The 57671-nt window shown below is 36.1% G+C and carries 51 protein-coding genes (2 of these 51 cut by a window edge); 32 read left to right on the top strand and 19 right to left on the bottom strand.

What is annotated here, in order from left to right; translation table 11 throughout:
- From dnaA to AC27VX_RS10025, 4 genes are all read left to right on the top strand, one after another.
- Positions 1-574: the final stretch of a chromosomal replication initiator protein DnaA gene (dnaA, locus tag AC27VX_RS10040; RefSeq protein WP_236858474.1), read on the top strand. 881 nt of this gene lie to the left of the window's left edge; the window shows 574 of its 1455 coding nt (coding positions 882-1455); its start codon lies off the left edge, out of view; it ends in the stop codon at positions 572-574.
- Positions 575-692: 118 nt separating this feature from the next.
- Entirely contained in the window at positions 693-1178 is a 486-nt protein-coding gene (locus AC27VX_RS10035; protein WP_488695383.1) for a low molecular weight protein-tyrosine-phosphatase, read from the top strand.
- A gap of 6 nt (positions 1179-1184) precedes the next feature.
- Positions 1185-1883 (top strand): SAM-dependent methyltransferase, encoded by a 699-nt coding sequence (locus AC27VX_RS10030; RefSeq protein WP_236858476.1) that lies wholly within the window; start codon positions 1185-1187, stop codon positions 1881-1883.
- A 478-nt stretch (positions 1884-2361) separates the two neighbouring features.
- The gene (locus AC27VX_RS10025) at positions 2362-4161 is read left to right on the top strand and encodes a lytic polysaccharide monooxygenase (RefSeq protein WP_488695381.1); all 1800 of its coding nucleotides are present in this window, start codon (positions 2362-2364) and stop codon (positions 4159-4161) included.
- Between the two features lie 225 nt (positions 4162-4386).
- On the opposite strand, the gene AC27VX_RS10020 is transcribed toward AC27VX_RS10025, so the two are convergent.
- Positions 4387-5280, bottom strand: a complete 894-nt coding sequence (locus tag AC27VX_RS10020) for a DUF4349 domain-containing protein (RefSeq protein ID WP_488695379.1) — start codon at positions 5278-5280, stop codon at positions 4387-4389.
- A 264-nt stretch (positions 5281-5544) separates the two neighbouring features.
- Positions 5545-6018 carry an Mpo1 family 2-hydroxy fatty acid dioxygenase gene (locus AC27VX_RS10015; protein ID WP_300687007.1) on the bottom strand — a complete coding sequence of 158 codons (474 nt, stop codon included), beginning with the start codon at positions 6016-6018 and terminating at the stop codon, positions 5545-5547.
- 72 nt (positions 6019-6090) lie between these two features.
- On the opposite strand from AC27VX_RS10015, the gene AC27VX_RS10010 reads away from it, so the two are divergent.
- The 7 genes from AC27VX_RS10010 to AC27VX_RS09980 all read left to right on the top strand — a co-directional run bounded on the left by AC27VX_RS10010 (position 6091) and on the right by AC27VX_RS09980 (position 15349).
- The gene (locus AC27VX_RS10010) at positions 6091-6936 is read left to right on the top strand and encodes a helix-turn-helix domain-containing protein (protein WP_236858480.1); all 846 of its coding nucleotides are present in this window, start codon (positions 6091-6093) and stop codon (positions 6934-6936) included.
- 89 nt (positions 6937-7025) lie between these two features.
- Positions 7026-8336 carry a TolC family protein gene (locus tag AC27VX_RS10005; RefSeq protein WP_300687012.1) on the top strand — a complete coding sequence of 437 codons (1311 nt, stop codon included), beginning with the start codon at positions 7026-7028 and terminating at the stop codon, positions 8334-8336.
- Positions 8337-8358: 22 nt separating this feature from the next.
- A complete protein-coding gene (locus tag AC27VX_RS10000) occupies positions 8359-9471 on the top strand; it encodes an HlyD family secretion protein (protein WP_488695376.1) in 1113 nt (370 codons plus the stop codon).
- Positions 9472-9579: 108 nt separating this feature from the next.
- A complete protein-coding gene (locus AC27VX_RS09995) occupies positions 9580-11172 on the top strand; it encodes an MFS transporter (protein ID WP_236858483.1) in 1593 nt (530 codons plus the stop codon).
- A 190-nt stretch (positions 11173-11362) separates the two neighbouring features.
- Positions 11363-13573: a TonB-dependent receptor gene (locus tag AC27VX_RS09990; RefSeq protein ID WP_488695374.1), complete on the top strand. Its 2211-nt coding sequence runs from the start codon at positions 11363-11365 to the stop codon at positions 13571-13573.
- A gap of 106 nt (positions 13574-13679) precedes the next feature.
- Complete coding sequence (locus AC27VX_RS09985; RefSeq protein ID WP_300687017.1) at positions 13680-14492, top strand: siderophore-interacting protein; 813 nt, start codon at positions 13680-13682, stop codon at positions 14490-14492.
- Positions 14493-14644: 152 nt separating this feature from the next.
- Positions 14645-15349: a class I SAM-dependent methyltransferase gene (locus AC27VX_RS09980; RefSeq protein WP_488695371.1), complete on the top strand. Its 705-nt coding sequence runs from the start codon at positions 14645-14647 to the stop codon at positions 15347-15349.
- Here the strand turns inward: AC27VX_RS09980 and AC27VX_RS09975 are convergent.
- Entirely contained in the window at positions 15322-15987 is a 666-nt protein-coding gene (locus tag AC27VX_RS09975; protein WP_236858487.1) for a hypothetical protein, read from the bottom strand. The two genes, AC27VX_RS09980 and AC27VX_RS09975, sit on opposite strands and share 28 nt — an antisense overlap.
- A gap of 61 nt (positions 15988-16048) precedes the next feature.
- Complete coding sequence (metG, locus tag AC27VX_RS09970; RefSeq protein ID WP_488695369.1) at positions 16049-18085, bottom strand: methionine--tRNA ligase; 2037 nt, start codon at positions 18083-18085, stop codon at positions 16049-16051.
- Between the two features lie 332 nt (positions 18086-18417).
- Between metG and AC27VX_RS09965 the strand changes: the two genes are divergently transcribed.
- The 4 genes from AC27VX_RS09965 (at position 18418) to AC27VX_RS09950 (ending at position 26080) form a co-directional block, all read left to right on the top strand.
- Positions 18418-21141: a SusC/RagA family TonB-linked outer membrane protein gene (locus AC27VX_RS09965; protein ID WP_488695367.1), complete on the top strand. Its 2724-nt coding sequence runs from the start codon at positions 18418-18420 to the stop codon at positions 21139-21141.
- Positions 21142-21156: 15 nt separating this feature from the next.
- A complete protein-coding gene (locus AC27VX_RS09960) occupies positions 21157-22749 on the top strand; it encodes a RagB/SusD family nutrient uptake outer membrane protein (RefSeq protein WP_488695365.1) in 1593 nt (530 codons plus the stop codon).
- 19 nt (positions 22750-22768) lie between these two features.
- The gene (locus tag AC27VX_RS09955) at positions 22769-23842 is read left to right on the top strand and encodes a SusE domain-containing protein (RefSeq protein ID WP_488695363.1); all 1074 of its coding nucleotides are present in this window, start codon (positions 22769-22771) and stop codon (positions 23840-23842) included.
- Between the two features lie 81 nt (positions 23843-23923).
- Positions 23924-26080, top strand: coding sequence for a glycoside hydrolase family 97 protein (locus AC27VX_RS09950; RefSeq protein WP_488695361.1), 2157 nt, complete (start codon positions 23924-23926; stop codon positions 26078-26080).
- A gap of 292 nt (positions 26081-26372) precedes the next feature.
- On the opposite strand, the gene AC27VX_RS09945 is transcribed toward AC27VX_RS09950, so the two are convergent.
- Positions 26373-27368: a sterol desaturase family protein gene (locus AC27VX_RS09945; protein WP_488695359.1), complete on the bottom strand. Its 996-nt coding sequence runs from the start codon at positions 27366-27368 to the stop codon at positions 26373-26375.
- A gap of 201 nt (positions 27369-27569) precedes the next feature.
- Between AC27VX_RS09945 and AC27VX_RS09940 the strand changes: the two genes are divergently transcribed.
- From AC27VX_RS09940 to guaA, 10 genes are all read left to right on the top strand, one after another.
- Positions 27570-29429, top strand: coding sequence for a glycoside hydrolase family 13 protein (locus AC27VX_RS09940; protein ID WP_488695357.1), 1860 nt, complete (start codon positions 27570-27572; stop codon positions 29427-29429).
- Positions 29430-29438: 9 nt separating this feature from the next.
- Complete coding sequence (locus tag AC27VX_RS09935) at positions 29439-29957, top strand: nuclear transport factor 2 family protein (protein ID WP_488695355.1); 519 nt, start codon at positions 29439-29441, stop codon at positions 29955-29957.
- A 2-nt stretch (positions 29958-29959) separates the two neighbouring features.
- Positions 29960-31360, top strand: a complete 1401-nt coding sequence (locus AC27VX_RS09930) for an MFS transporter (protein ID WP_488695353.1) — start codon at positions 29960-29962, stop codon at positions 31358-31360.
- A gap of 549 nt (positions 31361-31909) precedes the next feature.
- Positions 31910-32638, top strand: a complete 729-nt coding sequence (locus tag AC27VX_RS09925) for a pirin family protein (RefSeq protein ID WP_236858497.1) — start codon at positions 31910-31912, stop codon at positions 32636-32638.
- Between the two features lie 42 nt (positions 32639-32680).
- Entirely contained in the window at positions 32681-33232 is a 552-nt protein-coding gene (locus tag AC27VX_RS09920) for an NADPH-dependent FMN reductase (RefSeq protein ID WP_236858498.1), read from the top strand.
- A gap of 270 nt (positions 33233-33502) precedes the next feature.
- Positions 33503-34495, top strand: coding sequence for a phosphoribosylformylglycinamidine cyclo-ligase (gene purM, locus AC27VX_RS09915; protein WP_236858499.1), 993 nt, complete (start codon positions 33503-33505; stop codon positions 34493-34495).
- 75 nt (positions 34496-34570) lie between these two features.
- A complete protein-coding gene (gene purN, locus AC27VX_RS09910; protein WP_236858500.1) occupies positions 34571-35134 on the top strand; it encodes a phosphoribosylglycinamide formyltransferase in 564 nt (187 codons plus the stop codon).
- Between the two features lie 169 nt (positions 35135-35303).
- Positions 35304-36821: a bifunctional phosphoribosylaminoimidazolecarboxamide formyltransferase/IMP cyclohydrolase gene (gene purH, locus AC27VX_RS09905; RefSeq protein WP_236858501.1), complete on the top strand. Its 1518-nt coding sequence runs from the start codon at positions 35304-35306 to the stop codon at positions 36819-36821.
- Between the two features lie 89 nt (positions 36822-36910).
- Positions 36911-38149 carry a phosphoribosylamine--glycine ligase gene (gene purD, locus AC27VX_RS09900; RefSeq protein WP_236858502.1) on the top strand — a complete coding sequence of 413 codons (1239 nt, stop codon included), beginning with the start codon at positions 36911-36913 and terminating at the stop codon, positions 38147-38149.
- Between the two features lie 164 nt (positions 38150-38313).
- Positions 38314-39843: a glutamine-hydrolyzing GMP synthase gene (guaA, locus tag AC27VX_RS09895; protein WP_488695349.1), complete on the top strand. Its 1530-nt coding sequence runs from the start codon at positions 38314-38316 to the stop codon at positions 39841-39843.
- A 75-nt stretch (positions 39844-39918) separates the two neighbouring features.
- On the opposite strand, the gene AC27VX_RS09890 is transcribed toward guaA, so the two are convergent.
- Both AC27VX_RS09890 and AC27VX_RS09885 read right to left on the bottom strand, forming a co-directional pair.
- A complete protein-coding gene (locus AC27VX_RS09890; protein WP_236858504.1) occupies positions 39919-40284 on the bottom strand; it encodes a hypothetical protein in 366 nt (121 codons plus the stop codon).
- Between the two features lie 405 nt (positions 40285-40689).
- Positions 40690-41343 carry a hypothetical protein gene (locus AC27VX_RS09885; protein ID WP_488695347.1) on the bottom strand — a complete coding sequence of 218 codons (654 nt, stop codon included), beginning with the start codon at positions 41341-41343 and terminating at the stop codon, positions 40690-40692.
- A 54-nt stretch (positions 41344-41397) separates the two neighbouring features.
- Between AC27VX_RS09885 and AC27VX_RS09880 the strand changes: the two genes are divergently transcribed.
- The gene (locus AC27VX_RS09880; RefSeq protein WP_236858506.1) at positions 41398-42906 is read left to right on the top strand and encodes a carbon-nitrogen hydrolase family protein; all 1509 of its coding nucleotides are present in this window, start codon (positions 41398-41400) and stop codon (positions 42904-42906) included.
- A 59-nt stretch (positions 42907-42965) separates the two neighbouring features.
- On the opposite strand, the gene AC27VX_RS09875 is transcribed toward AC27VX_RS09880, so the two are convergent.
- A complete protein-coding gene (locus AC27VX_RS09875) occupies positions 42966-43136 on the bottom strand; it encodes a hypothetical protein (protein WP_236858513.1) in 171 nt (56 codons plus the stop codon).
- A gap of 184 nt (positions 43137-43320) precedes the next feature.
- Here AC27VX_RS09875 and AC27VX_RS09870 point away from each other — a divergent pair, with 184 nt between their 5' ends.
- The 5 genes from AC27VX_RS09870 to AC27VX_RS09850 all read left to right on the top strand — a co-directional run bounded on the left by AC27VX_RS09870 (position 43321) and on the right by AC27VX_RS09850 (position 47643).
- A complete protein-coding gene (locus tag AC27VX_RS09870) occupies positions 43321-43530 on the top strand; it encodes a cold-shock protein (RefSeq protein WP_488695344.1) in 210 nt (69 codons plus the stop codon).
- 38 nt (positions 43531-43568) lie between these two features.
- Entirely contained in the window at positions 43569-43775 is a 207-nt protein-coding gene (locus AC27VX_RS09865) for a cold shock domain-containing protein (RefSeq protein ID WP_300690599.1), read from the top strand.
- 120 nt (positions 43776-43895) lie between these two features.
- Complete coding sequence (locus AC27VX_RS09860) at positions 43896-45545, top strand: ABC1 kinase family protein (protein ID WP_236858524.1); 1650 nt, start codon at positions 43896-43898, stop codon at positions 45543-45545.
- 87 nt (positions 45546-45632) lie between these two features.
- Positions 45633-46142, top strand: coding sequence for a hypothetical protein (locus tag AC27VX_RS09855; RefSeq protein ID WP_236858531.1), 510 nt, complete (start codon positions 45633-45635; stop codon positions 46140-46142).
- 148 nt (positions 46143-46290) lie between these two features.
- The gene (locus AC27VX_RS09850) at positions 46291-47643 is read left to right on the top strand and encodes a DEAD/DEAH box helicase (protein WP_488695341.1); all 1353 of its coding nucleotides are present in this window, start codon (positions 46291-46293) and stop codon (positions 47641-47643) included.
- A 41-nt stretch (positions 47644-47684) separates the two neighbouring features.
- Here the strand turns inward: AC27VX_RS09850 and AC27VX_RS09845 are convergent, their stop codons facing one another.
- From AC27VX_RS09845 to AC27VX_RS09825, 5 genes are all read right to left on the bottom strand, one after another.
- A complete protein-coding gene (locus AC27VX_RS09845) occupies positions 47685-48650 on the bottom strand; it encodes a tetratricopeptide repeat protein (protein WP_236858540.1) in 966 nt (321 codons plus the stop codon).
- Between the two features lie 9 nt (positions 48651-48659).
- On the bottom strand, positions 48660-49316 hold the full coding sequence (locus AC27VX_RS09840; RefSeq protein WP_236858556.1) for a GDSL-type esterase/lipase family protein: 657 nt from the start codon (positions 49314-49316) through the stop codon (positions 48660-48662).
- Positions 49317-49381: 65 nt separating this feature from the next.
- Positions 49382-49843: a lipocalin-like domain-containing protein gene (locus tag AC27VX_RS09835; RefSeq protein WP_236858557.1), complete on the bottom strand. Its 462-nt coding sequence runs from the start codon at positions 49841-49843 to the stop codon at positions 49382-49384.
- Between the two features lie 312 nt (positions 49844-50155).
- The gene (locus tag AC27VX_RS09830; protein ID WP_236858559.1) at positions 50156-51319 is read right to left on the bottom strand and encodes an iron-containing alcohol dehydrogenase; all 1164 of its coding nucleotides are present in this window, start codon (positions 51317-51319) and stop codon (positions 50156-50158) included.
- A 121-nt stretch (positions 51320-51440) separates the two neighbouring features.
- Complete coding sequence (locus AC27VX_RS09825) at positions 51441-51848, bottom strand: winged helix-turn-helix transcriptional regulator (RefSeq protein ID WP_488695338.1); 408 nt, start codon at positions 51846-51848, stop codon at positions 51441-51443.
- Positions 51849-51947: 99 nt separating this feature from the next.
- On the opposite strand from AC27VX_RS09825, the gene lpdA reads away from it, so the two are divergent.
- Entirely contained in the window at positions 51948-53348 is a 1401-nt protein-coding gene (gene lpdA / locus AC27VX_RS09820; RefSeq protein WP_488695336.1) for a dihydrolipoyl dehydrogenase, read from the top strand.
- Between the two features lie 166 nt (positions 53349-53514).
- Here the strand turns inward: lpdA and AC27VX_RS09815 are convergent, their stop codons facing one another.
- The 6 genes from AC27VX_RS09815 to AC27VX_RS09790 all read right to left on the bottom strand — a co-directional run.
- Positions 53515-54120: a hypothetical protein gene (locus AC27VX_RS09815; RefSeq protein WP_488695334.1), complete on the bottom strand. Its 606-nt coding sequence runs from the start codon at positions 54118-54120 to the stop codon at positions 53515-53517.
- Positions 54121-54131: 11 nt separating this feature from the next.
- On the bottom strand, positions 54132-54533 hold the full coding sequence (locus tag AC27VX_RS09810; RefSeq protein ID WP_236858577.1) for a hypothetical protein: 402 nt from the start codon (positions 54531-54533) through the stop codon (positions 54132-54134).
- 45 nt (positions 54534-54578) lie between these two features.
- On the bottom strand, positions 54579-55259 hold the full coding sequence (locus AC27VX_RS09805; protein ID WP_488695332.1) for a hypothetical protein: 681 nt from the start codon (positions 55257-55259) through the stop codon (positions 54579-54581).
- A gap of 35 nt (positions 55260-55294) precedes the next feature.
- Positions 55295-55876: a peptide deformylase gene (gene def, locus AC27VX_RS09800; protein WP_488695330.1), complete on the bottom strand. Its 582-nt coding sequence runs from the start codon at positions 55874-55876 to the stop codon at positions 55295-55297.
- A gap of 56 nt (positions 55877-55932) precedes the next feature.
- Positions 55933-56499: a Crp/Fnr family transcriptional regulator gene (locus tag AC27VX_RS09795; protein ID WP_488695328.1), complete on the bottom strand. Its 567-nt coding sequence runs from the start codon at positions 56497-56499 to the stop codon at positions 55933-55935.
- A gap of 100 nt (positions 56500-56599) precedes the next feature.
- Positions 56600-57671, bottom strand: the 3' portion of a protein-coding gene (locus AC27VX_RS09790) for a serine hydrolase domain-containing protein (protein WP_236858581.1). 413 nt of this gene lie beyond the right edge of the window; only the last 1072 of its 1485 coding nucleotides appear in the window; its start codon lies beyond the right edge, outside the window; its stop codon occupies positions 56600-56602.

Here is a 57671-nt window from a genome sequence, read left to right as displayed (position 1 = left end):
TATTCAGGACAGGATTGTTTCCCGATTCAAATGGGGACTTTCTGCAGAAATAAAATCTCCTGATTTATCCACAAGAAGACAGATTATTGAAGATAAACTAAGCAGAGACGGAATTGTTCTTCCGGGCGATATGCTTGATTTCCTTGCCGCAGAAGCAAAAACCAATGTAAGAGAACTGATCGGGGTTATCAACTCCGTGATTGCATATTCAACAGTATATAAGAGAGATTTAAGTCTTGAATTACTGAAGGAAACAATTAATAGAATTGCTGCCAACCAGAAGAAAGTGATCAATATTCCTTATATCCAGGATGTGGTATGCGACTATTTCGGAATCAAAAAAGAACAGCTTTTATCAAAGACAAGAAAAAGAGAGATCGCATTACCAAGACAACTTGCGATGTACTTCTCCAAAGCATTTACCAATTCAACATTTACTAAGATTGGTGAAGAAATGGGAGGAAAAGATCACTCAACAGTAATGTATGCTTGTGATACGATCAAAGATGTATCAAAAATTGATAAAGAAATTAAGAAATACGTTAAAGACCTTACAGAAAGAATTAAACAATAGATCACACTGTAAAGCAAAGATAAATTGAAATGAAGAATAGTTGTATTCTTCATTTTTTATTTAGTTTTGTGAAAGTAAATAAACCTTTTAATCCTTTTTATCTTTTAAATGAGAGCTTATGAAAATATTAATGGTCTGTTTAGGTAATATATGCAGAAGCCCTTTAGCAGAAGGAATTATGAAAGCAAAACTGCCGGATAATTTTGTTGTTGATTCTGCCGGAACCATTTCTATGCATGAAGGAGAGCATCCTGACAGGAGAGCTGTTAAAGTAGCAGCCAACCATGATGTCAATATATCCGAACAAAGATCAAGACCTATCACAAAAGCTGATTTCAGGACGTTTGATAAGATCTACTGTATGGATACTTCGGTATACAAAGAAGTTTTATCCAGAACAGAAAACGAGGAAGACCGTCAAAAAGTTTCATTATTTTTAGAAGCTGCCGGAAAAGATAAAAATACCGATGTTCCGGATCCATATTGGGGCGGAATGGAAGATTTTGAAAAGGTTTTTCAGCTATTGAATGCCGGTTGTGACGAAATAGCAGTTCATTTGACCAGTCCGACCCATCCATCATATATAATTCATAATTTTAATTAATTTCCCATGCTTTTTTTACTCCCTGCTTACTTATCAGAAAATACTTCTATCAATCATTTTTCTCCTGTCTTAAAGGATTATATCATGCAGACAGATTATTTTTTCGTGGAAAATGAAAAGACAGCCAGAAAAGTTGTTAAATTTTTTGCTCCCGAAAAAAAACAGTCTGATTTGAAATTATTTCTGCTGGATAAGTATACTGAAAATGCAGATATCAAAGAAGCCCAGGAGCTAATGCTGAAAGGGCAGGACTTTGGGTTGCTTTCAGAAGCAGGTCTCCCTTGTATTGCTGACCCCGGAAATCTTATCGTAAAATGGTGCCATGAGAAAAATATCAGAGTGATCCCAATTTCAGGGCCTTCATCTATTATTCTTGCGCTGATCTCCAGTGGATTCAATGGGCAGGAATTTACCTTCAATGGTTATCTTCCGATTGAGAAAGGAGAGAAAAAGAAACAGATCCTGAATCTCGAAAGTCTTGTCCAGAAAACGGGCTATTCGCAGATCTTCATGGAAACACCATATAGAAACAACCCGCTTTTTGAGGATTTGTGCAAGTTTTTATCACCAAATACAAAGCTTTGTATCGCTGCTAATATCAACGATCCTGAGCATGAATTCATTAAGACAAAAACAATTAAAGACTGGCAGAAACAAAAGCCCGAACTTCATAAAATTCCTGCCGTTTTTGTTCTGGGAAAATAAACGAAACTTCCTTCTGGTTAATAAATTAACAGGAATATTTTATACTTACAAGCTGGGTATTGGTCATCAGGATCAGTATCCCGGCTTTTTTTATGTATTAGAGTTTTGATTAATTCCCTGGAAATCATGGAGCTTACTTTGTTTTCAGTTTCATCTTCTCTCTTCCGGTTTTTTTATCACCACTTAAATTAAATTTATTTCAACAATATGTGATTAATTTACTTGATTTTTCCTATTTTTATATTTTAAAATATTATGATTATATGTTAATAATAATATGTTATAAATTGCTATTTTGTGTTTTAACGTCATGTATTAACTGATTTATTTTATTTATTTCAGTTTTTATTAAATAATTTATAATTTAAAAAGCTTTAAGCCAGTATGCTTCATATTTCTTTAGTTATTTAGAGTATAATAATTAAAAATTCATTTTTTATAAAATAGATCCAATAAAATCAACACCAAATATTTAAATATGATTACACGTAAAATTTTTTTTCCGGTATTGCTCATGCTGGCGATGCTGGTACCTTCTTTTATTCATCTGTCTGCACACGGATATGTACTAAGTCCTGCCTCAAGAGGATATCAGGGAAGTCTGGATAAGGCTGCACTTGGCTATTCTGTAGCATTCGGAAAATATGGTTCTGTTATTAATGAGCCAGGTTCTCTGGAAGCACCAAAAGGCTTTCCTGCAATGGGTCCGGCAGATGGAAAGATTGCTTCTGCTAATGGAAGTATAGGGGGAGATACTACACTGGATCTCCAAACTGCTGACCGTTGGAAGAAAACCAATATCACCACGGGTGTCAATGCCTTTATCTGGAAATATCTGGCTTATCATGCAACTGCAAAATGGCATTATTACATGACAAAGCAAGGATGGGATCCTAATAAACCTCTTTCCCGTCAGGATCTTGAGCTCATTGGTACGGTCTCCCATAACGGTACACCACCGCAGGATAATGTTTCTCATCAGATTACAGTTCCTGCTAACCGTACGGGTTACCATATAATTTTAGCGGTTTGGGATGTAGCTGATACTACAAATGCATTTTATAATGTTATTGATGTTAACGTAACTTCTGGAACAGGAGTTTCAGCACCTGCCACTCCTACAGGATTAACACAGGTAGGAGTAACAAGTTCTTCTGCTAAAATAAGTTGGATGCCACAGCCAGATGCAGTATCTTATGCTGTTTTCCGCAACGGACAAAGCATTCAGCAGGTAAGCATGGCTGCATTTGAAGATACCGGCTTAACTGCGAATACGGTTTATACGTATGAAATACAGGCGAAAGGTTCTTCAGGGCTCACTTCAGGGAAAAGCACACCACTCAATATAAAAACGAACAGTGAGAATATTCCGGAAAAACCCATAGCACCGTCAAATCTTCACTCGATGGGGACTACTGAAAACTCCGTTTCATTAATGTGGATGGCTTCGACCCATACACAAGGTATTAAAAACTATCAGGTATTTGAAAATGGGATCAAAGTAGGAGAAACCGTACAAACAAACTTTTCACGAGTAGGATTAGCACAAGACACGGAATATCTTTATACTGTAAGATCTGTTGCGATGAACGATCAGATTTCTGATATGAGTAATGATTTAAAAGTCAAAACTAAGATGATTACACCTGGGAATGGTCAGACGTATTGTGGAGCAGAACAGTATAATGCTGCTAATGCATATCCTACAGCTGGGGCAAAAGTTTTTTATGCCTGTAAAATCTGGAAAAATAAATGGTATGCTAATCCGGGAGAACTTCCGGGTACAAATATGGTATGGGAGGAAATAAATGTATGTACAGAAGGTCCCGGCTGTCAGTCAAGCGGTCCGGTTACCTATTGTGGTGCACAAGAATATAATCCGGCAAAAACGTATCCAACAGCAGGAACAAAGGTTTTCTATGCCTGCAAAATATGGGAAAATAAATGGTATGCTAATCCAGGAGAAAATCCGGGAAGTAATCCTGTCTGGAAAGTAATCGATGCCTGCACTGAAGGTCCGGGTTGTACATCCGGTCTTACAAGTAAAGAAGGCAGTTTTTCAGTAATTGTATCTGATCATCTGATCAGTTTTTCACCGGAAGACTATTATGGAAAAATGAGTAGAGTGGATGTGATTAATCCTGCTGGACTTCAGATGCTTTCTTCTGTTAACCCAACGAAGAGTAGTATTAATATAAGTCATCTGCAAGCCGGAATTTATTTTGTGAGAATTCATTATAAAGATGGAAAAAGCATTACGAAAACGATCCGAAAGTAATAACGAAAATTTAGAATAAGAATAAAAACCACTTTGTCATCAAGGTGGTTTTATTCTACGAAAAGGTCATCCTTTTTTGGCTCTTCCGGTAAAAATATTTAACAGCCCTTAACACGGTTATTGCATTATTTTTGTTCTTTAACATCATACTGGAAACAGTACAATTAAATTGTTGATAATGCAATAGAAATCCGGGCATCGAAGATGCCCGGATTTTTTAATAAATTAATTTTTATCTTTTTTTCCAGATTTCCATTTCCTCCATAATAGCACAATAAATGGAATGATTAAAAAGAACGGCCATAATGAAACCATTCCCAGCAGAAAACCTACAAAACTGTTCCAGCCTTCAGTAAGGGAATCAATAAAGCGGCTTCCAAAACCGATTTTTGAGGTAGCCGAACTTCTCACTTTCTCTTTATATAAGTTCAAATTCAAGGTACTGTAATTCACGCGGTCATCAATAAAACGAAGCCTGCCCTCAGCCACGTCAATCTCATCTTCAAGTTCTCGGATATTTTCCTGAATTTCAAGCATATCTTTTGTGGTAGCAGCACTTTTAAGCATGTCCCTGTATTTTTCAAGATATATTTTTTTGTTAGCCAGCTTAATGGCTACATCAGTATATTCCTCTGTCACATCACTGGATGAAATATTCTTAGACAAAACAGATCCTACTCCGTTTGAAAATGAACTGATCAATGCATCGAAATTTTTATGAGGTACACGGATAATCAGAGTAAGATTATCATCCATATCCGTATTTTGAAACTCTTCTTTTTGGATATAAGCATTGTTTTTCCTAATGATCTCATTGACTTGGTTCTGTGTTTTTTTAATATCACCCACCTGAATTTTCATATCTCCGTTTTTGATGATTTTTTTAGAGATCGTATCTGTTTTCTTTGGGGTATAAACTTCTTTGCTGGTTCCATTTTCACCTGAGGCTACCTTCTCAGAAACAGAAAATGGAGGAGGTGCAGGAGCAGGTGAAGAAGAAGGTGTTTTATCTTCGGTCAGAACTTCCATTAGGTCGGCTTTCACTTCCTGCTTTTCACCACCTGATTTACTGCAATTGATTAGAATAAGACCTGATAACAGGAGAATAATTTTTTGCATGGGTATGTTAGTTTTTCATGGATATGATCAAAAAGCGTGCTCAAAAATGGTCATTTGTAAAAATTATTAAAATTTAAATCGAAAGAATATTGAATCTTAATTCAATAAATAGCTTTAAAACCGACCTGAAAATACGTATCCCAAAGCTGAAATCCCTAAAGCAGGAAAGGGAATTCTATAGAAAGTCATTACCCGGAAATACCCATACAATATGCCCATTAAAATATAAGTAAATACATGATCAGAAGTAAAAGTCCTTACTCGTTAATATTTGATTCCTGTTTTCTTCAGAATAAATCCAAGGAGCCATATAGGGCCTACCAGTAAAAATTGAATATCTTGTATGAAAGAAGGCTTTTTTCCTTCTATCTTATGGCCTATAAACTGGAAAATCCATGTTATTACAAAGACAATTAAGTAGACCATCCATGACTGTTTTTCAAAATGAATATTGGTAAGATAGATGAAATGCTCCGCCAAAAACATCATGAAGATCATAATAATACTGATGCGTAAAGAAAGTCTGAGATAAAATAAACTGATAAATATTACTGTAATCATACTCATTATACTGACGCATCCAAAATAAGAAATGCAGAAATGAGGTGCCGGAATAAGAGATACAAATCCCAGAATAGTCCAGAAAATAAGGGGTACGCAGATCCAGTGAATAAATTTGTTGGTAGCATTTCTATGGCTTTTGCTATATTCTGCAAATAATAAATCAACCTTTCTCATAGTAGCGGGATTTGAGATACGCTAAAATAATAAAATTTTGTAATCACTGATAAGTTTGCTTACATTTGTGTTATGTCTGCCTTAGAAAAGTTCGGAGTTGAAATTTTTACGCAACGTAATATTTTCGAAAGAATTGCTGTCGATAAACCTTTCCGTCCTGATAATCCTGCGTTTATTTTTATTAAATCCGGAACTATAAAACTCCGCCAGCACTTCAGTGATCTGGAAGTTTCTGCCAATATGTTTATGGTAACAGACCCGCAGACGATCTACGAAGTAGTTTCTGTAACTGATGATTTTCAATCCCGCATGGTTTCTTACAAAAGAGAATTCATCTCTGCCCTGTCATTAAAGTTTAACCGATTGATTACTTACCGCTATTTCAGGCAGCAGATGAACAAAGGAGTGCCTTTTCCTGAAAATGAGATGGAAGTAGTCTGGAAAAGTGTTAATTTCCTGAAATATATTCTGGATTCTGATACAGAAATGCTTTATAAGAAAGAAATGGTAGAACATCTTTTCTCCGTTTTTTGTTATCAGATGGCAGGAATTATTTCTAAAGAAGATAACAATTCCCTGAACCAAATGTCCAGACAGGAAGAAATCGTATTTGTATTTCTTACCGATCTTGCAGAACATCACCTTACAGAGCGTAGTGTTGAGTTTTATGCCGAACGGCAGTCGATTACAACCAGACATCTTTCGTCGGTAGTGAAGTCTATTACGGGTAAGTCGGCCAGTCATATCATTGCGTTGATTGTTATCAATGAAGCCAAAGTACTTTTAAACTCTTCCAATAAACCGGTTTCAGAGATTTCTTCTATCCTTGGTTTTAGTGATCAATACTCATTTTCTCACTTCTTTAAAAAACATCTGGAGGTAAGTCCTACCCAGTACAGACATCAGTTCGAAAGTTAAAATCTTACATTTGAACATCTTTTTCCAAAAATCAAGCATTTGATTGATTTTGTTGTTCTCCTAACTTTGCATCTGTAAAACAAGGTAAAATGACAAAGAAAATAAAAACAGCACTATCTCTTTTGATAGCAGCTTTTCCTGCGCTGTTTTTTTCCCAACAGATTAAACAGATGACCGCAGGCGAGGTGGCCGAACTGGCTGTTCAGAATCATCAGCAGTTAAAAGTTTCCGCACAGAATATTGATATTGCCAAACAGAGCATCAATGTTACAAAACTTCAGCAGCTACCTACTATTACGGCTTCCACAAGTCAGTTTTATTTAGGGAATGCCGCTGCCATTGATAAAGACTTTTCAAATTCTACAAAAGTTCCGATGCCACATTATGGCAGCTCTTACGCTGTACAGGCAACCCAACTGATCTTTAAAGGAGGATTGGTAAATAAGTCTATAGAGATGGCAGGACTTCGTGAACAGATTTCTGAACTGGATCTGGAGAAAAATAAACAGGATGTGAAATTTTTAGTGATTTCAAATTATCTGGACGTTTATAAAATTGTGAATCAGGAAGAAGTATTTCAGAATAACAAAAAACTGGCTCAGGAGCGTCTTAAAAATATTCAGAAGTTCTATCAGCAGGGTATGGTGACCAGAAACGAGGTGATCCGTGGAGAACTGGCTATCAAAAACCTGGATCAGGGAATTCTGACTCTTTCAAACAATAAAAAGATCCTGAATTATAACTTAGATATTGCATTGGGCCTGCCTGCTGATACGGAAATAGTTCCTACTGAAAGTTTAGAGAGCAAAGAAGCGGGAATCGGAATGGAATATTACACAAATCTTGCCTACGAAAAGAATCCGCAGCTGAAATCGGCTAAGAAAAATATAGATATCGCAGATAAAAATATTGAAATCATAAAGACAGATAATGCACCCACCATTGCAGGGTTTGGAGGCTATACCCTGCAAAGGCCTGTTACCACAAGGAATCCGGTCCTGGATATGTATTCCGGAGGATGGCAGACAGGTGTTTCTCTCAGTTATAATATAGATACCCTCTATAAAACAAAGGAAAAAGTAAAATTAGGTGAACTGCAAAAAACACAGGCCAATGATGCTGTGACTCTGGTGCAACAGAATGTAGATATGGGAGTGAATGCAGCTTATACAAAATATCAGGAAGCTATTCAGCAGGCAGATATTCTGAACGATTCTAAAAAGCTTGCTGAAGAAAACTACAAGATCACTGAGGCCAAATACCTTAATCAATTGGCTGTACAGGCAGAAATGATTGATGCGCAGAACCAGAAACTACAATCAGAACTGGATTATGCAAACGCAGAAATCAATGTTTTGTATCAGTATTACAACCTTTTGAAATCTACCGGAACACTTTAATTTTTAAAACTGAAAATCAACAATGGAAAACAAGGAACAAACTACTCAAAATACTGCCCAGACTCCTGCAAGACCGGCTGGAGACGGCAAAAAAAAGAAAAATAAAACCAATAAAATCAGGGCCATTATTTCTAATATCATCGTTTTTATGGTGATTGGCTTTGGGTTATTCTGGCTTATCCGTGAATATTTCCATATTGGAAATAAGACTTATACAGAAGCTGCTCAGGTTGAGGAGTTTATTAATCCCATCAATACAAGAGTTTCTGCTTATATCAAAGAAATTAAATTTATTGAACATCAGCGTGTAAAAAAAGGTGATACACTGGTAATTTTGGATGAACGTGAAATTCTTACACAATTGGGGCAGGCTGAAGCAGCTTACCAGAACGCAACAGCTCAGAAAACAGCCACAAGTTCTTCGGTAAATACTGTCTCCAACAATATTAATGTAATGCAGTCTAATATTGCCGGTGCAAAGGCAAGACTTTGGAATGCCGAACAAAACCTGAACAGATACAAAAATCTTTTGGCGGCAGAAGCAGTTACAAGACAACAGTACGATCAGGTAAAAACCGAATATGATGCTCAAAAAGCAGCCTATGAAACACTGGTTAATCAAAAACAATCAGCTAATCTTTCTACTACAGAAGTGAAAAGCAGATTAGGAATCAATGATGCAGAAATTAAAAGAACAAAATCGGCCTTGGACATGGCTAGAATTAACCTTTCTTATACCGTTATCACAGCACCTTATGATGGAATAATGGGAAGAAGAACGATTACCGAAGGACAACTGATCCAGCCGGGGCAGCAGGTAGCTACTATCGTCTTAAACGGCCAGAAATGGGTAACAGCCAATTTCCTTGAAAGCCAGATGCCCAATATTAAAGTGGGAGAGAAGATGACCATGACAGCAGATGCTTTGGGAGGACAAAAGTTTGAAGGTGTAGTTACCGCAGTTTCTGCAGCTACAGGATCAAGATATTCAAGCGTGCCTACAGATAATTCTACCGGAAATTTCATTAAGGTACAGCAAAGAATTCCCGTAAGAATTGAATTTACAGCATCCAATACAAAAGAAAATCTGGATAAGCTGAGTGCGGGAATGAATATGAATGTAAATATCAATTAAGACTAAAAGAGTGAAGATGTCTGATTTCAGATCATATGCTGAATGAAAACTGAAAATGAATAGAAAAAATCTGTTATCTGATATTTCAAATCTATTATCTAAAAAATCATGTACAACAAAGGATTATATAGCGACTGGGTACCGAAACCCGTGCAGCTGCTGCTGATTGTATTACTGCTTGCCGTGGTAATGCCTATTGGCGGAGTCTATACGGGAAATATCAGCCATCTGGTGAGTGGTACCGGAGCATTGACGGAATATTTTATGTGGGCCAATTATGCCACCACAATCGGGATGGGAGCCTGTATGCCTGTGGTCCTCAGGATTAAAATGAGGTTTAAGGTACGGGACAAAATGGTATTGTTATTGGTTCTTTTAGGATTAATGAGCTATATTAATGCGACTACCTTACAGCCGATGATCTTTGTATTTACGGCTCTGGTGATCGGATTTATGAAGATGATGGTGACAATAGAGCTGTTTCTTCCGTTAATGGCCATGATAGGGAACCGTGGAATGTTTTATGGAGCATTCTATACATTTGTGTTGGTGATGAACCAGGTTGCAGCTTATTATGCAGCTGAATTTTCACTTCTTTACAATTGGCAGCAGTTCTATATTTTTACTTCGGTTTTGTGTTTCATTCTGGCATTGATTCATTGGATTTTTATGCATAATAAATACTTTGCATTAAAGGTTCCATTACATTATATTGACTGGTTAAGCATTTTACTTTTTATATCCACTTTTATGTTTTCCGCTTATGTATATGCATTTGGAAGACAGCAGGACTGGCTGAATTCGAAAAATATTATTAATGCAAGTATCGCTGCTTTTGTGAGTTTTGCATTGCTTGCGATTCGTCAGTTGACTTTAAAAAGGCCTTATCTATCATTCAAAATTTTCACCAGAAGCAATGTACAGAACGGTCTGTTTATGTTATTTTGGTTAGGAATGTTTTTAGGAACGGCCTCTATTCAGACTTCTTTTGCAGTGGGAGTATTAGGATATGATCAGGTGACAAATGCCGGACTTAACTTACTTATGATTCCTGGAATTATTCTGGCCGGAGTTATTGCTATATTTTGGTTTAAAAACGAAAAACCATTGAAAATGTATATATTTTCAGGGTTTGCGGGCATGATAGGATATGCAATTATCATGTATTTTTCCATGGTATTGGAATTCAGTTATGATAACTGGTATTTACCTATGTTCTTAAAAGGCTACGGAATGTGTTCATTATTTATTTCCGTATGGTTCTATACTCTTGATAAGCTTGAGATGGATGAAATGCTTGCTGCTATCGGACTTGTATTGGTTTGGAGAACTTTTCTGGCTGTGGGGATTTTTTCAACCCTGTATTCTTGGTTACAATACCGTTTTCAGGTTACTGCAATAGGAGATCTTGCTGTTTATATGGACGGAATGACAGTTACCCCTCAAAATGTGGCGGCCAATATGAAGGGCATTCAGCTTAATGCGGTGATCATAGCAACCAAAAAGATATTCGGATATATTATTCTGGCCGGTTTTGGAGTGTTATTTTATGTGATAACCCATCACTTCGGAGCGAAGCGATTCCAGTATTTCAGATTTGTAAGAGTTCTTGGCGGTAAGTCTGTTATTGCAAGAAGAAGGCTTCGTGAACGGAAAAAATTATTAGAAGAAATAAAAGATGCGGCAGGACCTGCATTATAAAAAATAACCTTGTTTTTTCACAGTAAAACCCTGGATCCTTATAGGCTGGGGTTTTACGTTTTAAAAGCGGTTGAAGTGCTATAAATCACTTTATGGTTCTTGAAATCATGAAAAATTTCATACTTTGTTATTTTTATTGCTTCTAAATAAGAATTACCTTTGTGAAATTATAAAACTTTGATTAGAAAGAATGAAAAAGCAGTATGCATTCATAGGTCTGCTGGCTTCGGGATTATTTTTTTCCCAGACAGTTAAAGACTCTGTAGACTCAAAAAACATTGATGATGTTGTGATTGTAGCTTCCAGAAAGCCTACAAAAATTTCTGAAATTCCAGGTACAGTATGGGTAGTACAGAAAGAAAAAATACAGGAACAGGCTAAAAGCGGAGTGCCCATTAAGGAAATGCTTTCCATTTTGATTCCAAGTATGGATATTGGCCCGCAGGGAAGAACCAACTATGGGCAGAATATGAGAGGGCGTTCTGCTTTGGTTATGATTGACGGGGTTTCATTGAACAGTATTCGTGCAATCAGCCGTCAGCTGGATGCTATTGACCCTTTTAACATCGAAAGAATTGAAGTTCTTTCCGGAGCAAGCTCTATTTATGGAGGAAATGCTACCGGCGGTATCATTAATATTATTACAAAAACCCCATCCAAAAAAGGAATCAGCGGAGAAACAGAACTGGGAGTACGTACTGGTTTTATGGGGAAAGATGACCATGATTTCCGTGCTGCCCAATCCATCGCAGGTAAGGGTGAAAAGGTCTTTGGAAGATTAGGAATTGCTTATCAGCAGAATGGTGGTGTTTATGGAGCAGATCAAAAACAGCTTTTTACAGATATTACACAAACCGATCTTCAGTACAACCAGTCTATCGACATCCTTGCAACAGGAGGATATCAGTTTAACAATAAACATAAAATAACAGCTTCCCTTCAGTATTACAATTCTAAATTTAACGGAGACAGAAGTTTATTCCTGGGTGAAAACCTAAGCGCATTCACTACCAAAAATGCTTCCTTACTGGATATGAGAGACGGATTCTCTTCCGATAAAAATGTAGGAACTGAGCGTTATATGGGAACCGTTGCTTACACCGCAAACGGAATTCTGGGAGGTCAGGATTTATATGTACAATTTGCTACCCGTGGTGAAAAATTAGGATTTTATCCTTTCCCGGGGAATGTTACCCTTCAGACAGGAAAGATTGCTTATATGTCATCTTCCCAACAAAATACTTATTACTCAGGGATAAAAGCTTTATTGTCAAAATCATGGAAAGGGCTGAATGTTACCTATGGTGCGGATATTGATTTTGAAAAATTTGAAGGAAATCAGTCAGTTTATGATATTGCCAAAACAATGTCAAGCGGCGGATTGATCAATGAAACAAAATACAGCCTTGGAAGATATCCTACCAATCACTCCCAGAGCTACGCAGGTTATGTACAGGCAAAATATAATATTCTTCCAAAATTACAGATCAATGCAGGAGTTCGTTACCAGCATATCAATGTAAGAATGGATGATTTTGTAGGGTCAGAACAGCAAACGCAGGTAGCAATGGGCTATGGAAGCTCAGCATCTGCTATTCCGGGAGGAGAAAGTTCTTATAATGTGACGTTGGGCAATGCCGGTTTATTATATAAGTTCAATGAACAGCATCAGGTCTGGGGAACATTTTCTCAGGGAGCAAGTCTGGCAGACCCTGCTAAATTTTATGGTATTGGGCAATATAAGCTGGTGGGAACAAACTGGAATGTAGTATCCAGTATCAACGTTAAAGAACAACCTTTACAGGCGATCAAAACAAATCAGTTTGAAGTAGGATATCGTGTTAATAAAGGTGGTTTAAGAGCTCAGATTGCAGGATTTATGAGTAATTCTGACAAGAGTGTTACAGTAGATAAAAAGACTTTCCAGATTCTTGTGAATGATTTGAAATTAAGAAATATGGGAATTGAAGCTGAGATTTCCTATTCCTTAAAGAACGGAGTTTATTTCGGGGCGAGCGGTCTTTTGATCAAGTCTGAGGTAGATAATAAAGGAGAATGGCAGAAACAGGAGATTTATAATGCTTCTCCATCCAAATTAGTAACTTATATTGGTTACAATATTCAAAACTGGTCATTCAGATTCCAGTCATTACAGAATTTCAAGCAGAAGGATGAACTTAATAATGTTGTAGAAGGTTATAATACTTCAGATTTGATGATCGGATACAGATTCAACTGGGGGAAATTCAACCTGGGTATTCAAAACTTGTTTAATACAGATTATCAGACGATATGGAGTAAGCGCTCCCAGGTTTTATACTCTACCTATGGACTTCCTGAATTATTTAATTACAAAGGAAGAGGAAGAACATTCAATCTGTCTTATACTTTTGACTTTTAAAAATAAGATTAAGGTATAACCGCCTTATTCTGAAAAATATATTGTATTTCAAATCCGGTTTCTGATATTGATCGGGAACCGGATTTTAATTTAAAAAAAATCAGTTATGGCTAAAATTCCAACAGGGCAGATCATTGCCGAAGTTACCAGAAAAGAATACATCAGCGATCATTTTATAAGGGTTTATCTATATTCGCCCGAAGTAAAGCTATTCAAAGATACCGCTGTAGGAGACAATAATAAAATTGCTGTACCGCCGGCAGGTTTAAACGAAATTCATTTTCCAACCTTGGATGAAAACCATCAGTGGGTTCATCCTCCGAAAGAATTGGCTCCAACAATAAGAACCTATACGCACAGAGGGATTGATTTGGAAAAAAATGAACTGATCATTGATTTTGTAGACCACGGAGACGGAGGTCCTGCATCAAGGTGGGTAAGAGAAGCTGAGGCTGGTTCCAAATTGGGGGTAATGATGCGCCTGGATGGAAAAGAATTGTACCCTAAAGCTGATTGGTATCTGCTGGTAGGTGATGCTACGGCAATTCCGGTTATCAGTGCGATTTTGGAAACCCTTCCTGAAACAGCAAAAGGAATATGCATCCTTGAAGTTCATGGAAAAGAAGATGAACAGCAGCTGAAAACCAAAGCTGATATTGATTTTAAGTGGCTTCATAATTCAAATCCACAGATCAGCAGTGATATTTCTGAGGCAGTGAAGAATGTAGAAATCCCCGAAACATCCAAATTTGGCTATGTAGCATGCGAATTCTCAGGCGTAAAAGAAATCCGTACATATCTCCGGAAAGAAAAAAACTGGACTTCACAGGAACTCTACGCTTATTCTTATTGGAAAGCAGGTGTTGCAGAAAATGAATCGCAGGCGGACAGACAGAAGGAAAAAGATTCACTGGAGTAGTGAGCTGGGCGTAGGTAGGAAAACTTTTTGATAATTGAGAATGAGGAATTGAGAATGGATAGAGTGGTTGGGAAAAAAGAAGTACAGGCAGCAAAAGTAATTTCTCACTTTCAATTTTCCATTTTCAACTTTCAACATGTATCTTTGCAGCCATGAAAGATTTAATGGGCAGAGCGATCTGGGATTACTATCACAATGAAAATCCTGAAGACCTGCAGACTGAAACATCAATTTCTGAGCTGGATGAGCTTCCGGTAGATTATTTATTCAGAGATTTTGAAGAAATGAATGATATTGAGCAGAAAGCACTGCAATTATCCGAAGGAAAAATACTGGATATTGGAGCAGGAGCAGGTTCTCATTCTTTATATCTTCAGAATGAAAAAAAACTTGATGTAACTGCTTTAGATATTTCTCCAAAATCTGTTGAGGTTTGTGCGCTGAGAGGAATTGAAAAGGCTGTTTGTGAAAATATGCTTGATTTTTCCGGTGAAACATTTGATACCATTTTATTATTGATGAATGGTACAGGGGTTTTTGAAAGTCTTGCTAAAATTGATACCTATCTTCAGAAATTGCATACTTTATTAAATGATAATGGACAGATTCTGATTGACAGTACAGACATTATCTATATGTTTGACCGTGATAAAGATGGCGGAGTATACATTCCGGCAGGAGGATATTATGGTGAACTGGAATATGTAGTTCATTATAAAGGAGAATCTGAAGAGCCGATTACGTGGCTTTACCTTGATTTTAATACTTTGAAGAATGCCGCTGAATACAATGGTTTTAAAATCGAAAAAATCATGAAAGATGAAGATTCTTACTTAGCAAAACTGACTAAGAAATAGCTTGAGAACCATCCCTGGTAGTTGGTTACAATTAAAGCTAACATAATGAAAGAGATAATTCCCGGAAAAATATATGAAGCTGCTCTGTAGGGCAGCTTTTTCGGTGTAAATAAAACCCAGAATACAAATAATATCAAAGCTCCTGCTGCACCTATTAAAAGTTCAGGACTTTTTCTGTAGGTAAAAACCCGTTGAATATTATTTCTGTACATAAAAGGAACAGCAAAATACTGGACAGTAAAAAAAATACATCCAAAAATAAAAGTCAGAATAGCCGGACCGTATTTTTTTAGTTTAATGAAGTTCAAACCTAATAAAATAGAGCCGGGAATAGTACCTAAAAGCAAGCTGATGATGAATATAAGCTCCCTTGGAAACAGTTTTACAGCGTTGGGATCTTCAGTTATATAATCCTGCCATATTTCCTTTTCTGCATTGATTTTAGCTTCTTCCGCTTCTTTTTTATACTGGATTAGTTGCTGAACGGCTGTTTTTTCCTGCTCACTGAAAATACGTCCTCTTTCTTGCAAAATTTCAAAAGCTACCTGAACGGCCTCCGGAACAAAGCGATTGCCTTCCTGTAAATAAACCTCCAATTCCTGATTGGACAATTTTCTTAAAACACTTCTATTCACCATAAGCTGTTAAAAGAAAGGCTGCTTCTATTGAAACAGCCTGTTATCTTTATCACGATGTTAATTATCCGATCTCAATACCGTTTTCAACATTGCTGTCATCCGGTGTTACGAAAGATAATTTTCCGTCTGGTTTTGTTGTTAATAATAACATTCCCTGAGATTCAATTCCTCTGATTTTTCTTGGTGCAAGATTCAAAAGGATCATTACCTGCTTACCAATAACTTCTTCAGGGGTAAAGCTTTCCGCAATACCTGAAACAACAGTTCTTACATCTACTCCTGTATCTACAGTAAGTTTTAATAATTTATCTGCTTTTTCTACCTTTTCAGCTTCTATAATAGTTGCTGTTCTAAGGTCTATTTTAGTAAAGTCATCAAACGTGATTTCCTCTTTCATAGGGTTTGCGTTAGGATTTGTTTTTTTATTGTTTTGTTTTGTATTTTCCAGCTTTTGAATTTGAGCTTCAATTACATCATCTTCAATTTTTGAGAAAAGAAGAGATGATTCATTGATTTTGTGGCCAGTTTCAATTAAGACAGGTTGAGTCCCAATATTAATCCATGGTTTCTTTTCAACATTGAACATGTTCAATAGCTTTTCAGAGCTGAAAGGCATGAAAGGTTCACATAACTGAGCCAATGCAAGAGCAATTTGAGCTCCAACGAATAAAGACTGAGCCGCTTTTTCTGGATTATCTTTAATGGTTTTCCAAGGTTCTTCTGTCTGAAGATACTGATTTCCAAAACGGGCAAGGTTCATCAATGCAGTTAAGGAGTTTCTGAACTCATAATTTTCCAGAAATCCTGAAATCTCTTTTGCTGATTTACTTATTTCTTGTAATTCAGGACTGTTAATATCACCTTGTGGTACTATACCATCATAGTACTTATGAATAAGAACCGCAACTCGGTTGATAAAATTCCCAAAAATTCCTACCAATTCAGAATTATTCTTAGTCTGGAAATCCTTCCATGTAAAGTTGTTATCTTTTGTTTCCGGAGCTGAAGAAAGAAGAGCATATCTTAAAACATCCTGCTGCCCAGGGAAATCTTCTACATATTCATGAGCCCAAACTGCCCAGTTTCTTGACGTTGATATCTTGTCATTTTCAAGGTTCAGGAACTCAAAAGCAGGAACATTTTTAGGCATGATATAATCTCCATGAGCTTTCATCATCGCAGGGAAAATAATACAGTGGAATACAATATTATCCTTTCCGATAAAATGTACCAGGTCACTGTTTTCACTCTGCCAGTAATCTTTCCAGTCTTTTCCATTTTTCTCTGCCCATTCTTTGGTGAAAGAGATATAACCGATAGGTGCATCAAACCATACGTACAATACTTTCCCATCCGCATTTGGAAGTGGAACCGGAACTCCCCAGTTCAGATCTCTGGTCATGGCACGAGGCTTAAGGCCGTCATTCAACCAGGATTTAACCTGCCCGTATACATTAGGCTTCCAGTCATCTTTATGACCTTCAATGATCCACTCATTTAAGAAATCTTCATATTCATTTAAAGGCAGATACCAGTTTTTTGTTTCTTTAAGGATAGGAACATTTCCACTAAGCATTGATTTCGGATTGATCAGTTCCGATGGCGAAAGGGTAGAACCACATTTCTCACACTGGTCTCCGTATGCGTTTTCGTTGCCACAGTTCGGGCACGTTCCTACAATATAACGGTCAGCAAGGAATTCTCCAGCCTGCTCATCAAAATACTGCTCAGAAACCTCCTCTGTGAATTTGCCTTTTTCATATAAAACCTTGAAGAAATCCTGACTGGTTTCATAATGGTTCTTAGACGTTGTTCTTGAATATTCATCAAAGGAGATTCCAAGATCAGAAAAAGATTTTTTAATGATCCCGTGATATTTGTCAACGATATCCTGAGGAGTAACCCCTTCTTTTTTAGCTCTTATAGTAATAGGAATCCCGTGCTCATCCGAACCACAGATAAACGCTACATCTTTTCCTAATCTTCTTTGAAATCTTGCGTAAACATCCGCAGGAATATAAACACCTGCCAAATGTCCTATATGAACCGGCCCGTTTGCATAAGGCAAAGCTGCCGTAATCATCTTTCTGTTTGACATTTATAGTAAAGTTTTGACTGCAAAGATAAGGATTATCTCTTGAATACCGCTATTTGCGGACTTATTATGATTCGTAAGACAATTTAATGAGCTGAACATGAAATAAAGTTAAACGTTTGTTTGACTTTGTGTTTAGGTTTCATCCTATATTATGCATCGCATAGGATCGTTTAATCTACTGGATTTTAGAAATCTAATCTATTTTAGCTTCGTAATATACATAAAATTATCTTAAATTATATTAATTTTATGATAATTATATTTTTTTTTTAAATTACCACTCTGGCTTTAGGCCAAAATTTGACTTAAAAAGAAACTATAAAAATAAGATTGTGAAGAATTTTACAACAGTATTAAAAATCGCGCCCGCTTTTTTACTGGCCAGCACAGTAATGCATGCGCAAACAAAGGACTCTCTTCCACAAGAAAAGAAAATTGAGGAAGTTGTACTGATTGGGTATGGTGCTAAAAAGAAATCTGATTTGACAGGGTCTATTACTGCCATTTCTGCTAAAGATTTTAATGAAGGAAGTATCAATTCTCCAGAACAGCTAATTCAGGGAAAAGCGTCTGGGATTCAGATTACAAATAACAGTGGTGCTCCTGGCGCAGGTTCTACCATTCGAATTAGAGGAGGAGCATCATTAAATGCAAATAATGATCCTTTGATTGTAATCGATGGAGTTCCGGTTGATAGCAATGGGATCAGTGGTGCTGCCAATCCTTTGTCATTAATCAATCCGAATGACATTGAAAGTTTTAATATTTTAAAGGATGCTTCTGCAACAGCAATTTACGGTAGCAGGGCTTCTAATGGAGTAATTATTATTACAACAAAAAAAGGTACTTCAGGAAAAGTAAAAGTTAATTATTCATCTACGACTTCTGTTTATGAAAAAATGGGCAACATCAAGATGTTGTCTACAGATCAGTTTAGAGAAGTTGTAATGAATAAGGCACTTCCGTCATTTCAAGCTTTACTGGGAAACTCTAGTACCAATTGGCAGGATCAGATTTATCAAACTTCCTTAGGTTTTGATAATTCCATTTCCTTATCAGGAGGGATAAAAGGATTGCCTTACAGATTATCAGTAGGGTATTTGAATCAAGATGGTATTATTAAAACTAATAATATTGAAAGAACAACCGTTTCTTTAAATCTTAATCCTAAATTCTTTGACAAACATCTTGAAATTAGTTTTAATCTAAAAGGTACGTATGTTGAAAATAGGTTTAAAGAAGATGGTGCTATTGGAGCAGCAGTTGTATTTGATCCTACCAAGCCGGTTTATGATTCCTCTTTTGCAAATTATGGAGGGTACTGGGAATGGTTGCAGGGTAATGGAGAGCCCAATACGAATGCAACGAAAAATCCCCTTTCTATGTTAAATCAGAGATGGGATCGTTCTTATGTAAGAAGGGTTTTGGGAAATGTTCAGTTGGATTATAAGTTCCATTTTTTACCGGAATTGAGAGCTAATTTAAATTTAGGATATGACTATAGTGATTCTAATGGAAATACTACTGTGTTGCCTACTGCGGCTATGGCATTTTATCAAAAAGGTACATACAGAAGATATACACAGGAAAAGAAAAATAAGCTTTTAGATTTCTATCTGAACTACCTTAAAACATTTGAAACTATAAAATCTACTGTAGATTTCACTTTAGGGTATTCATATCAGGACTGGACAAGATCTGAACCATTTGCACCAACACTTTATGGAAATGGAACTCAATATCCATTAACAGGAGTAGATATTTTTACACAGAATACTATCCTTTCATACTTTGGACGTTTAAATTATACATTTAATAATAAATACCTATTAACAGCCACTTTGAGAAGGGATGCTTCTTCTAGATTTAGCAAAGAGAACAGAGTGGGTTATTTCCCATCTATAGCATTAGCCTGGAGAATGGATCAGGAGGATTTTCTTAAGGATTCAAAAACAATCTCTACGTTAAAGTTAAGAGCAGGATGGGGGCAGACAGGCCAGCAGGATATTCAGAAAAATGATTATCCATATTTAGCAAGGTACGTCTTGTCAAATAGTGGGGCAATGTATCAGATTGGTGAGGACTTCATTAATACATTGAGGGCTCAGGGATATGATAGAAATATAAAATGGGAAACCACTACTACTAAAAATATTGGTTTAGATTTCGGTTTCGTAAAAGATAGAATTAATGGATCTATTGAAGTATATGAAAAAGAATCAAAAGATTTATTAAGTATTGTTCCTGTACCGGCAGGGGCTAACCTTACGAACCTTCTTCTTACAAATATTGGTGATATGAGAAATAGAGGAATTGAGGCAAACGTTAATGTAAAGGCTATCAATAATGATAATTTTACATGGGAGTTCAATGTTAATGCGACTCATTATAGATCAGAGGTTACAAATTTGGCTTCCACTGAAGTATTGACAGGCGGAATTGGAGGAGGAGTTGGGACAACCATTCAGGTACAATCCCAAGGATATCAGCCAAATTCATTTTATGTTTACCAGCAGGTTTATGATAGCGCAGGCAAACCAATAGAAGGGGCATATGTAGATAGAAATGGAGACGGGATCATCAATAATTCTGATTTGTATAAATACAAATCACCTGCTCCTGATGTTTTGATAGGTTTTTCTTCTAAATTCACTTATAAAAATTTAGATCTAGGTTTTACAATGAGAGCAAGCATTGGAAACTACGTTTATAATAATGTGGCTTCTCAATTTGGTAATCTGCAAGGAATATCCAATAATGGTTTTTTACAAAACATTCATACTGACTATTCAAACACTGGGTTTGTCAAAGCTCAATATTTATCCGATTACTATGTTCAGAATGCTTCTTTTGTAAGGATGGATAATATTAATATAGGATACAGTTTCCCAAGCTTTATTGATAAGAATTCGAAATTAAGAATTTTCGGTTCTGTTCAAAATGCATTTGTAATTACAAAATACAGTGGCTTGGATCCGGAAATATTTGATGGTATTGATAATAATCTATATCAAAGACCAAGGGTTTATTCACTAGGATTTAATTTTCAATTTTAATTAAGTAGAGCTATTATGAAATTTAAATATATTAATAGAGTAATGCTTACTGCAGGTATGGCTGCAGTATTGTTTCTGTCTTCATGTGAGAAAGATTTGGATAGAATGCCTGAATCGGAAATTAGTTCAGCTTCAGTATATGCAGATTTTTCAAATTATAAGCAGGTTTTAGCCAAGATATATGCTGGTCTTGCGGTGAGTGGACAAGAAGGAGGAGATGGTAATGTAGATATTGGAGGGATTGATGGAGGAACATCAAATTATTTAAGACAATATTTCCAGATGCAGGAGCTTCCCACGGATGAAGCTGTTATTGCCTGGAATGATGCTACCTTACCTGATATGCATAACATGACATGGTCTGCAAATAATGTGTTTATTCGTGCTATGTATTATAGAATTTATTATCAGGTGGCAATGGCAAATGAGTTTATAAGAGAGACAACTGATGAAAAATTGGCTTCTCGAAATATAACAGGGCAAAATGCAGAGACCTCAAAATTGTACAGGAATGAAGCAAGATTTATGAGAGCTTTAAGTTATTTTCATGCTATAGACCTCTTTGGTAACGGACCTTTTGTAACCGAAAAAACAGAAGTTGGGATTACACCCCCACCTCGAATCGATCGAAAAGATTTATTCCTGTATATTGAAAGTGAGTTGAAAGATTTGGAAGCTATTTTAAAAGATCCAAGAACCAATGAATACGGTCGCGCAGATAAAGCTGCTGTATGGATGCTTTTATCTAAACTTTATTTAAATGCAGAGGTATATACAGGTCAGCAGAGATATTCAGATTCAAGAGTTTATGCAGAAAAAGTGATCAATGCAGGATATTCTTTAAAATCTAATTATGGAGAACTGTTTCTGGCTGATAATAATGTGAATAATAATGAAGTGATCTTTTCTATTAATTTTGATGGCCTTCATACCAGAACTTTTGGTGGAACTACATACATTATCCATGCTGGAGTCGGAGGAAATATGAAGCCTGCGGATTTTGGTATTAACAGTGGATGGGGAGGAATAAGATCTACTAAAAATTTGGTAAATCTGTTTCCAGACCCAAATGGAACTCTTGATAAAAGGGGAATATTTCATTCTGATGGACAAAACCTGGAGATAAACAATCAATCTGAGTTTGCAGACGGATATCCATTAATTAAGTTTAAGAATGTAAGAAAAGACGGATCTCATGGATCCGATACAACCGGAGACTTTGCAGATACTGATTTTCCTCTTTTCAGACTGGGAGAAGCATATTTGATTTATGCTGAAGCAACTTTAAGAGGAGGTGGCGGATCTACAGCGACAGCTGTACAATACGTGAATTTATTAAGACAAAGAGCTTATGGAAATACTTCAGGAAATGTTACATCTATTAATCTTGATTTCATCTTGGATGAGAGAGCAAGGGAGTTAGCATGGGAAGCGACCAGAAGAACTGATTTAATTCGATTTGGTAAGTTTACTTCCTCTTCTTATTTGTGGCCATTCAAAGGAGGTGTTAAAGATGGTAAAGGAGTAGAAGGTTATAGAGCGCTTTATCCTATTCCAAGCACAGACCTTACTGCTAATCCAAATTTGATTCAAAATCCAGGATATTAATAAAAAACATTAATTTAAAATGAAACATTTTTTTAAAATATTAACCTTAGCTTTTATTGGTCTTTTGGTTGTTTCTTGTGAAAAGGATGAAGATCAGGCAGTTCTTAATGAGGTAACAAATAGCAAAATTTCATCTGATAAAATATCCATTGTTTTAGATAAAAACCAATTGGACGTAACAGCGGTTAACTTTGCATGGACAAAATCTACTTTTAATCTTGCAGTGGTTTCTACACAACAAATAGAATTAGGAATTAAAGGAACTAATTTTAAGAATAGTAAATTCGTCGATGCTGTCAGCTCACCTTCTTCATTAACTAATAAACAACTGAATACATTGGCAGTGGGACTAGGGGCAACAGTTAATGTTGTTAATCAGATAGAAGTAAGGTTAAAAACAAATGTTGGAGAAGGAGTATTTTACTCCAATGTAATCACCCTGAATGTAACTCCTTATGTTTTGGGTCCTACCTATAACTATACAGATCTGTATTTAATTGGTGATGCCACATCAGCAGGTTGGGCGAATGAAGCTACAAATACTAAATTCCTGCCTTTACAAAAAACTGTTACCTCAGGTTTATATTCTTATACTGGATATTTTGCTGCTGGAAGTTTTAAATTTATAAAAACTCCGGGATCTTGGGATACACAATACGGAATGGGAGGTTCGGCAGGAACATTAAGTACAAGTGGTTCTTCAGGAAATATTTCTGTGGCAACTGCAGGATATTATAAGCTGACAGTTGATACCAATGCATTAACATATATATTAACCCCAATAGTTCCTCCAACGACTACGTATTCATTTATCTCAATGATTGGAACTGCTTCAGGAGATTGGAGTACAGATGTAGATCTTCAAAAATCAACATTTGATGCCCATATCTGGGTTAAGAAAAATGCAGCTTTAGGAGCAGGTGAATTTAAATTCAGAGCTAATCATGATTGGGGTACAAGTTGGGGTGTTGCTCAGGAGTTCTTTGGAGTTGCAGTGATAGGAGGTGCCAATATACCAGTATCTACATCGTTTAATTATGATGTGTATTTCAACGATATCACCGGAGAATTCTCAGTAATTCCAGTATTTTAAAATAATAAAAATCTAAATAAAATAAAGCAAAGTGCTGCTTTACCGTGGCACTTTGATATTTTAAGTTAATAAATAGTCATTATGAAGAAAATTACAGTTGGAGCACTTTTGCTCTCAATGATGTTTACAGGCGTGAAAGCCCAATCTTTAAAATCTCCGGACGGGAAGTTTGAAATGAGCTTTCAGCTGAAAGAAGGAGTACCTTACTATAACCTGAAATATAACGGAGCCGTAGTAGTTGAAGATTCTAAATTGGGATTGAGATTATTTAAAGACACAGCCATCAAATTCGCTTCCGAAATTGCCAAGCCGGAAGATGCAAAATACGACCTCAACAACGGTTTTGCAAAGGTAGATGAAAAAAGAGACTCTAAAAACGAGACCTGGCAGCCGGTTCTTGGTGAGAAAAAGAACTATATCAATCATTATAATGAGCTTGCCGTTACACTGAATCAGGCTTCTACAGACAGAAGTATTGTGGTGAAATTCAGGTTGTTCAACGATGGCCTTGGGTTCAGATATGAATTTCCACAGCAAAAAAATCTTAATTATTTCGTGATCAGAGAAGAAGATTCTGAAATTGATTTCCCTACCGATATGAAGGCATGGTGGATTGTGGCAGATTATGACTCTCAGGAATACCAGTATCAGGAAACTAAAATTTCTGAAATTCCTGCAAAGTGGGATAAAGCATACGATGCGAACGCTTCCCAGTCATTGGTGAAAAATGCAGTTCAGTCACCCTTAATGCTTAAAAAAGAAGGGAAAGAACCTTTGTATATCAACGTTGCCGAAGCCGCAGTATTGGATTATCCGGCCTCCCATCTGGAAGTGGATGCACAGAATTACAAATTCAAAACGCATTTGACAGCAGACAGACAGGGAGCAAAAGGGTATATTCAGACTCCGTCAGTAACACCTTGGAGAACCATCATTGTTGCTCCAAAAGCTGAAGAAGTGATGGACTCTAAAATGATTTTCAACCTGAATGAACCAACAAAATATACAGATACCTCTTATATTCACCCTACAAAATACATGGGAGTCTGGTGGGAAATGATCATCGGAAAATCACAGTGGGCGTATTCTACAGCAGAAAACGTTCATTTGGATAAAACCGATTTTACAAAACTTACACCAAACGGAAAGCATGCAGCCAATAATACTAAAGTTAAAGAGTATATTGACTTTGCTGCGGAAAACGGATTTCAGGGATTGCTTATTGAAGGCTGGAATATAGGTTGGGAAGATTGGTTCGGACACTCAAAAGAATTTGTTTTTGATTTCATTACCCCTTACCCGGATTTTGATATCAAAATGTTGAATGATTATGCTCATTCAAAAGGAATTAAGCTAATCATGCACCATGAAACTTCAGGTTCTGCAACGAACTATGAAAGATGGGCAGACAAAGCCTTCCAGACGATGAATAAATATGGCTATGATGCTGTGAAAACAGGATATGTGGGAGATATTATCCCAAGAGGAGAGCACCATTATTCTCAATGGACCATCAATCATTATTATAGAATTGCTGAAAAAGCAAATGACTATAAGATCATGGTCAATTCTCACGAGTCTGTACGTCCTACAGGAGAAAGCCGTACTTATCCAAACTATATTTCTGCCGAAGCCGCACGTGGAACAGAATATGAAGCATTTGGAGGAAATAAGCCTGATCACCAGACTGTTCTTCCGTTTACAAGATGGATGGGAGGGTCTATGGATTATACACCGGGAATTTTCCAGACAAAATTAGACTATTATTTCCCTGGAGATACCCGTTTCGTAAAAACTACACTGGCCAAGCAGCTGGCTCTGTACGTTACAATGTACATGCCGCTTCAGATGGCCGCAGATCTTCCTGAGAACTACAAAAAGCATATGGATGCATTCCAGTTTATCAAAGATGTAGCAGCAGACTGGGATGACACGAAAATCTTATCTGCCGAACCAGGAGATTATGTGATTACAGCCAGAAAAGCAAAAGGAACAGAAAACTGGTTTGTGGGAGGAATTACCGATGAGAACAAACGTGAGTATACGGTAGATTTCTCATTCCTGGATAAAGGAAAAAAATATGAGGCAATCATCTATGAAGATGGAAAAGATGCGGATTATATCAACAATCCTCAGAGCTATAACATCTATAAGAAAGAAATTACCAGCAAGTCAAAAATTAATTTTAAAATGGTGAGAAGCGGAGGTTTCGCAATTTCTATCAAGCCTGTAAAATAATTTGAAAATACACTAGGGTGCCCCGGCTCATTGGATTTTTCCATGTCCGGGGTATTTTATTTTTTGTAAGAAATTATTCTTTAATACAGGTTAAGAATTCCCTATTTCAATTAATCTGAGTTTGGGTTAAGGAAATTAAAATTAATGTAGAATATATAGTTTTGTATTACCTTATAATGTATTGAGGCTACCATACGCCTAAAAAAAAACTGGAAGAGCAAAATTATTTAGATCATAAATAACTTCACTCTTCCAGTTTTTCTTCTTATTATATCTTTAGAATAAACTTGGATTATTTATCCTCTGCCTGCTGGCTGAGTGATGAATATTGATATTCCGGTTCTGATACCTGTTCTTTTCTTTTAACAGGAACTCCGTTTCTTATTTTTTCATTGTATTCCTTTTGGTACTGCTTTACCGTCTTTCCGGTGCCGTCATGTCTCCATCCCGGTGAGTAAAAAAGATATTTGATACGGTTTTTAAAAGATACCCCCGGCTGTCTGAGATCTTTTCCTATCCTTCTCCATTCATAGAAAAGCATAGTAGCAGGATCTTTGGATTTTATTTTGGGGTATACTCCGTATTTTACAGGAACTTCGGGATCTTCTTTTTCAAAAGTTCCGAATATTTTGTCCCAGATGATCAGTCCCATTCCCATATTACGGTCCAGGTATTTGATGTTGCACGCATGATGTACACGGTGATGAGAAGGAGTTACCAAAATATATTCCAGAAAGCCCATACTTTTAATAGACTGGGTATGTACAAACGTTCCATAGATCTGTATTGCAGAATATGCCACCATAACATGTAACGGATGGAACCCCATAAATGCTAAAGGAGAGAAAAACAGATACCTGTATAAAGGCTGGAATACAGGACTTCTGAAACCTGTACTGATATTAAAATATTCAGAATTGTGATGGGTAATATGCACTGCCCAGAAAACACGGGAATGATGATCTACATAATGATGGATATAATAGGCGAGATCCTGAGCGAGGAAAACCGCAATCCAGTACCATATTCCCACTTCCCAGGTGAAAAGACGGTGTTGGTAAAAAAACATCATGACAAACATAGAAAAGCCTTTCATGATGATATCTAAACTGTAATTTAACAGAGCAAAAAGAACATTTGTAGCAACATCTTTGGTTTCATAAATCTTTTCTTTATTAAAATGGCTGTAGGCCATTTCTATAAAAATAATGACGGCAAACAAAGGGATAGTCCATGTATAAACGATATCTGGCCCATCACTTTTGAAGATTGAAGAGAAATCAAACATTTTTTCTGTAAAACTAAAGATAAAAAGAATGAGAATCCCTATTTTTAGATGAATTTTTTATGAAAAAGTTATATGTTTTTGATAAAAATTAAGATATCAATGCCAAACCTTAATTTTTTCCCTTTAAGAAGATTGAAATAAGCACATTACATTAGGTTTTGAGCTTATATTTGAAAATTAAATGCTAAATTGAACTTTAATATGAAGACTATATATGCAGTATTAGCCCTTTCGATAGCTTCTGCAGCTTTTTCCCAAAAAATGTTGGAAAAAGTAGAGCCGGCGTTCTGGTGGAAGGGAATGAAAAATCCCGAACTTCAGATTCTTGTTTACGGAAAAGGAGTTGCCAATAATGAAGTCACTCTTTCGGACGGGATACAGATCAAAAATATCCAAAAGGTGGAGAATCCTAACTATCTTTTTATCACTGTTAATACCAATGAGATAAACGTTCCTAAGTTTACCATTAATATTAAAAATGGTAAAAAAAATATAGGATCCTACTCATATGAGCTTAAACAAAGGAATTCCGGATCCGCAGACCGCTCCTCTTTTACCTCGAAAGATGTGATGTATCTGATTATGCCGGATCGTTTTGCTAATGGTGATGAGAAAAATGATTCCAGACCGGATCTTACTGAGAAAGCTGACCGTAACCTGCCTAACGGAAGACATGGTGGAGATCTTCGCGGTATTATCAATAATCTTGATTATATTCAGAAGCTGGGAGCAACAGCGGTATGGCTGACTCCGGTCAATGAGGATAATGAAAAAGTATACTCTTATCATGGTTATGCTCAGACCGATCTGTATAAAATTGATGGCCGCTATGGTACTAATGAAGACTACAGAACATTATCCCGTGAGTTGAATAAAAGACATATGATGCTGGTGATGGATTATGTAACCAATCACTGGGGAGTTTCACACTGGATGATCAAAGACCTTCCCACAAAAGACTGGATTCACTGGTTCAACGATGGTGAGAATGGATTCAAAAGATCTAACTATAAAATTACCTCTCAATTTGATACCAATGCTTCCGAAATAGATAAAAAATATGCACTGGACGGATGGTTTGATACTACAATGCCGGATATTAACCAAAAAAATCCGTTAGTCCTGAAATACTTAACTCAAAATGCAATCTGGTGGATTGAATATGCAGAACTTGGCGGTTTCCGTGTAGATACTTACCCTTACAATGATAAAGAAGCAATGGCAAAATGGGCTAAAGCAATTACCGACGAATATCCGAAGTTTAATATTGTAGGTGAAACTTGGCTTTCTACTGCAGGACACATTTCGGCATGGCAGAAAAACTCTAAAACCGGAGAAGCCGCTGGATACAACTCGAATCTGCCTTCTGTGATGGATTTTATATTATTTGGAGAAATGCCTAAAGCTTTTCATGAAAAAGAGAGCTGGAACGGTGGAATGAACAGAATCTACGACTCATTTACAAGCGACTTTCTGTATCCGGATGTTAATAACCTGCTGGTATTTTTTGAAAATCATGACACCGAAAGATGGAATGAAATTTTTAATGCAGATCCTAAAGCCTATAAACTGGGATTAACACTTATTTCAACCACCCGTGGAATTCCGCAGATCTATTATGGATCAGAAATAGGAATGAGAGGAAATAAGAAAAAAGGTGGAGATGCGGATATCAGAAGAGATTTTCCGGGAGGATGGAAATCTGATAAGCAGAATGCCTTCAATCTGTCAGCGCAAACTCCGCAGCAGAAAGACTTTTTTCAGTATACACAGAAATTATTGAACTGGAGAAAGGGAAAAGAAGTGATTCATAGCGGGAAAACTAAAAACTTCGTCCCTCAGGATGGTGTATTTACCTATTTCAGATATAATGAAAAAGAAAGTGTAATGGTTATGATCAATAATAATGATAAAGACCAAACAATAGATTTGAAACATTTTGCAGAATCACTTAATGGATTTACAAAAGGGAAAGATATCATTGCAGATAAAGAATTTACATTCCAAAACACTATTGCCATACCTGCGAAAACTTCATTTATTATTGAACTTGAAAAATAATTACGATCTATGAAAAAATTAATAGCTGTTCACACATTCATCTTATTTTTATTTGGATTTTCAGTCCTTTCTGCTCAATCGTCAAAAACATTTGAAAAAGAAAAGACAGAGATCAGCAAGATGCTTGACGGATTTAATGCAGCTGCTGCAAAAGCGGATTACAATGCTTATTTTAATTACTTTGCTGATCAGTCTACTTTCATTGGAACTGATGCAACTGAAGTTTGGAACAAAAAAGAATTCATGGTGTGGGCGAAACCTCATTTTGACAAAAAGAAAACCTGGAATTTCACCGCTCTTAAAAGAAATATCTATTTCAGTAATGATGGAAAACTGGCTTGGTTTGACGAATTACTGGATACCCAAATGAAGATTTGCAGAGGCTCCGGAGTCGTAGAAAAAATTAATGGAAACTGGAAGGTAAAGCAATATGTACTTTCCATCACAGTTCCCAATGACGTAGTGGATAAAGTGGTTGCTGAGAAAACAGCCCTTGAAGATCCATTAATCCAAGAATTAAAGAAATAAGAATGAATACTCAGCACGGTACTTTTTCAGGGAAAATAAAACCTAATCTTTCGATGCTTCAGATTATTAATATGAGCATGGGATTTTTAGGAATTCAGATGGCATTTGGGCTGCAGAATGGAAATGCAAGCCGTATTCTGGCCAATTTAGGGGCTGATGTTCATGAATTATCTTGGTTCTGGCTGGTAGCACCCATCACAGGATTGATCGTTCAGCCGATTATCGGGCATATGGGAGATAATACATGGAGCCCGTTGGGAAGAAGAAAACCTTACTTTCTGATTGGAGCTGTTTTATGTGCCATAGGATTGGTACTGCTTCCTAATGCTGCTTCTGCAAATCAGATGTTTGCGGCCAACGCTCTTTTGCTGGCCGTAATTTTCCTGGCTATGATGGATGCTTCTATAAATGTTGCAATGGAACCTTTCAGGGCTTTAGTTGGAGATATGTTGCCAAAGCATCAGGGTACAGTAGGGTTTTCTGTGCAGACCATCCTGATTGGAATAGGTGCCGTACTCGGTTCTTACCTTCCGGACTGGCTTACTAAACTTGGAATTTCTAATGAAGCGCCTAAAGGTTTTGTAGCAGATAATGTTATTTATTCCTTTTACATAGGAGCAGTATTACTTATTCTGTCTATTTTATATACCATCATTACAACCAGAGAATATTCACCAAAGGAGTTTGCAGAATTTGCAGGAGATAAAGAAATAGAAGAACCCTCCAGGTTTTCTGATATTTTTAAAGACTTTGCCAGGATTCCTGCTCAAATGAAAAAGCTGGGTATTGTTCAGTTCTTTTCATGGTTTGCATTATTTACGATGTGGGTATTTACAACCAGTGCCCTGGCAACCCATCATTTGGGATTATCTCCGGAAGATACCCATTCCAAAGAATTTAATAACGCAGGAGATTTAACAGGTAAGCTTTTCGGAATGTATAACCTTTGGGCTATTCCTTTTGCCTTTCTATTGACTCCTATTGCAAAATGGATAGGTAAAAAACAAACCCATGCTCTCGCTTTAGCCTGTGGAGGGATAGGGCTCATTTCAATGTATTTTATTAAAGATGTCAACAATTTATGGATTTCTATGGTAGGATTAGGTTTTGCCTGGGCAAGTATTCTGGCGATGCCTTATGCGATGCTGATTGAAGTTATTCCTCAGAAGAAAATGGGGGTTTATATGGGCATATTCAATTTCTTTATTGTTGTTCCTCAGATCATCAATGGATTATTCGGAGGTCCTGTTGTAAGCGGTGTTTTTGGTAAGCAGGCCATGGATTATGTGGTTGTAGGAGGAGTTTGTATGTTGATAGGAGCATTAGTTACAATGATTTTTGTCAAATCAGAGAATGAGACTCCAAAAGAAATTGAAGGGGAGATTAAACAGGTGCATTTTTAATAGTTGAAAATTGAAAATGGAGAATTGAAAATTATTTTAATGTCTGTTATTTAATAGAATAATAGGTTTTAATATCAATAGGAGTGGGCTTTAGCCCTCTTCATTTTAATAGTTGAAAATTGAAAAATGGAGAATTGAAAATTATTTTAATGTCTGTTATTTATAGAATAATAGGTTTTAATATCAATAGGAGTGGGCTTTAGCCCTCTTCATTTTAATAGTTGAAAATTGAAAAATGGAGAATTGTGAATTATTTTAATGTCTGTTATTTAATAGAATAATAGGTTTTAATATCAATAGGAGTGGGCTTTAGCCCACTTTTTCTTTTTATGGACAACCCATTGGCTTTAGCCAAAACATAAAATTGATAATAAGCCTATTTGTAAAAACTAAATCTTTTTTATTTTTAACCTGAATTTTTATGATAGGCTTAATGTATAAAGCTATTAACTTGCTCCTTCCACCTTTTGTATATAACCTCCTTTCTTAACCTACATCAACATGTACAGGATTTATACCCCGTACATTTGTACTATAAATAATCACAAAATGAAAACAGTATATCATAAAGCAGATTCGAGAGGCCATGCTGATCATGGTTGGTTAAATTCTTACCACACTTTCAGTTTTGCTAACTACCAAAACAGAGAAAGATCAAATTTCGGAGTGCTGAGAGTATTGAATGATGACACCGTTTCTCAGGGAATGGGATTCGGAACACACCCACACAGAGATATGGAAATTATTTCAATTCCTTTGGAGGGCGATCTGGAGCATAAAGACTCAATGGGAACCACAGCAGTGATCAAAAAAGGAGAAATCCAGGTAATGAGTGCAGGGACCGGAGTAATGCACAGTGAATATAATAAGAATAAAGATGAGGAAGTAAAATTTCTGCAGATCTGGGTTTTCCCGAGAGAATTGAATGTTGAGCCAAGATACGATCAGAAAAGCATCAAGGAAGGTGAAAAGATCAACGGATTTCAACAGATTTTATCCCCTGATAAAAATGATGACGGAGTTTGGATTCATCAGGATGCCTGGTTTAATTTAGCCAACTTTACAAAAGGAAACGGCAAAAACTATATGCTCAACAAAAAAGGAAACGGAGTCTATGCATTTGTTTTAAAAGGGAGTGTGAAAATTGGAGATCGTGTTCTTAATGAAAGAGATGGGCTGGGAATCTGGGATACTCAGAGCTTTAATCTGGAAGCAGTAGAAGATACAGAAGTATTATTAATGGAAGTCCCAATGGAATTACCTTCTTATCTTAAATAATAAACTAAATTTGTAACCTTAAAAAAAATAAATATCTATCATATGAAAATCTTAGCAATAGCAGGAAGTAACTCAGAAGTTTCAATGAACAAGCAGCTGGTAGCTTATGCAGCCACGTTATTTGAAAATGCAGAAGTGGAAGTAGTGGACCTGAATCCTTTCGAAATGCCAATTTATAAACATGAAAGAGAATTAGCAGGTGGTGTACCTCAGGAAGCTCATGATTTTGCAGCAAAGATTGATGGCGCAAACGTATTATTGGTTTCTTTAGGAGAGCACAACGGAACTTACTCTACAGCTTTCAAAAATGTGTTCGACTGGGTATCCAGAATCAAAGACAGAACGGTTTGGAATGAAGTACCAATGCTATTGATGTCTACATCCCCGGGAGGTAGAGGTGGAGCAGGAGTTTTGGAAGCTGCATCAAAGCGCTTTCCTTTCCACGGAGGAAATGTGGTAGAAACGTTCTCGCTGCCTTTCTTTAACGATAACTTTGATAAAGCTGGGCAAAAAATTTCTAATGAAGAGAAAAACAGCGAATTAAAAGAAAAAATCAAGAAGATTGCAGCTATCGAAACCATCCTTGAAAAATAGAATTTGAATATTCATTTAAAATTACTATTTTTGCAAAAAGAAAAGAGATGAAAATTCAGACCTCCTATAAACAATGTTTTTCTCATAAAGGGAAAGTTGTGGGCTCTGAAATTCTGAGATAAAATAACGGCCGATAATCTGAAAAGATTGTCGGCTTTTTTGTTTTCTAAAATCGAATATAAAAAGTAATTGAAATATTAAAAGATAAGAAGAGGAAAGATGTAAGACAATCCATCATCTGAAATCCAATATCTAAAAATCTAAGCAGACATGAGCAACACTTACAAATCAGCAGGAGTAGACAAAGAAGAAGGATACAAAACGGTTGACAAGATCAAAAAAGCGGTCGGTGAAACCCACAATTCCAATGTATTGAATCATTTGGGAAGTTTTGGTGCTTTCTATGAGATCGGAGGATATAAAAATCCAGTTCTTGTTTCAGGAACAGATGGAGTAGGAACCAAGCTGAAAGTGGCTTTAGATACTAAAAAGTATGACTCTATCGGGGTAGATTGTTTTGCAATGTGTGCCAACGATATCCTATGCCACGGAGCTAAGCCTCTGTTCTTCTTAGATTATCTGGCTTGTGGGAAGCTTGATTCTGAGATTGCTGCTGAAATCGTTCTTGGAATGGTAAAAGCTTGTAAGGATAACAACTGTGCATTGATAGGTGGTGAAACTGCAGAAATGCCTGGGATGTACCAGCCGGGAGACTATGATGTAGCAGGATTCTGTGTAGGAATCGTGGAAAAAGACCAGATCATTGATGGGTCCAACATCAAACCGGGAAACAAGATTATTGCATTGCCAAGCTCAGGATTCCATTCAAACGGATTTTCTTTAGTAAGAAAAGTATTCCCGAACTTCGAAGAAGAGTTTGAAGGGAAACCTTTATATGAAACACTTTTAGTTCCTACAAGATTATATTTCAAAGATATTCATAAAGTATTGGAAGAAGTAAAAGTAGGAGGGATTGCTCACATTACAGGAGGCGGTCTTTACGAAAACGTCCCAAGAATCATCCCTGAAGGACTTTGTGCTTCCATCGATGGTTCAAAAATCAGAATTCCTACTGTAATGCTGGAACTGGAGAAAAGAGGCGGGGTAACCCGCGAAGAAATGTTCGGAACTTTCAATATGGGAGTAGGAATGATCATCGTAGTAGATGCTGAGCACGCTGAAAAAGTATTACACCTTTTAGATGATGCTTACGAAATCGGAGAAATCACAGAAAGTGCAGAGAAAATCAATTTATCACTATAATAAATGTATGAACGTAAAAAGTATTCCTGATTTTAAGTCATAAATAAATTAATACTTTTTACATTTTACAAGAATATGAAGAACATCGTTGTACTCGTATCCGGTTCAGGAACCAATCTTCAGAGAATCATAGATACTATTGAAGCTGGAGAAATTCAGAATGCAAAAGTATCTTTGGTAGTGGCTGACAGAGAGTGTTACGGACTTGAGAGAGCGAAAAAACATACCATAGAAAATATTCTGATTCCAAGAGGAAAAAGCTTCAGCAGTGAATTGGCAAAAGTAATTCCTGCAGATACCGACCTTATCGTATTGGCAGGTTTTCTATCCATTTTGAAACCTGAGTTTTGTGAAAACTGGACTGGTAAGATCATTAATATTCATCCTGCACTACTTCCAAAATTCGGAGGAAAAGGAATGTGGGGAATGAACGTTCACCATGCAGTTATTGAAGCAGGAGAAAAAGAAAGCGGAGCAACAGTACATTTTGTAACTCCGGGAATCGATGAAGGAGAAGCTATTCTTCAAAAATCTTTTGAAGTAACCCCAGAAGATACTGCTGAAACATTAGCACAGAAAGTTCACCAGATTGAATATGAAATATTTCCGACAGCAATCAATAAGGTGCTGGGAAACTAATAGATCAATATAACAAATGACCAATATTTAAGATGTTTTTTTACATCATTAAATTGATACATTGTTACATTAATTAAAAAGAAATCTAAGTAAAATAAAAGTAAATTCGGAGGTGAAAGACCCGGATACAGTTTGAAATAGCTGTAAAAAGTAAAAAATTGAAAGTAAAATGAGTAAAAAGAGAGTTTTAATCAGTGTTTCTGACAAAAGTGGATTAATAGAATTCGCGCAGTTTTTGGAAGCTCAGAATTATGAGTTGATCTCTACAGGAGGAACGTTCAAACATTTGAAAGACGCTGGTTTAAATCCTATTCAGATTGATGAGGTAACCAATTTCCCTGAAATGCTGGACGGAAGAGTGAAAACTTTGCACCCTAAAGTTCACGGAGGACTTTTAGCTGTTCGTACCAACGAAGAGCACATGAGAATTGTTCAGGAACACGGAATTGGCCTGATTGACATGGTTATCGTAAACCTTTATCCTTTCTTTGAAAATGTAAATAAAAACATTTCCTTACATGAAAAGGTGGAGTTTATTGATATCGGTGGTCCGTCAATGCTTCGTTCTGCAGCCAAAAACTTTGACTCTGTTACCGTAATTACCGATGTAGAAGATTATACAACAGTAAGACTGGAAATGGAGCAAAACGGTGACAGCTATATAGAAACCCGTAAAAAGCTTGCAGGAAAAGTATTCAACCTTACCTCTGCTTATGATGCTGCTATTTCAAGAATGCTTTTAGATGAGGAGTACCCTGCTTACCTAAACGCTTCATACAAAAAAGTTTCTGACCTGAGATACGGTGAAAATCCACATCAGACAGCTGCTTATTATGTGTCCACCTTCGAAAACGGTGCAATGAAAGATTTCGAACAGCTTGGAGGTAAAGAACTTTCTTTCAACAACCTTCGTGATATGGACCTTTGCTGGAAAGTAGTTACGGAGTTCAAAGAAGAAATGGCTTGCTGTGCAGTGAAACATTCTACCCCTTGTGGCGTAGCAATAGGAACTTCAGCATTGGAAACTTATCAGAAAACATTCGAATGTGATCCTGTTTCTATCTTTGGCGGAATTGTTGCTATGAACTATAAAATAGATGCTGCAACAGCTGAAGAATTAAACAAAACATTCCTTGAAATTGTAATGGCTCCTGAATTTGATGAAGAAGCTCTTGAAGTTTTAAGAAAAAAGAAAAATCTAAGAATCATCAAAATCGTAAATCCTGTTTCTGATAAACAAACATGGGTGAAAGTGGATGGCGGTATCTTGGTTCAGGATAACGATACTCACTTCTCTGATGATATTAAGGTGGTTACAGAAGTACAGCCTACAGAAGAGCAGAAGAAAGCATTACTGTTCTCTCAGAGAGTGGTAAAATATGTGAAATCAAATGCAATTGTAGTTTCTAACGGAATTCAGGCATTCGGTATCGGTGGAGGACAGGTAAACAGAATCTGGGCAACACAACAGGCTATTGAAAGAGCAAAAGAAAAATTCTCCGGAGACCTGGTATTGGCTTCAGATGCATTTTTCCCTTTCCGTGATGTGGTAGATTTCTGCGCTCAGGAGGGTATCAAGGCTATTATTCAGCCAGGTGGAAGTGTAAAAGATCAGGATAGTGTAGAAGCTGCCAATGAGCACGGTATACCAATGATGTTTACAGGTGTTAGACACTTTTTCCACTAATTAAAATAGAGATAAAAAATAATTAGGGATTGTATTTATAGCATTCAAAATTATATATTTGTAAAATAAGACTAGATAATAAATAAAGTATGAGAATATTAATCATAGGTGAAGGTGGTAGAGAATCTGCTTTAGCGGCAAAACTTCAGAATGACTCAAGAATTTCTAAAATGTTTTTTGCCAACGGAAATGCTACTACCGATGTAATAGGGAAAAATGTTCATTTATCAGAAATCAAAGAACTTAGAGATTTCGCTATTAAAGAAAAGGTAGATCTTACGATCGTAGGTCCTGAAGCTCCATTGGTGGCTGGTTTGAAGGACGAATTCAAAAAACACGATCTTAAGGTTTTTGGTCCTACTCAGAAAGTAGCAAGCCTTGAAGGAAGTAAAGCTTTCTCTAAGAAATTTATGCAGACCTATGATATCAAAACGGCTAAGGCTGTTGTATTTGATTCATATAATGATGCTAAAGAATATGTGCAGACACAGCAGTATCCTTTAGTAATCAAAGCGAGTGGTTTAGCTGGAGGAAAAGGTGTTGTTATCTGTGACACTCTTGAAGAAGCTGAAGCTACTATCCATGATTTCATGATCAGAAGAATCTATGGAGATGCTGGTATCCGTTTAGTTATTGAAGAATATTTGCAAGGTTTTGAAGCTTCTATCATTGCTTTCTCTAATGGTGAAAAATTATTCCCATGTGTAGCTGCAAAAGATTATAAAAAAGCCGGAAATGGAGATACAGGACCTAATACAGGAGGTATGGGATCTGTAGCACCAAGCCCGGAGTTCACTCAGGAGCACTATGCAGATTTTGAGAAAAATATTTTAGAGCCTACTATTAAAGGTCTTAAAGCTGAAGGGTTCGGATTTAAAGGAATCATCTTCTTCGGATTGATGGTTACAAAAAACGGAGCTTACCTTCTTGAATACAATATGAGATTTGGAGACCCTGAAACTCAGGTATTGATGGCACTTATGGAGAACAATCTTTTAGATGTGATCCAGGATTGTATGGAAGGAAAAGACATTGAACTTAAATTCAAAGAAGAAAAAGCAGTGTGTCTTGTAATGTGTTCAGGAGGATATCCAAGAAACATCGAAACAGGTTTCGAAATTACAGGAGGAGATAAAATACAACACAGTAAATTATTATACGCAGGAGCTATTACTAAAGGAGACAAAGTGGTTTCTAACGGTGGTAGAGTTCTGAATATTGTAGCTACGGGAGCTACTTTTGAAGACGCCCGCAAGAAAGTTTACGAAGACGCAGGTCACGTACATTTCGATTACGGCTTCTACAGAGAAGACATCGGAAAGTTTTAATAAAAATCATGAAAAAAGATTTGGAGCAATTCCAAGTCTTTTTTTGTAAAACAGTCAATATTAGATGCCAGATATAAAAGTTTTCAGATACCAGACGTTTAACCAGGTCTGAAATCTGAAATCTGATGTCTGACATCATTTAAAATAAATCAATCAGTTATAAAATGAACAACGGTATTATTATTTTAGATTTCGGATCCCAGTACAATCAGCTTATCGGAAGAAGAATCCGTGAGATGGGAGTATACTCTGAAATCTTACCTTACAATACACCATTACAAGATATCTTAGCAAAACAGCCTAAAGGAATCATTCTTTCCGGAGGTCCGAGTTCTGTAAATGCAGACAATGCCCATCTGGTAGAAAAAGCTTTATATGAGCAGGGTGTTCCTGTTTTGGGTATTTGCTATGGAATGCAGATGACGGCTCACCTTTTAGGAGGAAAAGTAAACAAAGGAGAAAAAGGCGAGTACGGAAAAGCAAACCTTGAAATCATTAAAGAAAGCTCTTTATTGAAAGGAGTTACTCAGAACTCTGTTGTTTGGATGAGTCACTTTGATGAAGTAGGAGAATTGCCTGCAGGTTTTGAGCTCAATGCAAAATCAGGAGTTATTGCTTCTATTGCTAATGAAGAAAGTAAAATCTACTGTGTTCAGTTTCACCCGGAAGTTTCTCATACAGAAGAAGGAGGGAAAATGCTTGAAAATTTCGTTTTCGGAATCTGTAATGCAGAGAAAAACTGGAAACTGACCAATTATATTGATAAAACAGTAGAAGAAATCCGCGCGAAAGTAGGAGATAACAAAGTGATTCTTGGACTTTCAGGAGGAGTAGACTCTTCTGTAGCAGCAGTTTTGATTCATAAAGCAATTGGTGATCAGCTGACTTGTATCTTCGTAGATACGGGATTATTGAGAAAGAATGAAGGTGAGAAAGTGATGGGCCAATATGGAGAACATTTCCATATGAACATTAAAATGGTGGACGCTCAGGAAAGGTTCCTTACAAAATTAGCTGGAGTAGACGATCCTGAAGCGAAGAGAAAAATCATTGGAAACGAATTTATCCATGTTTTTGATGAAGAATCTCACAAAATTGAAGGGGCTAAATTCCTTGCTCAAGGGACTATTTACCCTGACGTTATCGAAAGCCAGTCTGTCAACGGACCCTCTGCAGTGATTAAGTCTCACCACAATGTAGGAGGACTTCCTGAAGATATGGAATTCGAATTGTTAGAGCCATTAAGAGAGCTTTTCAAAGATGAAGTAAGAAGAGTTGGAGAAGAATTAGGTATTCCTCACCACATGGTATACAGACACCCTTTCCCAGGTCCTGGATTAGGAATCAGAGTACTGGGAGCTGTAGATGCTGAAAAAGTGAGAATCCTTCAGGAAGCTGACGATATTTTCATTGAAGAACTATATAAAAATGACCTTTACGAAAAAGTATCTCAGGCATTTGTAGTACTTCTTCCAGTAAAATCTGTAGGAGTAATGGGAGATGAAAGAACTTACGAATACACCGCTGTAGTTCGTTCTGCCAACACCATCGACTTTATGACAGCAACGTGGAGCAGACTTCCTTATGAGTTCCTTGATACTGTTTCCAGCAGAATTATCAACGAAGTAAGAGGAATCAACAGAGTAGCTTACGATATTTCAAGCAAACCACCTGCAACTATTGAGTGGGAATAATTTTTGACTTGAATTTATAATATAAATCCTGCCCAAACGGGCAGGATTTTTTTATTGGAATAGCTTGCCTTATCATCATTCACAAGCATTGTTGTGGTCAATAAATTTATTATGCTTAAAAGTAAATACTGAAAAGCATTTGTCAGAGTTTTTTTGAAGAGAATCATTATTACATACTGATGTTACATAGTAAGTGAAGGTAGTAAAACTTCCATCCCGGAAAGTTTCATTAGGTTCTCCAAATATTGTTTTGAATTTCTCAGCCGAACTATTTTTTAATGTATTCTCGAGAATGAGTTTCTCAGCCAAATCAAAGGTTCTCTTTCCCTTACAGCCTAAAGAATCCTTAATCCAAGTCATACTGTCTTCTGATTTTTTTACTTTTTGTTTATTACATCCTGTAAGAAATAAGATGATAATGAGGAATAGGTTGATTTTCATAGTTATAGTATGTGAAGTTTTACTTAAAACAGGTAGATAAACAAAGTTGTAGTGCTCAGGTTATTCTCGCTGAATTTAGGTAGAATTTCATCAAATTTATTAAAACAGTTTCAATGAAAAAATAATAAATAAAATATTGAGAGTGATTAATAAACAGTATATTAACTTGAATAATATATGTCTATGAAAAATAAGATAATTCAATAACATTGATCCCGCTATATAAAAATAAACAAGATTTTTTACTTCCTGAGTCTTTATTTCAGACACTGAAAATAAGTTTAAATAGTGGGAAAGATTAATTATTGAGCTGGGATAAAAAACGCTTAAAATAAAAATAACTGTAATACTTATAGTTATTGCATATGGTTTCATTTATCAATAAAAGCTTTAAAAAGATGTTTTTTAATTTGATAAAAAGAAGGGCTCAAAAGAATGATAATAGGTGTTTTCTTTCCAGTTGAATTTCATACTTATTTCGTTATTATTTAGAAAATCTCTCAACGAATAGTCATCATCCTGAAAATAAATCTCCTCGATAGAATCATCTTCTTTATATTTAAATTGAATATTAGGAATGGTTTCGTTTTGGAATTCATCATCAAATACAGAAGGATCACCATAAAAATTTTTAAATTTATCGGTTGTATGGCCTGTCATTAAATCTATTGCACATCCGGCTAATTTTCTATTTCTATCGTCAAATACAAAAATACCTTTGCCAAACAGACTGCCATTACGATAAAATACATACTCCCATTGAGCCTCTCCCTTACTGCTATTTTCTTTATTGTAGTAAAAGGTCCAGGGTTTACCAAATGTTCCGATATCTATATGACGATGAATAACTTCTGATAAATGATCTTCTGAAGAGAGATAAACCTCACCTCCCAATTGTTCAACTTGCTGAGTCCTGTAGTTTTTTAAAAATCTTTCTATCTTTTTAAGCTCATTAGTAGTAGAATCATAAGTTAAACAGTTAAATTCTGAAAGCTTATGAAGTTGTTCTTTTGGTGTTTCAATATTATTTTCATCAGTGTATTTTATGTAAGTACCCACTTCTATTATATTTTCTTAATTATTTTTCCTTAAATTTAAGTAAAATTATATCAAATGCAAATAGAAACGAGACCCCTGACTGTTCAGGATTATGATGAGTTGGTTGTGACAATGAAGCGTGCTTATCCCCAGATGTCTGAATCTATCTGGTCTAAAAAAAGTATAGAAAAACTTACGAGAATATTTCCTAAAGGTCAGATTTGTATCACCGTAGATGGGAAGTTAGCGGCCGTAGCGCTGTCCATTATCGTGAATTATGACGAATTTGGGGACGATCATACCTATGTTGATATTACAGGAAACTATACATTCAACACCCATTTGTCAACAGGAAATGTATTGTATGGAATAGAAGTTTTTGTTGATCCGGAATTCCGTGAGCTGCGTTTGGGAAGAAGGCTGTATGATGCCAGAAAAGAATTATGTGAGCTTCTTAATTTAAAATCAATCATCCTGGGCGGAAGAATTCCGAATTATCATAAATACAGTGACGAACTTTCCCCAAGAGAATACATCCGCAGAGTAAGAGATAAGGAAATTTATGATCCTGTGTTGTCTTTCCAGCTTTCCAATAACTTTCTTCCCATAAAGATCCTGAAAAAATACCTTCCCGAAGATGAATCATCACTGGAAAACGCTGTTTTGCTGCAATGGAACAATATTTATTACAGCAAAAAGCCCAATACGATGCAGGACAGTATCATTCGTCTGGGGCTTGTACAGTGGCAGATGAGGCATTTTAAAAATATAGATGCTTTTTATGAACAGGTAGAATTTTTTGTCAATGTAATGGGCGACTACAAATCAGACTTTGTTCTCTTCCCGGAACTTTTCAATACACCACTGCTGGCACCATTCAATAAGCTGTCAGAAAGGGATAGTATGATAGAACTGGCTAAACTGAGTGAAGATATCAAAAATAAAATTTCTGAGCTTGCCATTAGTTACAATGTAAACATTATCTCAGGAAGTATGCCTGTCTTTGACGATGATAACAATGATTTGTATAATGTAAGCTACCTTTTGCACCGCGATGGGCGTATAGATGAATACCGAAAAATTCATATTACACCGAATGAAAGGAAATACTACGGAATGAAAGGAGGAAACGAAATAAGAGTTTTTGATACCGACTGTGGAAAAATTGGTCTTGTCATCTGCTACGACGTAGAATTTCCGGAATTGCCAAGGATTCTTGCAGATCAGGGGATGAAAATTCTTTTTGTTCCTTACCTTACCGATACGCAGAACGCCTATATCAGAGTACGTCATTGTGCCGCTGCAAGAGCTATCGAAAATGAATGTTACGTAGCCATTGCCGGCTGTGTAGGAAACCTTCCGGGGGTTAATAATATGGATATCCAGTTTGGACAGGCGGCCGTGTTTACCCCTTCCGATTTTGCTTTCCCATCGAATGCCGTAAAAGGAGAGGCTACACCGAATACAGAAATGACTTTAATTGTAGATGTAGACCTGAATCTATTAAAAGATCTCCATCATAACGGTTCTGTTCAGGTGATGAAAGACCGGAGAAAAGATCTCTATGATACCTACCTCAAATAACAAAACAGAATGCGAAAGCATTCTGTTTTTATTTTTACCTAAAATTTTAAAAAAACAAATTAATCATAATGAGGACATACTACCGCAGGACAGATCAGTCTTGGACATCTTGGCCTTCCGTCAGTAGGACAACATTGGTTAGAGCAGTTAGGAATATCAATGATAAGACCACTTCCCGCAATTCCTTTTAATTGTTCTCTTGAAAGTTTGCTGTTGCGTAAATTTTTCATGTTTTAATACTTTTGTTTTGTTTGTACACTGTAAATATATATAATTTTAATTAAGCTTTATCACTAATTGTTTATTTTGTTATTATGACTACTGTTTTATTTGTAAAATACAAATTATTGGTTTGAATTTTTAATCTATTCTTTAAAATTATTATATTTATTCATTAATAAAAAACTAAAAACTATGCAAAAAGGAATTGTAAAATGGTATAATGCAGAAAAAGGCTATGGATTTATCATCCCTGAAGGAACAGAAGATGCTATTTTTTGTCACCATTCGGCTATTGCCGGCTCTTTAAAACTTTTGTCAGAAGGACAAACCGTAGAATTTCATATTGTAGGAGGCCCCAGGGGGAGACAGGCAGAAAATGTGAGAGTTGTGGATAACAGCTAAAATAAAAAGAGTCAAAAAATCACTAGAAATTAATAAAAATGACAGGTACAGTTAAGTGGTATAACCAATCAAAAGGATATGGCTTTATTTCTCCTGAGGGTGGAGGAGTAGATATTTTTGTTCATAATTCCGCTTTAAAAGCGGCGGGATTAATAACTTTATCTGAGGGGGAGAGAGTTTCATTTGAAGTTGTTACATCAAAAACAGGAAAATTAGAAGCAGCTCATATAACATTATCACAATAAATTTTAAGGACAAACATGTGAAAAACTGCTGGTTTTCCGGCAGTTTTTTTAGGAGGTCCCTTTATAAAACTGTAGTTGGGAACAGTTTTTGGAGTAAATTGCACCAACTATAGATAGATTATGTTTGACAAGCAGCAGAGAAAACTGAAAAGATCCGCCAGATTGATTTCCGTATTAAGTAAATATGGTTTTAAAGATATGCTGGCAAGAATGAACGGTGGAAATAAGCAAGAGGAAATTTCAGAAAATTCCGATGAGATTGTTTCAAAAGGTACCGTTTATGAAAGAATAAGGCTCGCTCTGGAAGAGCTGGGGCCTACTTTTGTCAAACTTGGACAGACCTTCAGTAATCGGGAAGACCTTTTACCTGCGGAACTTATTCAGGAACTGCAGAAACTTCAGGATAAAGTAGAAGTAATAGAAATGGATGTTGAAGATATACTGGAAAGTGAATTCAATATTTCCGTTAAAGACTATTTTCGGGAAATTCAGAAAGAACCTCTGGCTACAGCCTCCATTGCACAGGTTTATAAAGCTGTTTTGCTGGATGGAAGCCCTGTTATTTTAAAATTAAAAAAACCGGACGTACAATCTGTCATTGAAGATGACCTGCTATTGATCAAGGATATTGAGAAATTGATATCTGCATATTCAGAAATAGGAGAGCAGCTTAATCTGAAACAGGCAATTTCTACTTTTGAAAAATCATTGCTGGAAGAACTTTCTCTGATCAATGAAAGGAATAATATTCAACAGTTTCGTCTCAATTTTAAAAATAATAAAGAAACTTACGTTCCGATAGTCTATGATGAATTTTCCAACAATAATATTCTTTGTATGGAATTCATTGATGGAATAAAGGTGACAGATCAGCCTGGTCTTATTGCTCACGATATAGACCCGGTGAAAGTTTCAGAAGCCGGATTGAGACTTTTTGTTTCTCAGATTTTAGATTATGGATTCTTTCATGCCGATCCTCATGCAGGAAATATTTTAGTAAAAAAAGACGGCAGAATTGTTTTTATTGATTTCGGTGCTGTAGGAAAAATCCAGCCCAATGATAAAGAGATCCTTGAAAATCTGATTGTCAGTTTTGTGGCTAAAAATCCGCATAAAATTGTCCGCTACCTCAAAAAAATGGCTGTAAGCTATGAGATCCCGGACGAAAGAAGATTTGAAAATGATGTGGAAGATATTCTCAACTTCGTTCACAGCTCGTCGTTGAAAGAAATCAATGTTCAGGTGATTATCAATAAAATGAAAGATATTTTAAAAGATAACAGGCTTTATATGCCGGATTATTTTTACCTTTTATTTAAAGGAATAAGCCTGATAGAAGGTGTAGGAAGAACAATTAACCCAGAGCTTGATATTGTTAAAAGTCTCCATCCCTATACCAAAAAGATATTCACCAGAAAAATTAACCCGAAAAATATTTTAAAAACGGGAATGGACAGAATGATGAATTTCACAGACAATATAGATGAAATTCCCAAAGAGCTTCGTTCTGTTCTTCAGAAATTAGATGAAAATAAGTTTACGGTCTCCACCGAGAGCAAAAATATAGAAAAGACCAATCAGCTCATCAAATCCAGCGTGGTCAATCTGATCTTGGCAATGATCTTAGGAGCTAATATCATTGCAACGGCTATTGTTTTCGCATCAGAATCCGGACCCAGAATAGGAGAGTTGTCTTTGGTAGCTGTTCTAGGCTTTACCTTTTCAGTCGTATTGGTTGTAATACTTTTATTGAGAGTAACTAGAAAGTGATCTGGAAGAAAGAAATAAAATTTCAATAACTCAAAACCAGGGATCACACATTGCTGAGAGTTTCACTTTACATAAAAAACAATAACAATGAAAACAATTATTACATCAGTATTCATTTTCTGCAGTTTGTTTTATAAAGCTCAGGAAGGCAATAATGAAAAGATTTCAGGAGACTTTGATGGCAACGGAACAAAAGAATATGCCTATACAAAAGTCAGCGATTGCAGTGATGAATGTGATGGTAAATGTGATACTACCGTCTATTTCAGTGATGAAAATATAAAACCATTTATTATTTCACCCGCCAATGGGGGAACTTTATATAATTTAGGCGATCTTAATAATGACGGAAAAGACGATATTGGTTTCTATCCTAATTGGTGTACAAGCTGCTGGCATCCTTTTTATGTATATACATTTGGGAAAACAGGCTGGAAACCATTAGTGCCTTCCATTTCTACTCATTGCAGTCAGTGGGAGGAAAATCAATTTCCAATCAAAAAAGACCCGAAGAAAAAAGGCTACGTCATCATCACTACCAGCAAATGGGAAGATGATGATATCAGGATTAGCAGTAAAAGCGTTAAGGTTAATTGAAAATTGAAAGTGGAAAATTGAAGATGACTTATTATAATTTTTTTCATTTTATGTCTTTATTCTCAAATTCCTATTTTCTATTCTTCATTTTTAATTGCCTCTTTTCTCTATATTTTAAATTATACATATTAATACCTATCTTTGCAAAATGGAAAAACTCACTTTTGCAGATTTTGACCTGCCGGTTAAAATTCTTGATGTTTTAGCAGATTTAGAATTATTTGAACCTACACTGATCCAGGAGAAGAGCTTAAAGCCTATTCTTTCCGGAAGAGATGTAATGGGAATTGCACAGACTGGAACAGGAAAAACTTTAGCTTATTTATTACCGGTTCTTAAAGGCTGGAAATACAGTAAAACAGGTAACCCAACTGTTTTGGTGCTTGTTCCTACAAGAGAATTGGTGGTTCAGGTAACTGAAATTCTTGAAAAACTGACAGAAGGTATTACTGCAAGAGTAATTGGAATATATGGAGGGAAAAATATTAACACTCAAAAACTTTTGTTTAATGATGGTTGTGATATTTTGGTTGGAACTCCAGGTAGAGTGATGGATCTTTCCATAGATAATGCTATTTCTCTGAAAGAAGTACAGAAATTGATCATTGATGAATTTGATGAAATGCTGAACTTAGGTTTCAGACCTCAGCTTACTCATATTTTTGAAATGATGAAAGAGAAAAGACAGAACATTCTTTTCTCCGCAACCATGACAGAAGCCGTAGATGAAATGCTGGATGTGTATTTTGCAAGTCCAATTGAAATTTCGTTGGCAAAATCGGGAACACCGCTTGAAAAAATCGAACAGACTGCGTATAAAGTTGAAAACTTTAATACAAAAATTAATCTTCTTGAGCATTTATTGAAGAACAATGACGATATGTCTAAGGTCTTGATTTTCAACAATAATAAAAAACATGCCGATCTGCTCTTTACTAAAATAGATGAACTTTTCCCTGGCCAGTTTGATGTAATTCACTCCAATAAGTCTCAGAATTACAGACTTAAGGCGATGAAAAGCTTTGAAGACGAAGAAGTAAGAGGACTTATTACTACAGATGTAATGGCAAGAGGTCTTGATATTTCAAATGTCACCCATGTTATCAACTTTGAAATTCCTGAGATCCCGGAGCAGTATATTCATAGAATCGGTAGAACCGGTAGAGCTGATAAAGAAGGTAAAGCAATCGCTTTTGTTACCAAAAAAGAAGAACCTTTGATTCTTGATATTGAGTTATTGATGGATAAGGATCTTAAATTTAATGACTTCCCGGAAGAAGTTAAGATCAATGCTAAAAAAATCGTTTCTGAAGAAGATCAGATTGTGATGAAAAACCCGGCACAGGTAAAACTGAATGAAGGGGGAGCAGCATTCCATGAGAAAAAGTCTAAAAATACAAAAGAAAACTGGGGTGGACCTTCGAAAAGAAAAACACCTAAGAAGTTTGGAGCAAACAGAGCCCAGCAGAAAGCGATCTCTAAGTCCAAAAGAAAGAAATAAAATAAAAAACTCCCATTTTATATTGGGAGTTTTTTATTTTCCTAGTCAAATTTGATATTGTTGTTTTTTAATATTTCCTTAAACCTATCTGATTTACCTTCCTCTTTCATGCTCTTGTAGATATAGCCTATCATGGTTTCTGCATCAGACCGATATGGAGATTTCTGCTCACTGTAAATCCTGTATGCTCTGCAGATATTATCGAGCCCTTTTTCATTATTTTTCAAATGGGTAAAGTAGACCTGCCCCATTCCATAGTAAACCTCCGGATCACCTGGATATACCTTGTCAAAATCGTTATATGCATCAATAGCTTTTTGATATTCCTTTTTATAAACATACGTTATCGCTATATTCTGTAAAGGCATTTTACCTTTAGGATCAATAGATAAAGACTGCTTATAAGCATGAAGAGCCTTATCATATTCTTCAACCCTTCTGTAACATATTCCGAGATTATCCCAGGCATAAATAAACTTTGGGTCAATTTTTAAAGCCTGTTCATAATTTTGGATGGCTTCTTTCCAGTCTTCCTTTTTTGATGCATCAACTGCTTTCTGGTAGAAATCAATTGCAGTTTCATTTTTTGAAAACTTGTCGTAATTGGTTTCTGAACTTTGGGTAGCTCTTTTCAGACTTTCACAGTTTTGCATCAGATACCGCTCAATTTCATTATAACTGTCCTTGTACTGCTGTGAATCTTTGTTGGTATTAAAAGTCAGGTTAATCTGCTTTTTACCATTCATTTCAGGCGCTTTTTCCGACAGTTTCTCTGCTCCTTTTAAAAGATTAGAAATCTGAAGAGCCCCTGTATATTTGTCAATGCAGTCATGCATATCTTTGATGATATCTTCTTTCTTCCGGTTAGCCAGGGAGATAGAATCAGTGCATTGACAGGCATTTTCTGAAAGCTCCTGAAGAGCTGTTTTTTTATTCAGGTTATTCTGAGAAAACGAAAGTGAATACAGGGAAATAAAAAATAAAATGGTTATTGTTTTTTTTATCATGATTTTGGTTTACTTCATATAGGGAGTCATCACCTTTGCCCAGATTTTATAGCCTTCCGGTTTAAAGTGAAGCATATCTTCTACAAAGATGTCTTTTCTTACATTTCCGTTGGAATCTTCCATGGCTTTTGTAACGTCAATAAATTTAGACTTACGTTGTTTTTTCATAAAAGCAGCAATCATGGTATTGGCTTGCTTCATCTGCGGCCATAGCTGCTCTCTGCTGGGAGAATACTTCATTGAAATATAATCAACTTCAATTGCAGGAAACCTCTGGCGTATTTTTGCATAAAAATCTTTGTACCTGCTGACAACTTCCTCCGCTTTTAGCTGATGATTATCGGCAAAGTCATTCTCACCACAGTATATAATGATCTGCTTCGGCTGATAAGGGGCTAGGAGATCATTGGCAAAATAATTAAGATCTGCAAGCCTGGAACCTCCAAAACCTCTGTTAATGATCGTTTTACCAGGAAAATAATCGGCAACATCTGTCCATTTTGTAAAAGATGAACTCCCTATGAATAAAATGGCATCTTTTGGAGGAGGGTTTTGTTGATCTAGTTTCTTGAATTCCTGAACGTCTTGCCAATACATTGGTTTTGTTTCCTGCGAAAAGGAAAAGGTAAAATACAGCAATAGAAATGCTGATAGAATCTTCTTCATTGTTTTCAGATTTAAATTTGAGTTAAAAATAATAAAAAACTCCCGATCATCGGGAGTTTTATGTTTTATCTTTTGTAACTAACGTAGTTGATGTCGGGGATCTTATCTCCATTGATGTCAAAGTTTCCAAATTGCTGTGCAAGTCTGAATTCTTTGTTGGTTAAAACTTCAATTTTATAGTTCATGTTTCCTTCTCCATTGAATTTAATCCCTAGAACTTTAGAGTCACCATCATAAGTATAGGTTCCTTCATTTTTATCAGATTGCTGGCAGTCTGCTCCTGTTCCGGTATACGCAGTATAGCTTACATAGTAATCTGTTCTAAGGAAAAGCGTGTTCTTAGCCTCACATCCTGTTAAAATCTCAGTATAAAGTACTGTTTTATTGTCTTTTCCGGAAATTATTTCCCTTTTAACTTCCTTCCAATCTCCCTTCATTATGTCCATTTCGTATGCATCAATATTATCATCTTTACAAGAGGTAAGTGCCAAGGCAGAAAAGGCCAATAAAAGTAGTTGTTTTTTCATTTTACAAATTTAAGAATATGCTAAAATATAAATAAATTTGAAATATCCGTAATGAAATCACGATTTTCTAAACAAATGTTTATAAAAAAGATAATTCTTAAAACTCTGTTTAAGATTTTAATTAAAAACGGCTGAAAAAGAATTCTAGTTTAAAAACTAGAATTTTGCTATTTAACACCAGTATTAATCAATAAAAGCGGAGTTTACCCCGCTTTTAATATAGATTTACTGCCAACCAGGCTATAGACGAAACTTAAATTATGATATTGTGAAACTTATAGATATCAAGGTTTTCATTCCAGCCTTAAATTTTTAATAACTCATTTCTACAATCTTTAATGCGTCTTGCGGAGTCAGTTTTTTGTACTCCCCAAGCCCAAGCCAGTTTCTTTCTGTAAAAGCTTTTTCTACTTTTTCAGCAGTGCCTTTATAGTCTTCTGTATATTCAGAAAGTTTAGTTTTAATATGAAGGCTGTGGAAAAATTCTTCAAGTTTTTTGATTCCCAGTTCCGCTCTTTCCTCTACAGTGCCTTCTTTAATTCCCCAAACTCTTTCCGCATATTGAGCCAGTTTGCCTTTTTTGTCTTCAAAATTATAACGGTAGTGGGATGGAGCGATAATAGCAAGAGTTCTGGCATGGTCAATACCGAAATAAGCCGTCAGCTCGTGTCCCATAGCGTGTACTGCCCAGTCTGTAATGACTCCTTTCTGGATTAATCCGTTTAAGGCCATTGTACAGCACCACATGAAATTTCCTGCAGCGTCATAGTTAAAATCGTCAGCCAAAACCTTAGGCGCAGTTTCCTGCAGGCTGATCAGGATGCTTTCTGCAATTCTTTCCTGCAGATCAGCAGAAGAAGGTGCAGTCATATATTGCTCCAATACGTGGGTATAGGCATCCGTGATTCCGTTTACGATTTGGTTTTTAGGAATAGATCTGATCACTTCAGGATCTAAAACAGAAAACTCCGGGAAAAGACCAGGCCCTCCTGAAGACAGTTTTTCATTCGTTTCTCTTCTTGAGATTACATATCCCGAATTCATTTCAGAACCCGTTGCAGGAAGGGTCAAGATACTGCCGAAAGGCATTCCTTCACCTTCAAAAGTTCTTACCGGCTTTTTCAGAATTTCCCATGGCTCACCATTATAATTGGCTGCTGCAGAAAGGAATTTTGTTCCGTCAATTACCGATCCGCCACCCACAGCAAGAAGATAAGTGATGTTTTTTTCTTTAATGAAGCTCAAAGCATTGATCAGGACTTCATATTCAGGGTTGGCAGGAACTCCTCCGAACTCATAAAGCTCATGATCTTTTAAAGCTTCTTTCACCTGATCGTAAACACCATTGTTTTTAATGCTTCCACCACCGTAGATCATTAATATCTTAGCATCTTTAGGGATTTCTTTGGAAATTTTTGCAATTTCACCCTTCCCGAAAAGTATTTTAGTTGGATTTTTAAATTCGAAATTAAGCATTGTTCTAAATTTATTTAAGTCAAATTTACGGAATGAAAAAGTAAAACTGAGTTAACGAAATTTTAAAATTACTATGATTCATTTTAATGAAAGCTATTATCTGATCGTTTTCATCCGGAAACTACTGAGGACTCAAAAGATAGACTTTTGCCCGTTTTATAAAATCCTCTTTTCCTTTCTTTATATCGTCAAGTAATTTTTTCCGGTCATCCGGAATTGTCAAGTACTTATCCCCCCAAAGGTTAATTTCAACAATTATGGGAATCAGATCAATTCCTTTTTCTGTAAGGTGATACAGGATTTTCAGTTTATTGTCTGGATGATCCCTTTTGCCGATAATCCCGTCATCCATTAGATTTTGAAGCCGTGAAGCGAGAATATTGGTAGCTATTTTTTCATCAGCTTTCAGAAAATCGCCATAGGTACATTCCTTTTTTATCATCAAATCGCGGATAATCAACAGAGACCACCTGTCTCCCCACATTTCAAGGGAGCAACTGATGGGGCAGTCTGATCTTTTTTTACTCATTTTGTTAATTTTTAAATAATACTTGCAAATTGAAAGTGTTTAATTTAATTTTGCTTTTATTTTGCAAGTAAATTTAATCATAAAAAATTAATAAATAAAATGGAACATTATGATATTGCCGTGATAGGATCAGGACCTGGCGGATACGTAGCAGCGATAAGAAGCGCACAACTCGGTTATAGCACTGTGATTATAGAGAAATATGACACTTTGGGAGGTACCTGTACCAATGTAGGCTGTATTCCGACAAAAGCTCTGCTAGACAGTACACATCATTACGCAGAAGCTCAAAGTAAATTTAAGGAGCATGGTATAAAGCTGGATCAGGTAGAGCTTGATTTTGCTCAGATGTATAAAAGGAAATCAGAAGTGGTCTCAAAAAATACCGCCGGACTTGATTTTCTGATGAATAAAAATAAAATCACCAGGCTGAAAGGAACTGCGGGTTTCGTGAATAATTCTACTGTAAAGATTGTAAATGAGTCCGAAATTAAAGAGATTACAGCCCGGCACTACATCATCGCAACAGGATCAAAACCTTCAACCATTCCTGGTGTAGAGATTGATAAGAAAAGAATCATTACTTCTACTGAAGCTTTATCCTTACATGAAAAACCGAAATCGATAGTTATTATCGGCGGAGGAGTGATAGGTGTTGAAATGGCCTCTATTTTTAACCGTATCGGAACTCAGGTGACTATCCTTGAATATGCTGATCACCTGATTGCTTCTATGGATCATGATCTGGGGAAAAACCTTCAGAAAATTCTGAAAAAAGAAGGAATAGATATTCGTCTGAATCATGCTGTTTATAAAACTGAAAACTCGGGCTCCGGAGCAAAAGTCTTTTTTAAAGATAAAAGTGGTAAAGAAGATACACTGGAGGCTGAATATATTTTGGTGGCAGTGGGAAGATCTCCGTTTGTGAAAGGTCTTGGCCTTGAAAATACAGATGTACAGGCAGATGAACGGGGATTTATTAAAGTGGATGAAAACAATCAGACCTCCGTACCTAATATCTATGCAATAGGAGATGTCATTGGAGGAGTCATGCTGGCTCATAAAGCTGAAGAAGAAGGTGTTTTTGTGGCGGAGACCATCAATGGACAAAAGAGACATATTCATTACAACCGTATTCCGTCTGTAGTATATACATGGCCCGAAGTAGCTTCTGTGGGATATTCCGAAGAATATTTAAAGAAAAATAACATTGCTTACAATATTGGAAAGTTTCCTTTTTCCGCCAGTGCGAGAGCAAGAGCTTCAATGGATATGGATGGATTTGCAAAAGTTCTGGTAGATCCTAAATATGGAGAAGTTCTGGGAGTTCACATTATTGGTGCCAGAGCTGCAGACCTTATTGCACAGGGGGTAATTGCTCAGGAATATGAAGTGACGGCTGAAGATATGTTTCGTATTTCCTATGCCCATCCAACGTACTCTGAAACTTTAAAAGAAGCATACCTCATTGCCTCAGGGCAAGGGGCAATTAATATCTAATTCATCATACACCTGCTTAAGAGAATTGAAACATTAAGGTATTTAAGTAATCAGGAATAATTAAGTAAAGCGGGCAACATCTATTGTTCTGATCTTCATTTACCTTAATGTATTACAGCGAAGTATTAATTTTATCGGAGGGAATTCTTACGTTTTCAGCAAATCACTAAAGAACAGTGCAATCTTCATTTTTAGAGTAAATCCCATTGCTTTTAGCTTCCAGCTTACCGTTTTTTCTATTGATTTTAATTAGAAAGGATTCTTTAATAACCGGACACCCTTTAGACTGTAAAGCATACATCGAAATATAACGGTCATCTATTTTATAAGATCCCGTAAACCTGTTTTTGGTATCAATAGAATAGCCATAAGTTCTTGCTATCAACAAAGCTTCAGGAAGATTATCCACTGTTCCGATAAAATCTCTAAGCTGCTGTTCATTGGAAAAATAAACAGATCTTTCCTGCCTGCATGCCAAAATATATGAAAAGCAATTATTACCTGTACACCGCTGGAAAAAACCTTTTTCAGGAGCCGGATCATTGATCGTCATATAATCAGGAGCCTGACTTTCATAAATGATAGCCTTGTCAGGATCTGTATCATTATTGAGAACTCTCCAGTATGCATAGTCTTTGTCCGGAACTATAAACGGATAAAGATAATCTACCGTATCGAGGATATCAGGGATTTTTTTATAATCATCGGGAGTCTTGATCTGGCTGTAAAGCAGATTGGAGAGAATGAGGGAAAATGCGATGATTATTTTCATAGAGAATAGGTTTACAGTACAATTTTATAATGTCCTTTTTCATCAGTTGCATCAATATCTATGCCTGTAAACGTTAATTTATTAATTTGATAGCCATCACAACCTCCTTTAAATTCAGATGATTGTATTGATAAATCAAAAGATTTAACATTAGAAGAAAATGTATATTTTTTAATACCGTTATATGCTCCTACATTTTCCAGAATAACCATATTGTCAGATGTTTTGGTTAATGGTACACTGACATTATTTTCGTCTTTAAGTGAATAAGTTGTCAATGTTCCGTTGGCAATAAGATTTTCATTATTGGCATTTACGAACTCAAAAACGATGGGTTGTGGTGCATTATAACAGTCTTTTTCACAAGAGATGAACAGAATTGTTATTAGCAGAAAAGTAAATATTTTTTTCATGGTCTATGGATGGTGTGGAGAGTAAAAGTAATGAATGTTTTGTAATCATAGCTGTGTTAAAGCTGAATTATTAAAACGAGCTCTAAATATTTTCAAAACCTGTGCAAGCTGGTCATCTGTCATATCAAAATCATCGATCTTTATTTCGATCTTGTCGTTGTTGTGAAAAAAGTATAAATAATTTATTTCAGGTTTGTAATCGTGTTTAGACTCACGGCTTACCAAGCGTTTTACAATAATCTTTTCAAGTTGAATTTCATTCCACAGATACCTTTTATTATTTTTTATCTGAATTCCTTTTCCATTGATGGAGATGATAATTTGTGATATTTTTTTGACTTGTGAAATTATTTTAAAAATAAAATAACCGGTAAATCCAAGAAGTATACATAACACCACTATTGCTGTTCCTGTGAATTTGAAATTAAAGCCTAAAAGAAAAAACAGGCCCAGAATCAGAAATATACTGTAAGTAGCAATAGCGATAATTATACCCGAACGCGAATATTTGATGATAACTTCATCAGGAACTGAATTTTCATCATATTCAGTTGTATCAATTGTATTAAGAGAATATTCTTTGTGAATGAAAACTCCATTGATGAATGAACCAATGAAAAAAATAATAGAAAGAAGAATAAAATATTGTAATAGATAAATGCCTATTAAGAAGGTTAAGATCCCTAAAATCGTATAAAAAATAATTCCGAAGTTCAATTTTATCATTGGAAAGAATTTGACATGCATGATTGGCGCCAAATTTATAAAAACTTCATCGGATATCCCACTTCAATATTCCCATTGATAATTTTTTTGAGTTTAGATTCCATGAGCTTTTTTGATAAAGGTGTCAGACGGTCGGTATATAAGATCCCAAGGGTATGATCGTACTCATGCTGGATAATTCTGGCTGTTAAACCTGTAAAGGCTTTGGTATGCTTTGTGAAATGTTGATCCATATATTCAATAGTAATTTCCCAGGGTCTCTTTACCTTTTGAGAAAGTCCGGGAATACTCAGGCATCCTTCGTAATCTTCCCAGGTTTCTTCTGAGCTGTGGATAATTTTAGCATTAATAAAGGTTTCCTTAATACCTTTATCATTCTTTTTAAAATATAAAATCTTATCCTCTGAATCCATATTTTTATAGGTGATCTCGCTGTCAACCACGAATAGCTGAAGTGGTTTTCCAATCTGAGAAGAGGAGAGGCCGCAGCCATTGGCGTTTTCCATCGTAGTCCACATATCAGCTACCAGTTTCTGTATCTCTGGGGTATTTCCACTGATCTTTGAGCATTTCTGTTTCAAAATGCGGTTTCCATAGGCTAGAATAGATAAATTCATTGTTGTATTTTCCCGCAAAGTTCCGCAGAAGGGGAGAGATATACAATGAACCTATGTTAATTAATCTGTCTGCGGATTCTGCTTAAAGCCTGTGGGGTGATGCCGATATAAGATGCAATGTATTTTAGTGGAACGCGTTTCAGCATTTCCGGCTGTTCTGTAAATAATTTCAGATAGCGTTCTTTAGCGGTAAGCTTCAGTAATGAAAGCTCTCTCTTACTTTTGGCTAGAAACAGTTTCTCAGAAGCAAAACGTCCCAAATGGTTTCCAACAGTCGTCTGATTATAGATTTTCTGCAGGTCATCATAAGAAATCTGCCAGACTACCGTTTCCGTTAAAGCCTGCATTTCATATTCTGAAGGAGTTTGCGTAAGAAAAGAATCATAGGCACAGGTAAATTCTTTCTCAAAACTGAAACTGAATGTATAGCCGTAGTCATCATCAGGAATATAAAATCTCACCAGGCCTGATTCTATAAAAGATAGGAAGTTTTCAGTATCTCCATGCTGGGTAATGACCTCATTTTTAGAATATATTTTTCTGTGGAAATGCCCTGCGATAAATGCCCATTCTGACTCCTGTAATTTGACAATTTGTTCGTAGTATTCTCTGATATAGCCCATGCGTGTTTAAATATACCATAAATTTAGGGGTTTTCAATAAAACAGGGCTTTTCATTTCATTGAAATTTATTAATAAAGATATAGTCTCTGTTTGTTAAGATTATTTTTTACTTTTTAAATAATTGGAAGCATTGGTATTATCAGGGTTGAGTAGCAATGACTTTTTATAATTGGCAACAGCCTCTTTCTGATATCCCAATACATCCAATATTTCACCATAACTGTCGTAGACATTGAAGCTGTTCGGATGCAATATCGTATTTAACTTGAAAATATAAAGAGCCTTCTCCTTTAGATTTCGGCCCATAAGCTGGTAGGCCCAGGTATTTATTTCTTCTTCGGGCAATGTAAAGCTTTTTTGTTTTTTCTTTATCTTTTGATAGGCCTTTTCAGTATTTTCATAGCCATCCAGGGTGATCTGATGATAGAGAAGTTTCATATTGGGACTCAGTCCGAAACTATTTTCAATTTTCATGTCAGGGATATAATAACTTGCAATTTCATCAATAAACCATTCCGGATTTGCTCCCTGTAAATTAGTTAAAACAATGATTGACAAATCATCTTCAGTATACACAAAAAGAGCCGAGCGCATCCCTCCAACAGGAGCCGCAGCAGGATGTTCAGGTCTTACCACTGTTGGCCATCCTAAAGCATATCCGTTAGTCAGTTTGTTAAAGCCGCCAATACTGCCATTATTAAGCTTTACAGTCGTGAAAAGTTCTTTGATACTTTTTTCATTTTGAAGCAGTTTTCCTTCCTGTAAGGCGATTAACCAGTGGCTGATATCTTCGGCGGAAGAAAGAATTCCTGTAGCCGTCCGGAAAAATAGCGGAAAGCTGGCAAAAATATTGTGCAGGGATCCGGCATTGATCCATTTCCCCTCTTTATTAATGATCGTAGAATAGGCTCCGGCATTATTTTCAATAATATCATTGGAGTCTCCAAATTGTGTAACGGACATCTGGCATAGTTTGAATTGATTATCTTCAATAAATTTTGTAAAATGTTGTCCGCTAAGCTGTGTGATAATTCTCCCTAAAATATAATAACCGGTCTGATTATAGCTGAATTGTTCTCCGGGAATAAATTCCATGGACTGTTTTTTCACCATTTCCCAATTTTTTTCTTCTGTTCCGTCGCCCAGCAACTGCTCTTTATTATCAATATTA

This window comes from Chryseobacterium sp. 14P4.3.2, assembly GCF_057799275.1.
The sequence above is the reverse complement of the archived record's forward strand: the minus strand, read 5'-3'. Positions and strand labels throughout refer to the sequence as shown.

Excerpts from the sequence above, each read along its gene's own strand:
- AC27VX_RS09870 (WP_488695344.1), top strand. The coding sequence starts at position 43,321 with ATGCAAAAAGGAATTGTAAAATGGTATAATGCAGAAAAAGGCTATGGA.
- AC27VX_RS09840 (WP_236858556.1), bottom strand. The coding sequence starts at position 49,316 with ATGAAGAAGATTCTATCAGCATTTCTATTGCTGTATTTTACCTTTTCC.
- AC27VX_RS09995 (WP_236858483.1), top strand. The coding sequence starts at position 9,580 with ATGTACAACAAAGGATTATATAGCGACTGGGTACCGAAACCCGTGCAG.
- purN (WP_236858500.1), top strand. The coding sequence starts at position 34,571 with ATGAAGAACATCGTTGTACTCGTATCCGGTTCAGGAACCAATCTTCAG.
- AC27VX_RS09810 (WP_236858577.1), bottom strand. The coding sequence starts at position 54,533 with ATGAAAAAAATATTTACTTTTCTGCTAATAACAATTCTGTTCATCTCT.
- AC27VX_RS09975 (WP_236858487.1), bottom strand. The coding sequence starts at position 15,987 with ATGGTGAATAGAAGTGTTTTAAGAAAATTGTCCAATCAGGAATTGGAG.
- AC27VX_RS09825 (WP_488695338.1), bottom strand. The coding sequence starts at position 51,848 with ATGAGTAAAAAAAGATCAGACTGCCCCATCAGTTGCTCCCTTGAAATG.
- AC27VX_RS09855 (WP_236858531.1), top strand. The coding sequence starts at position 45,633 with ATGAAAACAATTATTACATCAGTATTCATTTTCTGCAGTTTGTTTTAT.
- AC27VX_RS09815 (WP_488695334.1), bottom strand. The coding sequence starts at position 54,120 with ATGAAAATAATCATCGCATTTTCCCTCATTCTCTCCAATCTGCTTTAC.
- AC27VX_RS09865 (WP_300690599.1), top strand. The coding sequence starts at position 43,569 with ATGACAGGTACAGTTAAGTGGTATAACCAATCAAAAGGATATGGCTTT.
- metG (WP_488695369.1), bottom strand. The coding sequence starts at position 18,085 with ATGTCAAACAGAAAGATGATTACGGCAGCTTTGCCTTATGCAAACGGG.
- AC27VX_RS10025 (WP_488695381.1), top strand. The coding sequence starts at position 2,362 with ATGATTACACGTAAAATTTTTTTTCCGGTATTGCTCATGCTGGCGATG.
- AC27VX_RS10000 (WP_488695376.1), top strand. The coding sequence starts at position 8,359 with ATGGAAAACAAGGAACAAACTACTCAAAATACTGCCCAGACTCCTGCA.
- AC27VX_RS10010 (WP_236858480.1), top strand. The coding sequence starts at position 6,091 with ATGTCTGCCTTAGAAAAGTTCGGAGTTGAAATTTTTACGCAACGTAAT.
- AC27VX_RS09930 (WP_488695353.1), top strand. The coding sequence starts at position 29,960 with ATGAATACTCAGCACGGTACTTTTTCAGGGAAAATAAAACCTAATCTT.
- AC27VX_RS09845 (WP_236858540.1), bottom strand. The coding sequence starts at position 48,650 with ATGATAAAAAAAACAATAACCATTTTATTTTTTATTTCCCTGTATTCA.
- AC27VX_RS09945 (WP_488695359.1), bottom strand. The coding sequence starts at position 27,368 with ATGTTTGATTTCTCTTCAATCTTCAAAAGTGATGGGCCAGATATCGTT.
- purH (WP_236858501.1), top strand. The coding sequence starts at position 35,304 with ATGAGTAAAAAGAGAGTTTTAATCAGTGTTTCTGACAAAAGTGGATTA.
- AC27VX_RS09960 (WP_488695365.1), top strand. The coding sequence starts at position 21,157 with ATGAAATTTAAATATATTAATAGAGTAATGCTTACTGCAGGTATGGCT.
- AC27VX_RS09920 (WP_236858498.1), top strand. The coding sequence starts at position 32,681 with ATGAAAATCTTAGCAATAGCAGGAAGTAACTCAGAAGTTTCAATGAAC.
- AC27VX_RS09940 (WP_488695357.1), top strand. The coding sequence starts at position 27,570 with ATGAAGACTATATATGCAGTATTAGCCCTTTCGATAGCTTCTGCAGCT.
- AC27VX_RS09925 (WP_236858497.1), top strand. The coding sequence starts at position 31,910 with ATGAAAACAGTATATCATAAAGCAGATTCGAGAGGCCATGCTGATCAT.
- AC27VX_RS09830 (WP_236858559.1), bottom strand. The coding sequence starts at position 51,319 with ATGCTTAATTTCGAATTTAAAAATCCAACTAAAATACTTTTCGGGAAG.
- def (WP_488695330.1), bottom strand. The coding sequence starts at position 55,876 with ATGAATTTATCTATTCTAGCCTATGGAAACCGCATTTTGAAACAGAAA.
- AC27VX_RS09950 (WP_488695361.1), top strand. The coding sequence starts at position 23,924 with ATGAAGAAAATTACAGTTGGAGCACTTTTGCTCTCAATGATGTTTACA.
- purM (WP_236858499.1), top strand. The coding sequence starts at position 33,503 with ATGAGCAACACTTACAAATCAGCAGGAGTAGACAAAGAAGAAGGATAC.
- AC27VX_RS09890 (WP_236858504.1), bottom strand. The coding sequence starts at position 40,284 with ATGAAAATCAACCTATTCCTCATTATCATCTTATTTCTTACAGGATGT.
- AC27VX_RS09985 (WP_300687017.1), top strand. The coding sequence starts at position 13,680 with ATGGCTAAAATTCCAACAGGGCAGATCATTGCCGAAGTTACCAGAAAA.
- AC27VX_RS09935 (WP_488695355.1), top strand. The coding sequence starts at position 29,439 with ATGAAAAAATTAATAGCTGTTCACACATTCATCTTATTTTTATTTGGA.
- lpdA (WP_488695336.1), top strand. The coding sequence starts at position 51,948 with ATGGAACATTATGATATTGCCGTGATAGGATCAGGACCTGGCGGATAC.
- purD (WP_236858502.1), top strand. The coding sequence starts at position 36,911 with ATGAGAATATTAATCATAGGTGAAGGTGGTAGAGAATCTGCTTTAGCG.
- AC27VX_RS09875 (WP_236858513.1), bottom strand. The coding sequence starts at position 43,136 with ATGAAAAATTTACGCAACAGCAAACTTTCAAGAGAACAATTAAAAGGA.
- guaA (WP_488695349.1), top strand. The coding sequence starts at position 38,314 with ATGAACAACGGTATTATTATTTTAGATTTCGGATCCCAGTACAATCAG.
- AC27VX_RS09795 (WP_488695328.1), bottom strand. The coding sequence starts at position 56,499 with ATGGGCTATATCAGAGAATACTACGAACAAATTGTCAAATTACAGGAG.
- AC27VX_RS09850 (WP_488695341.1), top strand. The coding sequence starts at position 46,291 with ATGGAAAAACTCACTTTTGCAGATTTTGACCTGCCGGTTAAAATTCTT.
- AC27VX_RS09880 (WP_236858506.1), top strand. The coding sequence starts at position 41,398 with ATGCAAATAGAAACGAGACCCCTGACTGTTCAGGATTATGATGAGTTG.
- AC27VX_RS09955 (WP_488695363.1), top strand. The coding sequence starts at position 22,769 with ATGAAACATTTTTTTAAAATATTAACCTTAGCTTTTATTGGTCTTTTG.
- AC27VX_RS09980 (WP_488695371.1), top strand. The coding sequence starts at position 14,645 with ATGAAAGATTTAATGGGCAGAGCGATCTGGGATTACTATCACAATGAA.
- AC27VX_RS10030 (WP_236858476.1), top strand. The coding sequence starts at position 1,185 with ATGCTTTTTTTACTCCCTGCTTACTTATCAGAAAATACTTCTATCAAT.
- AC27VX_RS09835 (WP_236858557.1), bottom strand. The coding sequence starts at position 49,843 with ATGAAAAAACAACTACTTTTATTGGCCTTTTCTGCCTTGGCACTTACC.
- AC27VX_RS10015 (WP_300687007.1), bottom strand. The coding sequence starts at position 6,018 with ATGAGAAAGGTTGATTTATTATTTGCAGAATATAGCAAAAGCCATAGA.
- AC27VX_RS10005 (WP_300687012.1), top strand. The coding sequence starts at position 7,026 with ATGACAAAGAAAATAAAAACAGCACTATCTCTTTTGATAGCAGCTTTT.
- AC27VX_RS09860 (WP_236858524.1), top strand. The coding sequence starts at position 43,896 with ATGTTTGACAAGCAGCAGAGAAAACTGAAAAGATCCGCCAGATTGATT.
- AC27VX_RS10035 (WP_488695383.1), top strand. The coding sequence starts at position 693 with ATGAAAATATTAATGGTCTGTTTAGGTAATATATGCAGAAGCCCTTTA.
- AC27VX_RS09990 (WP_488695374.1), top strand. The coding sequence starts at position 11,363 with ATGAAAAAGCAGTATGCATTCATAGGTCTGCTGGCTTCGGGATTATTT.
- AC27VX_RS09805 (WP_488695332.1), bottom strand. The coding sequence starts at position 55,259 with ATGATAAAATTGAACTTCGGAATTATTTTTTATACGATTTTAGGGATC.
- AC27VX_RS10020 (WP_488695379.1), bottom strand. The coding sequence starts at position 5,280 with ATGCAAAAAATTATTCTCCTGTTATCAGGTCTTATTCTAATCAATTGC.